The 57,671-nt window shown below is 66.6% G+C and carries 50 protein-coding genes (2 of these 50 cut by a window edge); 35 read left to right on the plus strand and 15 right to left on the minus strand.

Annotated features, from left to right (window positions below):
• Nucleotides 1–256, minus strand: the beginning of a protein-coding gene (locus DFR52_RS21355; RefSeq protein WP_110034044.1) for a LysR family transcriptional regulator. Its footprint begins 677 nt before the window's first position; 256 of the gene's 933 nt are visible here — the first part of the coding sequence; it begins with the start codon at nucleotides 254–256; its stop codon lies beyond the left edge, outside the window.
• A gap of 86 nt (nucleotides 257–342) precedes the next feature.
• Between DFR52_RS21355 and DFR52_RS21360 the strand changes: the two genes are divergently transcribed.
• The 4 genes from DFR52_RS21360 to DFR52_RS21375 all read left to right on the plus strand — a co-directional run bounded on the left by DFR52_RS21360 (nucleotide 343) and on the right by DFR52_RS21375 (nucleotide 6,493).
• Nucleotides 343–1,356: an NADP-dependent oxidoreductase gene (locus tag DFR52_RS21360; protein ID WP_110034045.1), complete on the plus strand. Its 1,014-nt coding sequence runs from the start codon at nucleotides 343–345 to the stop codon at nucleotides 1,354–1,356.
• A gap of 355 nt (nucleotides 1,357–1,711) precedes the next feature.
• Nucleotides 1,712–3,487, plus strand: coding sequence for an N-acetylglutaminylglutamine amidotransferase (locus tag DFR52_RS21365; protein WP_110034135.1), 1,776 nt, complete (start codon nucleotides 1,712–1,714; stop codon nucleotides 3,485–3,487).
• Nucleotides 3,488–3,494: 7 nt separating this feature from the next.
• The gene (gene ngg, locus DFR52_RS21370; RefSeq protein ID WP_245415431.1) at nucleotides 3,495–5,330 is read left to right on the plus strand and encodes an N-acetylglutaminylglutamine synthetase; all 1,836 of its coding nucleotides are present in this window, start codon (nucleotides 3,495–3,497) and stop codon (nucleotides 5,328–5,330) included.
• A complete protein-coding gene (locus DFR52_RS21375; RefSeq protein WP_110034046.1) occupies nucleotides 5,330–6,493 on the plus strand; it encodes an osmoprotectant NAGGN system M42 family peptidase in 1,164 nt (387 codons plus the stop codon). Before ngg ends, DFR52_RS21375 begins: the two co-directional genes overlap by 1 nt.
• A gap of 261 nt (nucleotides 6,494–6,754) precedes the next feature.
• Here the strand turns inward: DFR52_RS21375 and DFR52_RS21380 are convergent, their stop codons facing one another.
• The 7 genes from DFR52_RS21380 to DFR52_RS21410 all read right to left on the minus strand — a co-directional run bounded on the left by DFR52_RS21380 (nucleotide 6,755) and on the right by DFR52_RS21410 (nucleotide 13,256).
• The gene (locus tag DFR52_RS21380; RefSeq protein WP_110034047.1) at nucleotides 6,755–7,534 is read right to left on the minus strand and encodes a 2-keto-4-pentenoate hydratase; all 780 of its coding nucleotides are present in this window, start codon (nucleotides 7,532–7,534) and stop codon (nucleotides 6,755–6,757) included.
• A gap of 75 nt (nucleotides 7,535–7,609) precedes the next feature.
• Nucleotides 7,610–8,713, minus strand: coding sequence for a mandelate racemase/muconate lactonizing enzyme family protein (locus DFR52_RS21385; protein ID WP_110034048.1), 1,104 nt, complete (start codon nucleotides 8,711–8,713; stop codon nucleotides 7,610–7,612).
• A gap of 36 nt (nucleotides 8,714–8,749) precedes the next feature.
• Complete coding sequence (locus DFR52_RS21390; protein WP_110034049.1) at nucleotides 8,750–9,676, minus strand: amidohydrolase family protein; 927 nt, start codon at nucleotides 9,674–9,676, stop codon at nucleotides 8,750–8,752.
• Between the two features lie 15 nt (nucleotides 9,677–9,691).
• A complete protein-coding gene (locus DFR52_RS21395; protein ID WP_110034050.1) occupies nucleotides 9,692–11,212 on the minus strand; it encodes a tripartite tricarboxylate transporter permease in 1,521 nt (506 codons plus the stop codon).
• 9 nt (nucleotides 11,213–11,221) lie between these two features.
• Entirely contained in the window at nucleotides 11,222–11,689 is a 468-nt protein-coding gene (locus DFR52_RS21400; protein WP_158285014.1) for a tripartite tricarboxylate transporter TctB family protein, read from the minus strand.
• A 99-nt stretch (nucleotides 11,690–11,788) separates the two neighbouring features.
• Nucleotides 11,789–12,754: a tripartite tricarboxylate transporter substrate binding protein gene (locus tag DFR52_RS21405; protein ID WP_110034052.1), complete on the minus strand. Its 966-nt coding sequence runs from the start codon at nucleotides 12,752–12,754 to the stop codon at nucleotides 11,789–11,791.
• Between the two features lie 64 nt (nucleotides 12,755–12,818).
• On the minus strand, nucleotides 12,819–13,256 hold the full coding sequence (locus tag DFR52_RS21410) for a PPC domain-containing DNA-binding protein (protein WP_245415432.1): 438 nt from the start codon (nucleotides 13,254–13,256) through the stop codon (nucleotides 12,819–12,821).
• A gap of 439 nt (nucleotides 13,257–13,695) precedes the next feature.
• Between DFR52_RS21410 and DFR52_RS21415 the strand changes: the two genes are divergently transcribed.
• Nucleotides 13,696–14,838: an iron-containing alcohol dehydrogenase gene (locus DFR52_RS21415; protein ID WP_110034053.1), complete on the plus strand. Its 1,143-nt coding sequence runs from the start codon at nucleotides 13,696–13,698 to the stop codon at nucleotides 14,836–14,838.
• A 35-nt stretch (nucleotides 14,839–14,873) separates the two neighbouring features.
• On the opposite strand, the gene DFR52_RS21420 is transcribed toward DFR52_RS21415, so the two are convergent.
• Nucleotides 14,874–15,818 carry a LysR family transcriptional regulator gene (locus tag DFR52_RS21420; RefSeq protein ID WP_110034054.1) on the minus strand — a complete coding sequence of 315 codons (945 nt, stop codon included), beginning with the start codon at nucleotides 15,816–15,818 and terminating at the stop codon, nucleotides 14,874–14,876.
• 86 nt (nucleotides 15,819–15,904) lie between these two features.
• Between DFR52_RS21420 and DFR52_RS21425 the strand changes: the two genes are divergently transcribed.
• Nucleotides 15,905–16,576, plus strand: coding sequence for a cyclase family protein (locus DFR52_RS21425; RefSeq protein WP_110034055.1), 672 nt, complete (start codon nucleotides 15,905–15,907; stop codon nucleotides 16,574–16,576).
• Between the two features lie 29 nt (nucleotides 16,577–16,605).
• Here the strand turns inward: DFR52_RS21425 and DFR52_RS21430 are convergent, their stop codons facing one another.
• Nucleotides 16,606–17,202 (minus strand): helix-turn-helix domain-containing protein, encoded by a 597-nt coding sequence (locus DFR52_RS21430; RefSeq protein WP_110034056.1) that lies wholly within the window; start codon nucleotides 17,200–17,202, stop codon nucleotides 16,606–16,608.
• Nucleotides 17,203–17,381: 179 nt separating this feature from the next.
• Between DFR52_RS21430 and DFR52_RS21435 the strand changes: the two genes are divergently transcribed.
• Genes DFR52_RS21435 through DFR52_RS21465 form a run of 7 tightly spaced genes read left to right on the plus strand, consistent with a single transcriptional unit; the run spans nucleotide 17,382 to nucleotide 25,239 of the window.
• Nucleotides 17,382–18,530, plus strand: a complete 1,149-nt coding sequence (locus DFR52_RS21435) for an NAD(P)/FAD-dependent oxidoreductase (RefSeq protein ID WP_110034057.1) — start codon at nucleotides 17,382–17,384, stop codon at nucleotides 18,528–18,530.
• Entirely contained in the window at nucleotides 18,527–19,810 is a 1,284-nt protein-coding gene (locus DFR52_RS21440; protein WP_110034058.1) for a TRAP transporter large permease, read from the plus strand. Before DFR52_RS21435 ends, DFR52_RS21440 begins: the two co-directional genes overlap by 4 nt.
• A 28-nt stretch (nucleotides 19,811–19,838) precedes the next feature.
• On the plus strand, nucleotides 19,839–20,819 hold the full coding sequence (locus tag DFR52_RS21445) for a TRAP transporter substrate-binding protein (RefSeq protein WP_110034059.1): 981 nt from the start codon (nucleotides 19,839–19,841) through the stop codon (nucleotides 20,817–20,819).
• 4 nt (nucleotides 20,820–20,823) lie between these two features.
• Nucleotides 20,824–21,357 carry a TRAP transporter small permease gene (locus DFR52_RS21450; RefSeq protein WP_110034060.1) on the plus strand — a complete coding sequence of 178 codons (534 nt, stop codon included), beginning with the start codon at nucleotides 20,824–20,826 and terminating at the stop codon, nucleotides 21,355–21,357.
• Nucleotides 21,354–22,820, plus strand: a complete 1,467-nt coding sequence (locus tag DFR52_RS21455) for a M81 family metallopeptidase (protein ID WP_110034061.1) — start codon at nucleotides 21,354–21,356, stop codon at nucleotides 22,818–22,820. The genes DFR52_RS21450 and DFR52_RS21455 overlap by 4 nt, the downstream gene beginning before the upstream one ends.
• Nucleotides 22,817–24,319, plus strand: a complete 1,503-nt coding sequence (locus tag DFR52_RS21460; protein ID WP_110034062.1) for an amidohydrolase family protein — start codon at nucleotides 22,817–22,819, stop codon at nucleotides 24,317–24,319. The genes DFR52_RS21455 and DFR52_RS21460 overlap by 4 nt, the downstream gene beginning before the upstream one ends.
• The gene (locus DFR52_RS21465; RefSeq protein WP_110034063.1) at nucleotides 24,316–25,239 is read left to right on the plus strand and encodes a CobW family GTP-binding protein; all 924 of its coding nucleotides are present in this window, start codon (nucleotides 24,316–24,318) and stop codon (nucleotides 25,237–25,239) included. The genes DFR52_RS21460 and DFR52_RS21465 overlap by 4 nt, the downstream gene beginning before the upstream one ends.
• 35 nt (nucleotides 25,240–25,274) lie before the next feature.
• On the opposite strand, the gene DFR52_RS21470 is transcribed toward DFR52_RS21465, so the two are convergent.
• Entirely contained in the window at nucleotides 25,275–26,069 is a 795-nt protein-coding gene (locus DFR52_RS21470) for a GntR family transcriptional regulator (RefSeq protein ID WP_146215651.1), read from the minus strand.
• Nucleotides 26,070–26,280: 211 nt separating this feature from the next.
• Here DFR52_RS21470 and DFR52_RS21475 point away from each other — a divergent pair, with 211 nt between their 5' ends.
• The 6 genes from DFR52_RS21475 (at nucleotide 26,281) to DFR52_RS21500 (ending at nucleotide 33,967) form a co-directional block, all read left to right on the plus strand.
• Entirely contained in the window at nucleotides 26,281–27,807 is a 1,527-nt protein-coding gene (locus DFR52_RS21475) for an ABC transporter substrate-binding protein (RefSeq protein ID WP_110034065.1), read from the plus strand.
• A gap of 12 nt (nucleotides 27,808–27,819) precedes the next feature.
• Nucleotides 27,820–28,764 (plus strand): ABC transporter permease, encoded by a 945-nt coding sequence (locus DFR52_RS21480; protein ID WP_110034066.1) that lies wholly within the window; start codon nucleotides 27,820–27,822, stop codon nucleotides 28,762–28,764.
• Complete coding sequence (locus DFR52_RS21485; RefSeq protein WP_110034067.1) at nucleotides 28,761–30,686, plus strand: dipeptide/oligopeptide/nickel ABC transporter permease/ATP-binding protein; 1,926 nt, start codon at nucleotides 28,761–28,763, stop codon at nucleotides 30,684–30,686. The genes DFR52_RS21480 and DFR52_RS21485 overlap by 4 nt, the downstream gene beginning before the upstream one ends.
• Nucleotides 30,683–31,696: an oligopeptide/dipeptide ABC transporter ATP-binding protein gene (locus DFR52_RS21490; protein WP_210205886.1), complete on the plus strand. Its 1,014-nt coding sequence runs from the start codon at nucleotides 30,683–30,685 to the stop codon at nucleotides 31,694–31,696. Before DFR52_RS21485 ends, DFR52_RS21490 begins: the two co-directional genes overlap by 4 nt.
• Nucleotides 31,696–32,655 carry an alpha/beta hydrolase family protein gene (locus DFR52_RS21495; protein WP_110034069.1) on the plus strand — a complete coding sequence of 320 codons (960 nt, stop codon included), beginning with the start codon at nucleotides 31,696–31,698 and terminating at the stop codon, nucleotides 32,653–32,655. Before DFR52_RS21490 ends, DFR52_RS21495 begins: the two co-directional genes overlap by 1 nt.
• A 109-nt stretch (nucleotides 32,656–32,764) precedes the next feature.
• Nucleotides 32,765–33,967 carry a CaiB/BaiF CoA transferase family protein gene (locus DFR52_RS21500; protein WP_110034070.1) on the plus strand — a complete coding sequence of 401 codons (1,203 nt, stop codon included), beginning with the start codon at nucleotides 32,765–32,767 and terminating at the stop codon, nucleotides 33,965–33,967.
• Nucleotides 33,968–33,995: 28 nt separating this feature from the next.
• On the opposite strand, the gene DFR52_RS21505 is transcribed toward DFR52_RS21500, so the two are convergent.
• Complete coding sequence (locus DFR52_RS21505; protein WP_110034071.1) at nucleotides 33,996–35,951, minus strand: helix-turn-helix domain-containing protein; 1,956 nt, start codon at nucleotides 35,949–35,951, stop codon at nucleotides 33,996–33,998.
• A 288-nt stretch (nucleotides 35,952–36,239) separates the two neighbouring features.
• Here DFR52_RS21505 and DFR52_RS21510 point away from each other — a divergent pair, with 288 nt between their 5' ends.
• From DFR52_RS21510 to DFR52_RS21580, 15 genes are all read left to right on the plus strand, one after another.
• Nucleotides 36,240–37,232, plus strand: a complete 993-nt coding sequence (locus tag DFR52_RS21510) for a beta-keto acid cleavage family enzyme (protein WP_245415433.1) — start codon at nucleotides 36,240–36,242, stop codon at nucleotides 37,230–37,232.
• Nucleotides 37,225–38,232 (plus strand): ABC transporter permease, encoded by a 1,008-nt coding sequence (locus tag DFR52_RS21515; protein ID WP_110034073.1) that lies wholly within the window; start codon nucleotides 37,225–37,227, stop codon nucleotides 38,230–38,232. The genes DFR52_RS21510 and DFR52_RS21515 overlap by 8 nt, the downstream gene beginning before the upstream one ends.
• A gap of 20 nt (nucleotides 38,233–38,252) precedes the next feature.
• Nucleotides 38,253–39,239: a sugar ABC transporter substrate-binding protein gene (locus tag DFR52_RS21520; protein WP_158285015.1), complete on the plus strand. Its 987-nt coding sequence runs from the start codon at nucleotides 38,253–38,255 to the stop codon at nucleotides 39,237–39,239.
• A 66-nt stretch (nucleotides 39,240–39,305) separates the two neighbouring features.
• On the plus strand, nucleotides 39,306–41,435 hold the full coding sequence (locus DFR52_RS21525; RefSeq protein ID WP_110034075.1) for an ABC transporter permease: 2,130 nt from the start codon (nucleotides 39,306–39,308) through the stop codon (nucleotides 41,433–41,435).
• Between the two features lie 2 nt (nucleotides 41,436–41,437).
• Entirely contained in the window at nucleotides 41,438–42,472 is a 1,035-nt protein-coding gene (locus DFR52_RS21530) for an SMP-30/gluconolactonase/LRE family protein (RefSeq protein WP_110034076.1), read from the plus strand.
• Nucleotides 42,469–43,965, plus strand: coding sequence for a sugar ABC transporter ATP-binding protein (locus DFR52_RS21535; protein WP_110034077.1), 1,497 nt, complete (start codon nucleotides 42,469–42,471; stop codon nucleotides 43,963–43,965). The genes DFR52_RS21530 and DFR52_RS21535 overlap by 4 nt, the downstream gene beginning before the upstream one ends.
• A 102-nt stretch (nucleotides 43,966–44,067) precedes the next feature.
• Complete coding sequence (locus DFR52_RS21540; protein WP_110034078.1) at nucleotides 44,068–45,255, plus strand: acetyl-CoA C-acyltransferase; 1,188 nt, start codon at nucleotides 44,068–44,070, stop codon at nucleotides 45,253–45,255.
• A 333-nt stretch (nucleotides 45,256–45,588) separates the two neighbouring features.
• The gene (locus tag DFR52_RS21545) at nucleotides 45,589–47,259 is read left to right on the plus strand and encodes an AMP-binding protein (protein ID WP_210205887.1); all 1,671 of its coding nucleotides are present in this window, start codon (nucleotides 45,589–45,591) and stop codon (nucleotides 47,257–47,259) included.
• A gap of 52 nt (nucleotides 47,260–47,311) precedes the next feature.
• Entirely contained in the window at nucleotides 47,312–48,058 is a 747-nt protein-coding gene (locus DFR52_RS21550) for a TetR/AcrR family transcriptional regulator (protein ID WP_245415434.1), read from the plus strand.
• A 108-nt stretch (nucleotides 48,059–48,166) separates the two neighbouring features.
• Nucleotides 48,167–49,060: an SDR family NAD(P)-dependent oxidoreductase gene (locus DFR52_RS21555; RefSeq protein WP_110034143.1), complete on the plus strand. Its 894-nt coding sequence runs from the start codon at nucleotides 48,167–48,169 to the stop codon at nucleotides 49,058–49,060.
• A gap of 109 nt (nucleotides 49,061–49,169) precedes the next feature.
• Nucleotides 49,170–50,414, plus strand: coding sequence for a branched-chain amino acid ABC transporter substrate-binding protein (locus DFR52_RS21560; protein WP_110034079.1), 1,245 nt, complete (start codon nucleotides 49,170–49,172; stop codon nucleotides 50,412–50,414).
• 93 nt (nucleotides 50,415–50,507) lie between these two features.
• On the plus strand, nucleotides 50,508–51,458 hold the full coding sequence (locus DFR52_RS21565; RefSeq protein ID WP_110034080.1) for a branched-chain amino acid ABC transporter permease: 951 nt from the start codon (nucleotides 50,508–50,510) through the stop codon (nucleotides 51,456–51,458).
• A complete protein-coding gene (locus DFR52_RS21570; RefSeq protein ID WP_110034081.1) occupies nucleotides 51,455–52,756 on the plus strand; it encodes a branched-chain amino acid ABC transporter permease in 1,302 nt (433 codons plus the stop codon). Before DFR52_RS21565 ends, DFR52_RS21570 begins: the two co-directional genes overlap by 4 nt.
• Nucleotides 52,753–53,523, plus strand: coding sequence for an ABC transporter ATP-binding protein (locus DFR52_RS21575; protein ID WP_110034082.1), 771 nt, complete (start codon nucleotides 52,753–52,755; stop codon nucleotides 53,521–53,523). Before DFR52_RS21570 ends, DFR52_RS21575 begins: the two co-directional genes overlap by 4 nt.
• Complete coding sequence (locus DFR52_RS21580) at nucleotides 53,523–54,218, plus strand: ABC transporter ATP-binding protein (protein WP_110034083.1); 696 nt, start codon at nucleotides 53,523–53,525, stop codon at nucleotides 54,216–54,218. The genes DFR52_RS21575 and DFR52_RS21580 overlap by 1 nt, the downstream gene beginning before the upstream one ends.
• 61 nt (nucleotides 54,219–54,279) lie before the next feature.
• On the opposite strand, the gene DFR52_RS21585 is transcribed toward DFR52_RS21580, so the two are convergent.
• From DFR52_RS21585 to DFR52_RS21595, 3 genes are all read right to left on the minus strand, one after another.
• Nucleotides 54,280–55,704, minus strand: a complete 1,425-nt coding sequence (locus DFR52_RS21585) for an NAD(P)/FAD-dependent oxidoreductase (protein ID WP_110034084.1) — start codon at nucleotides 55,702–55,704, stop codon at nucleotides 54,280–54,282.
• Between the two features lie 45 nt (nucleotides 55,705–55,749).
• On the minus strand, nucleotides 55,750–56,094 hold the full coding sequence (locus tag DFR52_RS21590) for a RidA family protein (RefSeq protein WP_110034085.1): 345 nt from the start codon (nucleotides 56,092–56,094) through the stop codon (nucleotides 55,750–55,752).
• 61 nt (nucleotides 56,095–56,155) lie between these two features.
• Complete coding sequence (locus tag DFR52_RS21595; protein WP_110034086.1) at nucleotides 56,156–56,764, minus strand: helix-turn-helix domain-containing protein; 609 nt, start codon at nucleotides 56,762–56,764, stop codon at nucleotides 56,156–56,158.
• Nucleotides 56,765–57,170: 406 nt separating this feature from the next.
• Here DFR52_RS21595 and DFR52_RS21600 point away from each other — a divergent pair, with 406 nt between their 5' ends.
• Nucleotides 57,171–57,671 carry the 5' portion of a peptide ABC transporter substrate-binding protein gene (locus tag DFR52_RS21600; RefSeq protein ID WP_245415435.1) on the plus strand. The gene runs 1,206 nt beyond the window's last position, so the window shows 501 of its 1,707 coding nt (coding positions 1–501); it begins with the start codon at nucleotides 57,171–57,173; its stop codon lies off the right edge, out of view.

Here is a 57,671-nt window from a genome sequence, read left to right on the forward strand (position 1 = left end):
CGATCTCCTCGGCGGCGCGCAGCAGGCCGAGCGCGCGCTCGTGCAGCTCGCGGCCCTCCGGGGTGAGCACCAGCGACCGTGTCGTGCGGGTGAACAGCGACACGCCCAGCTGCCGTTCGAGCCGCTGCACGCTCTTGCTGACGGCGGAGGGTGAAATCGACAGCGACTTTGCCGCCGCTGTGTAGCTGCCAAGCGATCCCGCGCGCGCAAACGCGATCAGTCCCGTCAATCGTTCCAGTCCGATCTGTTCCGCCATGGCATGATTAAAGCGCCTTGCGACATGATTATCAATCCCGCGGCGGAGATATACATGCGGGATCCCGAGACACGATGGAGACAGAGATGCCCGAGATGATGAAGGCGATCCGCCAGCACGGATTCGGCGGCCCCGAGCTGCTCATGTATGAAGATGCGCCGATGCCTGAGCCGGCGGCCGGGGAGGTGCGCATCCGCGTCCATGCCATCGGCCTCAATCCGCCGGACTGGTATCTGCGCGAGGGCTACGGCATGCTCCCACCGGAATGGCGGCCGCAGGTCACGTTCCCGCTCATCCTCGGAACCGACATCTCGGGCACGGTCGAGAAGGTCGCGGCCGGCGTCGAGGGCTTTTCCGCGGGCGACGAGGTGTTTGCCATGGTCCGCTTTCCGCAGGGCCTGGCGGGCGGCAGCAGGGCCTACGCCGAATACGTCACCGCGCCGGCGTCAGGCGTGGCGCTGAAGCCCGCCGGCATCGATCACATCCACGCCGCCGCGGCGCCGATGTCGCTGCTGACCGCCTGGCAGTTCCTGATCGCGCTCGGGCATGACGAACCCAATCCGCTGCAGGCCGCCCGGCATCAGCCGGTGCCGCTCGGGGGGAGGACCGTGCTTGTCAACGGCGCGGCGGGCGGCGTCGGCCACCTTGCCCTCCAGATCGCCCGGTGGAGGGGCGCGCGCGTCATCGGCGTGGCCTCCGGCAGGCATGAGGCGCTGATGCGGCAGCTCGGCGCCGACGACTTCATCGACTACACCGCCGCCACGCCCGAGGATCTGGTGCGCGACGCCGACCTCGTCGTCGACGCCGTCGGCGGACCCGGCAGCCGGCGGTTCCTGAAAACGCTCCGGCGCGGCGGGGCGCTGTTTCCGATCTTTCCGCTCGGCTTTTCGGACGACGGGGAGGCGGCAAGGCTCGGCGTGACGGTATCGGCCACCCAGGTGCGGTCGAACGGCGCCCAGTTGCGGGAGGCAGGACAACTGCTCGACGACGGCACGCTCGGCACCGTCATCGACAGCACCTTCCCGCTCGCAGAGGCACGCCGGGCCCACGAACGCGCCACCCGCGGCCATATCCAGGGCAAGATCGTGCTGACCGTCTGATGCGGCCATCTCCTCCCGCCCCCTGAGGGGTCCTTGGCGGCAGCGGGCGGGGGGAGGAGGTGCGAGCCCATTCCGCTGCCACGGCCCCTTCAGCCCCGCCCCCGAGTCAAGGCTACAGGAACGGAGAGAGCATCGCGACTGCCTCAATGTCGATCGCCGGACAGTGGCAGCAGGCCCGCGCCAAGCGGCAGTTCGGACGGTGCCGCGGCGCGTAATTCCGCTCGCGGGTTTGATTTCCAGTTGCTGCAATACTAGGTAGTCACCATCAGCCAGCGCGGCGCATGTCGCGGACAACTGTGCAGATCGGGAAATCTATCTTCGGTCGCACCAACAATCACCGAGGATGCAAGCGAACATGTGTGGAATTGCCGGGGAAATCCGTCTCGATGGCGCCTTTGCCGATACCCAAGCCGTCGCGCGGATGACCGACGCCATGGCGCCGCGCGGGCCCGACGGAAGCGGTATCGTCGCCCAGGGTCGCGTGGCGCTGGGGCACCGGCGGCTCAAGATAATCGACCTGTCGGACAAGGCCGCCCAGCCGATGGCGGATCCGGCGCTGGGCCTGACGGTCGTCTTCAACGGCTGCATCTACAATTATCCCGAGCTGCGCGCGGAACTGGTCGCCGAGGGCTACAGCTTCTTCTCCCACGGCGACACCGAGGTGGTGCTCAAGGCCTATCACAAGTGGGGAGAGGCCTGTGTCGAGCGCTTCAACGGCATGTTCGCCTTTGCGATCCATGACCGCGACAGCGGCGACGTGGTGCTGGCGCGCGACCGCTTCGGCATCAAGCCGCTGTACTATGCCCAGGATGCGGCCTGCATCCGCTTCGCCTCCTTTCTGCCGGCGCTGCTCAGGGCCGGCGGCATCGACACCGGCATCGACCGCGAGGCGCTGCACCACTACATGAGCTTCCACGCCGTGGTGCCGCCGCCGCGCACCATCCTAAAGGGTGTGCGGAAGCTCAAGCCGGCCACGACCCGGCGGATCGCCGCCGACGGCACGACCACCGACCGGCTCTACTGGTCGCCGCCCTACCGGCGGCTGAGCCGGGACGCCGGTCTCACGCGCGAGGACTGGCGTGACCGCGTCCACGACGCGCTCAGGCTTGCGGTGCGGCGGCGCATGGTCGCCGATGTGCCGGTCGGCGTGCTGCTGTCGGGCGGCGTCGATTCGAGCCTCATCGTCGGCCTGCTGGCGGAAGAGGGACAGAAGGATCTGATGACCTTCTCCATCGGCTTTGAGGAGGCCCACGGCGAGAAGGGCGACGAGTTCACCTATTCCGACCTGATCGCCAAGACCTTCGACACCGACCATCACAAGATCTTCGTGCCGTCGGCCGATCTCATCAGCCATCTTCCCGACACCATCGCCGCCATGTCGGAGCCGATGGTCTCCTACGACAACATCGGCTTCTTCCTTCTGAGCCGCGAAGTCTCCAAGCACATCAAGGTGGTGCAGTCCGGGCAGGGCGCAGACGAGGTCTTCGGCGGCTATCACTGGTATCCGCCGCTGGCCGGGTCCGACGATGTGGTCGGCGACTACGCCCGGGTGTTCTTCGACCGCACCCACGAAACGCTTTCAGGCCAACTCGGCGCGCAGTGGATCGCCGGCAGCGATGTCAGCCGGTCGCTCGTCAGCGACCACCTTCTCGCGGACGGCGCCGACACGCCGGTCGACCGCGCCTTGCGGCTTGATTCCCATGTCATGCTGGTGGACGATCCGGTCAAGCGCGTCGACACCATGACCATGGCCTGGGGGCTGGAGGCGCGCGTGCCCTTCCTCGATCACGAACTTGTCGAGCTCGCGGCAACGATCCCGCCGGAGTTCAAGCTCGCCGACCACGGCAAGGGCGTGCTCAAGGATGCGGCCAGGCTGGTGGTGCCGCACGAGGTGATCGACCGCAAGAAGGGCTACTTCCCGGTGCCGCAGCTCAAATACATCCAGGGCGAATATCTTGACATGGTCAGGGACGCGCTCGGCTCGCAGGCCGCCCGCGACCGCGGCCTGTTCCGGCAGGACTATCTCGACACGCTGTTTGCCGATCCGGCGGGCCACATCACGCCGCTTCGCGGTTCGGAACTTTGGCAGGTGGCGCTTCTCGAAATGTGGCTGCAGACCCACGGAGTGTAAGAGCCTCATGACCGACAATCGCAAGGCCGGCGGCAGGAACGGAAGCGGTGCCCGCGAGCGGCAGGGGCGCGAAGCCTATGCGCACCGGCTCAAGCGCATGCGCGAACAGGGCCTCAAGCCGCCGGTTCCGCCCCATGGCGGCGACGCCGGGCGAATGACGCCGGAATTCGCGCTCGACTGCGGCTGGGGACGCCTGGTCTTCGCCCAGACCTTCGACAATCCCGCCTCGATGATCGCGGCGCTCAGCGGTGAGCAGCCCGACAGGCGCGACATCGCCGTCTATGTGCGCGACCCGCATGTGCTGCTCGCCAATGCGCCGCAGGAGCTGTTCCTCGATCCTTCCCACACCTATCGGCTCGACCTGTCGCGCTACCGCCCCTCGCGCAGTTCGCCCAAGGGCTTCTTCATCCGCCGTCTGACGTCGCAGTCGGACGCCGACGCCATCAACCGCATCTATGCCGCCCGCGCGATGGTTCCGGTGCCGCCGGAGTTCTTCTGGGCCAAGCGGGACGCGCGCTCGATCATCTATTTCGTCGCCGAGGACGAAGAGACCGGCGAAATCCTCGGGACCGTGACCGGCGTCGACCACATGCGCGCCTTCAATGACCCGGAACAGGGCTCCTCGCTGTGGTGCCTGGCCGTCGATCCGACGGCGCGGCACCCCGGCATCGGCGAGGCGCTGGTGCGGCGGCTGGCCGAGTATTTCACGCCGCGCCGCGCCGCCTTTCTCGACCTGTCGGTGCTGCATCACAACGAGCAGGCGATCGCGCTCTACGAGAAGCTCGGCTTCCAGCGGGTCTCGTTCTTCTCGGTCAAGCGCAAGAACCCGATCAACGAGGTGCTGTTCACCGGGCCCGAGACCGACGCGGCGCTCAATCCCTATGCGGGCATCATCGTCCGGGAAGCGCGGCGGCGGGGCATCCGCGTCGAGATCGTCGATGCGGAGGCCGGCTATTTCCGGCTCATGCATGGCGGGCGGACGGTGCTGTGCCGCGAGAGCCTGTCGGACCTGACCTCGGCGGTGGCGATGTCGATCTGCGACGACAAGTCGATCACCCGGCGCGTCGTGCAGTCGGCCGGCGTGCGCGTCCCGGCGCAGCTCGACGGCGCCTCCAGCCCCGGCGAGATCGCCGAATTCGTCCGGCGCTGCGGCAGGATCGTCGTCAAGCCGGCCCGCGGCGAGCAGGGCCGGGGCATTTCCGTCGGCCTGAGCGATCGGGCGGAGGTGGAAGCGGCGATCGCTCAGGCGGCGGCGGTGTCTAAGACCGTGCTGCTGGAGGAATATGTCGAGGGCGAGGACCTGCGGCTCGTCGTCATCAATTACCGCGTCGTCGCCGCGGCGATCCGGCGTCCGCCCTCGATCGTCGGCGACGGCCGGCGCACCGTGCGGCAGCTGATCGAGGCCCAGAGCCGCCGGCGGGCGGCGGCGACGGGCGGCGAGTCCCGCATCCCGCTGGACGCGGAGACGGAACGCAGCCTGAGGGAAGCGGGCTGCGGCCTCGACGACGTGCTGTCGGCCGATACAAGGGTGGCGGTGCGCAAGACGGCCAACCTGCACACCGGCGGCACCATCCATGACGTCACCGATGTCGTCGATCCGACGCTGGTGGAGGCGGCGGTGGCGGCCGCTCGCGCCATCGAGATTCCGGTGACCGGCATCGACCTGATGGTCAAGTCGCCGAGCGGTCCGGAGTATGCCTTCATCGAGGCCAACGAGCGGCCGGGTCTCGCCAACCACGAGCCGCAGCCGACGGCCGAACGCTTCATCGACCTGCTGTTTCCGCTGTCGATGCCGGCGGGTGCGCGCCAGACCCTGCAGAAGGACCGGGAGGCGGGCAGCTGATGCCGAGGTTGGCGATCGATCACCGGTACATGCTCTCCAGTCTCGGCAGGCTGCTCGCGATTCCGAGCCCGACCGGCTACACCGACACCGTCGTCCGCTTCCTCACCGGCGAACTCGAGGCGCTCGGTCTCGCCGTGGAGCTGACCCGGCGAGGCGCCATCCGCGCCATCCGCCCGGGCCGCCGCGAGGAGGGCGCGCGCGCCATCGTATCCCATCTCGACACGCTCGGCGCCCAGGTCAAGCTGCCCAAGGACAACGGCCGGCTCGAACTGGTGCCGATCGGCCACTGGTCGGCCCGGTTCGCCGAAGGCGCCCGCGCCACGGTGTTCACCGAGCGCGGCAGCTACAGCGGCACCATCCTGCCGCTCAAGGCTTCGGGCCACACCTTCAACGACGAGGTCGATGCGGCCCCGGTCGGCTGGCAGCATGTGGAGCTGCGCATCGACGCGCTGTCGCGCAACCGCGACGATATCAGGCGGCTCGGCATCGAGACCGGCGACATCGTCGCCATCGACCCGCAGCCGGAGTTCCTCGACAACGGCTTGATCGTCTCCCGCCACCTCGACGACAAGGCCGGCGTGGCCGTCATGCTGGCGGCGCTGAAGGCGCTGCAGGACGCCGAGGCGGAGACGCCAGTCGACATCCATTTCCTGTTCACGATCGCCGAGGAGGTGGGCGTCGGCGCCTCCTCGGTGCTCAGCCACGCCGTCGCCTCCATGATCGCGGTCGACAACGGCACGACGGCGCCGGGACAGAATTCCGACGAGTTCGGCGTCACCATCGCCATGGCCGACCAGACCGGCCCGTTCGACTACCATCTGACGCGGAAGCTGGTGGCGCTGTGCCGGGACAACGAGATCCGCTTCCAGAAGGATGTGTTCCGCTACTACCGCTCGGATTCGGCCAGCGCCATCGAGGCCGGTGCCGACGTGCGCACGGCGCTCATCACCTTCGGGGTCGATGCCTCGCACGGCTACGAGCGCGTCCACACCCATGCGCTGCGCTCGCTGGCCGAGCTGATCACCGCCTATGCGGTCAGTCCGGTGGAGATCAAGCGCGACTTCAAGGAAACCTCCGGCGTCCGCGGCTTCACCCGCCAGCCGAGCGGCGAGGCCGAACAGGAGCTCTCGCCGGCCATCGAGGACGAGGACCTCAAGCGGTGAGGCGGGGCGAGTCTGCGGCTGGCAATGTTGTACAACGGCAAGAGCAAACTGTTCCCCCATCCGTCACCGTCCCCACCTCCGCCCAGGACGCACGCGGCTTGCCGTCGCTCGCCCGCCGGTGCCGGCTTGGAGGCCGGCAAAGCCGCGCCGCGAATGCCTAAAGCACATCGCGTGAATTCGCATTCCCGCGATTTGCTTAAGCTCTTTGTAATTCTGCATGTCGTGATCCCGAAACCGCCGCACACTTTCGGGCGACATGCATTAAGCTGCCGCGATGAACTCCGCCTCGACCACAGCGCCGGAGCCGAAGCGGCCCCGTGCCGCCAGAGCCGGCCGAAGCGGCGTCACGCCCGTGCAGGTGCCGGTCAGGATGAAGTCGCCCTTTGCGAGCGAGCGCGGCGGCAGGCGGGGATGGTTGGCGAGCCAGGCGACCGCGTCGAAGATGTGGGGCCAGAGCAGTCCGGCGGCGGTGCCGCGGGCAGTCTCGACGCCCGCAAGCTCCAGTGTGACGTCAATCCGATCGAAGGATAGGGGATCGCCGCAAGGGATCTCCGGCCCGATCACCACGGCCTGGTTGACCCCTCCATCGGCGATGGCAAGCAGTCCCGACTGGGCCACGCCGCCCTCGAACCGGGTGGCCACGACCTCGAAGGCCGCGTGCACCGATGCCGTCGCCAGGGCGATGTCGTCCCGGCCGTAGGGCGTGCCGCGGGCCGGCAGGTCGCGGCCCATGCAGACGGCGAACTCGGTTTCGAGGAGCGGCGCATGGGCCGCGCGCACCGCCATCACCGCCGCACCGAGATGCATGTTCGGCCGCTTCACCGGCGCGAAGAACGGCTCGTCGAGCCCGATCGCCGCCAGCGCAGCCGGGCTGGTGGCGCCGATCTTCCACGCCGCGACCGGTCCGGGATCCATGGCCGCCAACTGCTGCTGGATCAGGTAGGCCTCGTCGAGACCCGCGATGCCGGCGAGAGCCGAACGGGGGAGAAGCGGGCCCGACCCGCGGGCGGTCCACAGGGTGTCGGCCAGGAAGTGCGTCATGTCGGTCGCTCCGGGCGGGGGCAGGGATTGGCGCCGCCGGATAAGCGGCGGCGGCGTGGCGGCGGCGCGGCTTGATCAGTCCGCGATCAGCGTCTGCTCGGCGAGCTCAGCGTCGAGAGCCAGCCCGAGCCCGGGGCCCTCGGGCGCCGTCAGGAACATGCCCTCCGGGGTGACCTGCTCGCGGATGGTGGGCCCGGAGAACAGCCGGGTCTGGATTCCCAGGAGCGCGTTGTCGGGCATGAAATACTCGACCCATTTGACGTTGGGCAGTCCGGCCGCCACGTGCAGATGGATCATCTGCAGGTTCCAGGGCGAGACCGGCACGCCGCGCGCGGTGGCATAGGCGTGGATCCTGAGCCAGTCGGTGATGCCGCCGGTCAGCGCCGCGTTGGGCTGGATCATGTCGATGTTGGCGTGATCGATGAGCGCGCGGAACTCGGCCAGGCCGGCATTCTGCTCGCCGCCCACGATATAGGTGCGGCCGGCATTCGCCTTGACCCGCTGGTAGCCCTGGAAGTCCTCCGGGGCGACCGGCTCCTCGAGCCAGTAGACATCGTGGGGCTCCCATGCCTTGAGCTGCTGGATGGCCGTGTCGACATCCCAGGTACCGTTGACGTCGACCATCAGCTTGACGTCGGGACCGATGGCCTCGCGCACCGCGCAGACCCGCGCGGTCGCTTCCGCGATGCTGACATGGGTGAGCGATCCGCGGATCTTGAGCGCCCTGTGTCCGCTGGCGACATACTCGGCGGCACGCCGGGCGAGGGCGTCGGGAGCGAGGTGATGGGCGCAGTTCGCATAGGTGGGGATGAGCGGCCTGTGGCCGCCGAACAGCGTCGACACCGGTGCGTCGATGAGCTTGCCCTTGATGTCCCAGAGGGCGAAGTCGATGGCCGACATGCACAGGCGGACGAAGCCCTCGCCGCCGCGGCGCGGAATGACCCGGAACATCTTCTCCCAAAGGTCGGCATGCAGCCGCGGATCTTCGCCGATCACGGCTTCGGCGAGAATGGTGCGGATGACATCGACGAACATGCGTCCCATGCCCTTGGGCGCGCTGCTGAAGCCGATGCCGGTGATCTCCCGGTCTGTGTGGACGTGAACGATGAGAATTTCGCCGATGTAGGTTCCCTCGACGTCGCCGCCGTAGCGGGTGACGCGGATGTCAGTGATGCGCATGGATGATATTCCCGGTTCTGGATGTTGATGTGGACTTCACTCGGCCGCTTTCGACGCGGGCTGCTCCAGCGGCACGCGGTAGACTTCCGCTGCCGTGCGCCAGAACAGGTCTTCGCGTTCCGATGCGGTCAGCGACCCGGTGATGCGGTCGAAACCCGAATAGATCTCGCGGTAGGTGGCAACCAGCGAATCGACCGGGAAGTTGGAGGCGAACATCGCCCGGCCGGTGCCGAACAGCTCGATGGCGTCGAGCACCACCGGGCGATTGGCCTCGACCGGCCAGGCCGAGCCGGGCACGCCGATGCCGGAGATCTTGATGAGCGTGTTCGGCGCGCCGGCAAACAGGGCCAGGGCCTCCCGCCAGCCCTTCAGGCCCTCGGGCGAGCGGTCGGAAGGAAGCCCGGTGTGGTTGAGGATGATCACCGTGTCGCCGTGATCGTCGGCGAGCTGCCGGGCTTCGGCCAGATGCCACCAGGGCGTCTGCAGGTCGAAGGAGAGGCCGTTCGGCGCCAGATGCCGGAAGCCGCGCCGCCAGGCCGGATCGCCCATGCTGCCCGGCGCGCCGGGCTCGACCGCTTCCGGGCGACCGACGGCGCGCGGCTTGTGGCGGATGCCGCGCAGGAAGCCGTCGGCGCCATAGGCTGCAAGAAGCTCCGGCGCGTCGCCTCGGTCGAGCCAGGCCTGGCCGACGGCGACCGACGGCAGCGCTTCCCGCGCGGCGAGGTTCTTGACCCAGGCGATTTCGCCGAGCGGGTCGCCGGGGTCCCACTCGGTCTCGACGAAGACACCGCCGATGACCTCGAAACCCTCCGAGTCGCGACGGTAATCGGCAGGCATGTAATTGCGCCGCAATGCCGAATAGTCACCATAGCGGAAGTTGGGCAGCGGCTCTGCGTCGCATAGCCAAGGCAGGTAGTTGCTGGTGATGTCCCAGAAATGCTGATGCGCATCGATGATTTTCATTGTTCCCGTCCCTGCTCAGTGATCGCCCGTGGTGGTTGCCGCAAGCGCCTTGCCCTGCAGCCGGCTCCTGACCATCATAACCAGCGGAATGCACCAAATGAGAATCGTCACGATCCCGAGTCCGAGGGATATGGGCCGCTGGAGGAACGCCAGCAGTTCGCCATCGGATTTCAGCATCGAGGTGATGAAATTGCTTTCGACCAGTTCGCCTAGCACGAGACCCAGAATGCACGGGGCAATCGGGATGCCGTTTTCCTCCATCAGGTAGCCGAGGATCCCGAAGGCCAGCATCACGCCGACGTCGAACATGCCGTTGTTGCTGGCGTAGGCGCCGGTGATGCAGAAGACCAGGATGATCGGCATCAGCACGTTGCGCGGCACGGTCAGGATCCGCTTGGCGATCGAGATTGCCGTCCAGCCGAAGCCGATCATCAGGACGTTGGCGGCGATGAAGATCAGGAACACCGCGTAGATGTTCTCGGGATTCTGCAGGAACAGCGTCGGGCCGGGATTCATGCCCTTCATGTAGAGGACGCCGATGACGATGGCGGTGATGGAATCGCCGGGCACGCCGAAGACCAGCGCCGGAACCCAGGCGCCGCCGAGCGCGGCGTTGTTGGCGGATGTGCTTTCGACGATCCCCTCGAGGTGGCCCGTCCCGAATTTCTTCGGGTCCCTGGAGAAGCGGCGGCTGACCGCATAGGCCATCCAGGAGGCGATGTCGGCCCCGGCCCCCGGCAAGGCGCCGATGACGACTCCAAGGGAACTTCCGCGGAGCTGCTGGCGCCAGTAGCGGCGGATGAGCTGTCCCCATTCACGCACCGGGTTGCCGATCCGGATCTGGTCGAGCTTGGGCGCGACCAGCCCGCCATTGATGACATTGCGCAGCACTTCGGAAACCGCGAACAGGCCGATGAGAGCGGCGATGAAGTTGACGCCGGCCAGAAGTTCGATGCTGCCGAAATTGAACCGGGGCTGGCCCGAGGGGTTCTCCAGCCCGATCGTTGCGACGCCGAGACCGATCATCAGGCTGATGAGCGCCTTGGGCGCGTCCTTGGAGGCGATGAAGACCGCGCTGGTGAGGCCCAGAAGGGCAAGCCAGAAATACTCGTAGGACGAAAATTCCAGCGCCACCTCCGCCAGCATGGGCGCGGCGATCATCAGCACCACGGTCCCGAACAGGCCGCCGATGGCGGAAAACAGCAGGCCGGCGCCGAGCGCCCGCTCGGCTTCGCCGCGAAGCGTCATCCGGTAGCCTTCATCGGCATAGGCGGCCGAAGCGGGCGTGCCGGGCATGCGCAGCAGCATCGCCGGGATGTCGCCGGCGAAGATCGCCATCGCCGAGCAGCTGACCATGGCTCCGACGGCCGGTATCGGATCGAGATAGAAGGTGATCGGGACCAGAACGGCCATGGCCATGGTGGCGGTGAGCCCCGGTATGGCGCCCACGAAGAGCCCGAATATGGCGGCCAGACCGACGCTGATCACCACATCCCATTGAGCTACCAAATTGAAGGCCAGTTCAAGAGAGGACATTCGAATCTCCTAGAAGTTCATCCAGCGCAGGAAGGAAGGGCCATTCGGCAGTGGCACGAGAAGATAGGTTCCGAAAATCAGCTGGATTGCGAATGTCGCCAGGATCGAAATCAGCACCGCAACCCGGATCCGGACGCCCAGCATGCAAAAAATCAGAAACAGGATCGGGCATATCGTCAGCGCGAAGCCGAGGATGGGCATGACGAACACGACGGCCAGGATCGCCGCGCAGATGGCCGCGCCCTGGAGCCAGTTCCGCGGCTCGCGCACGGCGGGCATGCTGGCGGCGCGACGGGCCCGAAGACCGCGAAAGACGAGCGACAGGCTGGCGGCCGCCGTCAGGGTGGAGATCAGCAGCGGGAAGACTTCCGGGCCGTAGTCGCCCGGCGCGCCTCCCGGCAGCGCCAGCGCCATGGCGGCGTAGCCGCCCGCAACAACAAGCAGAAGCATTCCGAGAACGTCATCGGGCAGGCGCAAGGCACTCTCCTTCGCACGGCAATTGGCCATCAGTCTTCGATGCGCGGGCAGGTGCATCGTCTTGCGACATGCTGCACCTGCCCGCGCGAAGCGAAGGCTCTACTTGGCCAGTCCGATTGCCTTGAGAACCGCGCCGAGCTCCTTGTCGCTCTCGGCAAGGTAGGTCGCGAAGCCGGGACCGTCCATCCAGCGAAGCCCGAAGCCGCGGCTGTTCATGAACTCGACATATTCCGGATCGTTGTAGACCTTCTCGAGCGCCGCCATCAGCGTCTGGCGGATCTCGGCGTCGACGCCTGCCGGCGTCACCATTCCGCGCCAGACACCCTGGTTCCAGGAGACCCCGATGGCTTCCTCGACGGTGGGCACGTCCGGGAAGTTCTTGGCGCGTTCGCCCGCCATGATGGCGAGTGTCTTGAGCTTTCCTGCCTCGACCAGCGAGGTGGCTTCGGGCAGGGACACGGGGGCGACATCGGCCCCGCCCGCGACAACGTCGAGGAGCCCGGTCGCCGCGCCCTTGCTCGGAATCCAGGGCATGGCGTCGGCCGAGATGTCGAGCTTGTTGAGAAGGCCTGCAAGCGCAAGATGCCAGCTGCCGCCGAGGCCTGTGCCCGTTCCCTTGAACTTGCCCGGATTGGCCCGAATGTCCTCGATCATGGACTTGAGATCGTTCCACTCGGAATCGGCCTTGACATGGACGCCCGCAGGATCCTCGTTCATCATCGCCAGCGGCTCATAGGCCTCGTAGGTCAGGTCGGTGAGGCCCATCCAGTGCATCATGTTGATTTCGCTGGTGATGAGACCGAGCGTGTAGCCATCGGGGGCCGCGTTGGCGATCGCCGAATGTCCGACGACGCCGGAACCGCCGGTGCGGTTGATCACCTTCACCGGCTGGCCCAGATCGCGTTCGAGCAGGCTGCCGATCATGCGGGCGGCTGCGTCGGTTCCGCCGCCGGCGCTCCAGGGCACGATGATGGTCAGCGGCTGTTCAGGATATTGCGCCCAGGCTGCCGGCGTCATTGCGGCGACGGCCACGACCGCCGCGCTCATCAGTTTTGCAATTCTCATGTCTTCCTCCCGTACGGTTTGAATGAATGACGTCCGCCCCCTCCGGCGGACGTCGGCACACGTGTCAGCGAACCTGCAGGATGTTCGCCTGGATGACCGGATCGATCTCCCTCTCGAGCCGCTTGTCATGTCGCAGAATGGTGATCTCCATGGACCCTGTGCCCACTTCGAGATCAAGGATGTGCCCGCCGGTGGCCAGGTAATCGGCGCCGGTGGTGGTGCCGTGGGCGTGGATCGACGGCTTGCCCTTCTGCCAGGCGATGCTGCCGGTCAGGTTGGCCAACTCCATGTTGTGGTAGGTCTTGGGGACAAAGACCTTGTCGTCGAAATCATAGAAGCCGAAGGTGGCGACACCGGCAAAGCCCAGACCGAAGAATGTCGCCGAGGGGATCTCCTCCCGTTCGGCCAAAGCGGAGAGCGCTTCGATCACATTGTCCTTGTGGATAAGCACCATCAGGTAGCCGGTCGGCGTCTTGACGTACTTGTTCTCGATATTCTTCACAGAAAATGCTCCATTCTTTCAGTTCGGCACGACGGGGCATCCGGGCTGTCCGGCTGCCTTCCGATCCTGCATGGTTCCCCGGCCCGCAACCGCCACCCGATCCTGATCGGCTGTTCGGGGCGCTGTCGGCACGGTGGACTGCGGAAAACCTACGACAACGGGGGGCCGGCGGTTTGCGAAGATTTGGAAAAACGGTTTTGCCGTTATTTCGATCCAGGGCGCGGCGGGCTTCGATGCATACTCGGCCGTGCCGGACTGGACGGATGGCAAAGGTCCGGTCTCGGCAAGTCTCGGGCCGGCTGCGGGCCGGGCGGGACGGGCAGACCGGACACCATGAATGCGGCCATCGCGCGCGCGGTGAGGCAAGGCGCCCCACGGGCATGGCGGCGGGACAAATCAGGCGGCCAGCAGGGCCGCCCTAGCAAGGGAGCGAGACGTGATGTCCGACATCATCAATTATCTGACGACGATCCGGTTCGGATACGGTGCGATCGACGAACTGGCCGAGGGCCTGGCGGGGCTGGGGGCCAGGCGTCCGCTCTTCGTCACCGATGCCGGGATTGTCTCGGCCGGCCTGCTGGAGCAGGCCCTGGGGGCGGCCGGAATGCAGGGCGCGCCCGTCTACGACCGGACGCCGCCCAATCCCACCGCGGACGCGGTCTATGCCGCTCTGGACGTCTACCGGAGCGAGGGGTGCGACAGCGTGGTCGCGGTCGGCGGCGGTTCGCCCATCGACCTGGGCAAGGCCGTGGCGCTGCTCGTCAATCACACCGAGCCGCTGCACCGCTACGCAGTGATCGAGGGCGGCCTCGGCAGGATCACCAATGCGGTGCCGCCGCTGGTCGCGATTCCGACCACCTCCGGCACCGGCAGCGAAGTCGGGCGCGGCGCCATCATCTCCTTTGCCGACGGCCGCAAGCTGGGGCTGATATCGCCCAAGCTGATTCCGGCGCTGGCGATCTGCGATCCGGGACTGACGCTCGGCCTGCCGCCCGTGCAGACGGCCGCCACCGGCATGGATGCGCTCACCCATTGCATCGAGACCTATCTCAGTCCGAAGTTCAATCCGCCCGCCGACGCGATCGCACTCGACGGCCTCGGGCGGGCGGCCCGCCACATCCGCCGCGCGTATCGGGACGGATCGGACCGGGAGGCGCGGCAGGAGATGATGATTGCCGCGCTCGAGGGCGGCATGACCTTCCAGAAGGGACTCGGCGCGGTCCATGCGCTGTCGCATCCGCTGGGCGGGCTGCGCAATGTCAGCCTGCACCACGGCACGCTCAACGCGGCGATCCTGCCCATCGTGCTGCGCTATTGCAAGGATGCGGCGCCGGCGAAATTCGCGGTGCTGCGACAGACGATCGGGCTCGAGGCCGACGCAGATCTCGCCGCCTGGGTCACCGGCCTCAACACCGACCTCGGACTGCCGCACAGCATCGGAGAGATGGGCGTGGGGCTGGATGTCGTTGCCGACATCGCGCAGGCGGCGATGCGGGATCATTCCCATGCCAGCAATGTGCGTCCGATGACGCTCGAGGAGTATGAGAGCATCCTCGCAGAGGTGATCTCCGGCCGGGCGTGATGCGGCCCGGCGCGCCGCCGCAGGGCGGCGCGGTTTCAGGCTGGCGCGCCCGAAAGGGCCTGGCGCTGGTACTTCGCGCCGAGAAATGGACGTTCGTCGCCCAGGTTCTCGATCAGGAAATCCACGTAGGACCTCACCCGGGAGGAGACGAAGCGATGGCTGAAGAAGATCGCGTAGATTCCCTGGATGTCATTGGGATGGAACTCCTCGAGAAGGGCCACGAGCCGGCCCTCGACGATGTCGTTTCCAACCTGGAACCAGGCGAGGCGGGCGATGCCCACTGCCGACAGCGCCAGATGCCGGATGGTCTCGCCGTTGTTGGCGGAGTATTTGCCGCCCGAGGCGATCGATTGCACGGCGCCGTTGATCAGGAAGGGCCACTCGTTGAGGGCGCCGTTCATGTTGAACTGCAGGCAGTCGTGGCTGACGAGATCGTGCGGTGTCCGGGGCATGCCCTTGCGGGCGATGTAGTCGGGACTGGCGACCAGGACACGTCGGCTGTTGCACAGCTTGCGCGCAATCAGCGAGGAATCCTGCAGCTTTCCGACTCGGATGGCGATGTCGATGCGCTGGTCGACCATGTCGACGACATCGTCGGCGAGGCTGAGATCGATGTCGACGTCCGGAAAGCAGCTGTTGAACTTCGGGACCAGCGGCTGGATGTGGCGGACGCCGATGGGAACCGAGCTGGTGATCCTCAACCGCCCGCTCGGAACCGACTTCAGGTCCTTGATCTGTCGTTCGGTCTCCTCCAGGTCAGACAGGATCCGCACGCAGCAGTCGAGATAGGTCTCGCCTTCAAAGGTCAGCGTCAGCGTCTTGGTGGAGCGGTCGAACAGGGCAATGCCGAGAGTCTCCTCCAGGCGGTTGATCATCTTGCTGACCGCCGAGGGCGTCAGGTTGATCTGCCTGGCGGCGGCCGAAAACGAGCGCGTGCGCGCGACGATGACGAAAACTTCCAGTTTGTCGGTCTTGTCCATTCAGGCTCCGGCCTCCGTCCTTCCCGGAACACTAGGCCCGGCAATATTCCGATGCAACTCAAGAAACCCAAGGATAATCAAGCGCCATGACCCAGTACATCGATCTCTCCGTGGCCATCCGCCCGCATTTCCGCTGGGGCATGGAACGCGGCCTGGCCAAGGACTACGAAAAGGGCGACGCCTTCCAGACGACCTGGATCAAGCTCATCGTCCATGGCTACACCCATATCGATTCCCCGCGCCACATGGTCCGCGACGGCCTGACGTCGAGCGACGTGCCGCTTTCGACAACCATCGGCGAGGCGTCGGTGATCGACCTGTCCGACATCGCGCCGAACGAGGAAATCACCGCCGCGCGGCTGGCCGCGCGCGGCGGCCATGTGCGCCCCGGCGACATCGTGCTGATCAAGACCTGCTGGGACCTCAAGCGCGATCTCGACACCGCCGAATTCTGGACCGACGCGCCCTATCTGTCGCGGGACGCCTGCGAATGGCTGCTGTCGACCGGACTGAAGGCGCTGGCGCCGGATTTTCCGCAGGACTACCCCATCCGGCAGCTGCTGACCGGCGAGGTGGCGCCCATGGAGGAGTTTGTCTCCCATGACGTGCTGCTCCGCAACGGCGTGATCCTGATCGAATATGTCGGGAATTTCGCAGCCCTGAAAAATCCCAGGACCTTCATCTACGCGCTGCCGCTCAGGCTGCCCGACTCCGACGGATCCCCGGCGCGCGTCATCGCCGTGGAAGAGGACGGCTGACGCGCGGCCGCACCGACGCGCTCCGCCGCTCAGCGGCCTTGCGGCAGTTCGGCCTCCGTGCAGATGCACAGGATCTCCGCGTCGGTGTCACTGGTGCTGAGATAGGCATGGCCCATGGTGCTGTCGAGATAGACGCCTTCGCCGCGGGCAAGCGCGATGGGAGCGTAGAACTCGCTGTGCACCTCCACCGCGCCCTCGAGCACATAGAGGAACTCCTCGCCGCCGTGGCGGAAGAGCGGGCCGAACTGCTGCATCGAGCGGGCCTTCAGCCGCGCCCGGATCGGCACCATTCGCTTGTTCTTGAGCTCCGAGCACAGATACAGATAGTCGTAGTTCGCGGTGTCGATGAGCACGCCTTCATCGCGGCGTGCCGGGGAGAAGCGGCCGTTGGGCGCGGTCGAGCCGCCCGCCGTCTCGTCGCTCTCGGACACGAGCTGGCTGATGGAGACATTGAGCCCCTCGCAGAGCTTGAGAATCAGGTCCAGCGTCGGCGACAGGGCCCCGTTCTCGATCTTGGATATGGTCGAGGCGGACACGTGCGACAGCGCGGCAAGTTCCATCAGCGTGAGCGTGCGCGCCTTCCTGAGGGTCTTCAGCCGTATTCCGAGTTGGCTCTTGATCGACATGGTTGCGGCGCTCCGGACATGATCTGCACAGGATGAATTACACGATAAAGCTCCCCCAGATACAGATGAAAAGAAAAATTTTCCGATAGGAAAATTATATGTTGATATTGGAAATATTTTCCCTACGATCTGGAGGCGCTGAAGTCAAAGGCCGGCGCGAAATCGGAGAGGAACCCTGCATGCCCAATCCCGCTCACGGCCAGAGCTTCGACATCGTCGTCATCGGCGCAGGCATCGCCGGCGCCTCGGCGGCGGCCGAACTGGCCTCGGGCGCCCGGGTGGCGCTGATCGAGATGGAACAGCAGCCGGGCTACCACACCACCGGCCGGTCCGCCGCCGTCTTCGCCCCCAGCTACGGCCCGCCGGCGATCCGCGCGCTCACCCGCGCCTCGCGCGCCTTCTTCGAGAATCCGCCAGCCGGCTTTGCCGGCGCGCCGCTGTTCTCGCCGCGCGGCATCCTGATGATCGCGCGCCGCGACCAGCTTGGCGCGCTGGACGCGCTGATCGAGGCCGTCTCCGCCGATTCCGGCACCCGGCGCGTCGAGGGCGATGTGCTCGACAGCATCCAGCCGCTGCTGCGCCCGGGCTACGCCGCCGCCGGAATGCACGATGCCGGCGGCCAGGACATCGACGTCAACGCCCTGCACCAGGGCTATCTCCGCAGCTTCCGGGCGGCCGGCGGCACGGTCATCACCAGCGCCGCGGTCACGGGCCTCGGCCGCACCGGCGAGGGCTGGGAGATCGAGACCAGGCAGGGAGCGCTGAACGCGGCCGTGATCATCAATGCCGCCGGGGCCTGGGCGGACGAAATCGGCACTCTTGCCGGCGCCGGACGGATCGGACTGACGCCAAAGCGGCGCACCGCCATGGTGGTGGCCGAACCCGCCGGCACCGACTGCGCGCATCTGCCGATCACCATCGACGTCGAGGAGGAATTCTACCTCAAGCCGGACGCCGGGCGGCTCCTGATTTCGCCGGCCGACGAGACGCCCTCCGAGCCCTGCGACGCCCAGCCGGAGGAGCTCGATGTCGCCATCGGCGTTGACCGGATCATCACTGCCTTCGCGCTCGACATCCGCCGCATCGACAACAAATGGGCGGGACTGCGCAGCTTCGTGGCCGACGGCTCGCCGGTGATCGGCTATTCCGGCTTGGTGCCGGGCTTCTACTGGCTGGCGGGGCAGGGCGGCTACGGCATCCAGAGCGCGCCGGCCATTTCGCAGTTCGTCGCCGCCCAGGTGCTCGGCCGCGCCCTGCCGGATTTCCTCCACGACCATGGATTCGATCCGGCCAGCACCGCGCCGGTCCGGCCGGGAGTGGCTGCATGATCTGGCTCGTCCCCCTTGCTGCCGCCGCCTTCCTCGGCTCCGGCCTGGCGCTCGCCTATGTCATCGGCGGCGCGGCGGTGCTGACGTTCGTGGCCAGCGACAACACCCGCTACCTTGCCGTGCTGCCGCAGAAGGTGTTCTCGCAGATCAGCGTCTTTTCGCTGCTGGCCATGCCGCTGTTCATCCTGGCGGGAGAGCTGATGAACCGCGGCGGCGTGACCAAATCGCTCATCGACCTGTCGATGTCGCTCGTCGGCCGGCTGCGCGGCGGCCTGGGCCACGTCAACATCATGACCAGCGTCTTCTTCGCCGGCATCTCCGGCTCGGCCATCGCCGATGCGGCCGCCCTCTCCAACACGCTGGTGCCGGCGATGAAGGAACGCGGCTACACCGACGCCTATGCCGGGGCCATTACCGCCGCCTCGTCGATCATCGGACCGATCGTGCCGCCGTCCATCATCCTCATCTTCTACGGTTCGCTGATGCAGACCTCGGTGGCGGCGCTGTTCGTGGCCGGCATCCTGCCCGGTCTGCTGCTGGCCCTCGCGCTGTTCGGCATGAATGCGTGGTATGCCTGGAAGGAAGACCATCCGCGGGTCGAGAAGGCTGACGCGCCCCGGATCCTGCCGTCCATCGGCGCGGCACTGCCGGCGCTGTCGCTGCCGCTGATCATCGTCGGCGGAATCATCTTCGGCTGGATGACGCCCACCGAGGCCGCCGCCGTCGCCGTCTTCGCCGCCTGCCTCGCCGCCTTCTTCTACACCGGGCTCAGCTGGTCGGACATCTCCGAGAGCCTGAGCCGGACCGCGGTGCTGACCGGTTCGATCTTCATGATCCTGTGCGCGGTCGCGGCCTTCGGCCATCTTGCAGCGCTGGAGCGGATCCCGCAGGCGGTGGCCGCCATCGTCGAGCGCATGGGGCTTGGTCCGATCGGCTTCATGGTGGCCATGAACGTGATCTTCATCCTGGCCGGCATGGTGCTCGACATCACCGTCGCGCTGGCGCTGCTGGTGCCGCTGCTGGCGCCGGTGGCGCTCGCCAACGGCGCCGACCCCGTGCATCTCGGCATCGTCATCTGTTTCAACCTGTCCATCGGGCTGGTCTCGCCGCCGCTCGGGGGCTGCCTGCTGATCGTCTCGTCGGTCACCGGCGTGCGCTACTGGGATCTGGCGCGGAAGGTCATTCCCTTCGTCATCGCCGAGATCGCGGTGCTGGCCGTTCTCGTGGCATTCCCCGAGATCAGCATCTGGTTACCCCGTGCCATGGGTCTATGGCACTAGACGTCACAACAAGAGAAGAGGGAAGAACATGAAGTTTTCAAAATGCCTCGCGGCGCCGCTGACGGCGATCGCCCTCGTGCTGGCCGCCCCGGCCCTGGCCGCGCCCATCAAGATCGCGCTGGACACACCGGCCGACCTGCAGCAGTCGGGCACCTATGTCTGGGCCCACACCTTCGCCGAGTATCTCAAGCAGCACGGAATGGAAGCGGAGGAGTACGAACGCAACGCGCTGGGAGAGGAAGCCGAGCGGCTCGACCAGGTCAGCCAGGGCCTGCTCGAGGTCTCGATGTCGGACGCCAAGTCGGCCGGCACGCTCGACGGCACCATCATGGGCACGATGATGCCCTATTTCTTCGCCGACATTCCCGAACTCGACAAGGCGCTGGGCGAGGGCGGCATGCTCGCCCGCATCAACGAGGGCACGATCCCCAAGGGCGTCCGGGTGATGGACGCGGTCTATCTCGGCCTGCCCTCCGGCATCCACACCACCAGCAAGCCGGTCGCGACGCTCGCCGACATGGCCGACCTGCGCATGCGCGCGCTCGACGAGGTGCAGATCCAGACCTTCGAGGCCTGGGGGTCCAAGGGCACGATCGTCTCCTGGTCGGAAGTGCCCAACGCGCTGCAGACCGGTGTGGCCGACGGCTACATCAATCCGCCCTCCATCCCGCTGGTCTTCGGCCACACCGGCTTCATCCGCCATTTCACCGATGCCAAGATGAGCGCCTCGGTGCGCGTCGCGCTGGTGTCCGAGGACTGGTACCAGGGTCTTTCCGACGAGGAGCGCAAGACCGTCGACGAGGCCGCCGCGGAAGCCCACAAGGCCAACCGGGCCTGGCTCAATTCCCAGACCACGATTCTCGATGACCTCAAGGCCGCCGGCATCGAGGTGATCGAGCTCAGCGAGGAGGAGCGCGCCAAGTTCCGCGAAGCCTCGCAGCCGCTCTACAAGCAGGTCGTCATGCCCGAGGGCGCGCTCGAGGCATGGTCCAAGGCAATCGGGAAATAACGTCATGCGGGCGATCGCCAATCTCATGGACGCGCTGTCGGCGCTGCTCAACCGGGTGGCCCTCGCGGTGGCAGTCGCCGCGGTGGCGGTGATGCTCGGCGCGGCCGGCTGGCAGGTGATCGCCCGCTATCTCCTCTCCCAGCCTCCGGCCTGGACGGAGGAGCTGGCGCGCTTCTCCATGGTCTGGGGCGGACTGATGGGCGCCTCCTGCGCCTTCCGCACCAAGGTGGACCCGACGCTGTTTCCGGAGGCGCTGGTCATGACCGGCAACCGCGGCCGTCTGCTGCTGGTGGTCCGCAGCCTGGGCGTGCTCGCCTTCGTGCTGCCCACGCTCTGGTTCTGCGTCTTCGGCCCGGGCGCCAATCCAGCCCGGGGCTACATCGCCCGGCTGGCGGGCAGGCAGGCCGAGACGATGGATCTGCCGATGATGGTCTTCGGCATCGCGATCCCGATCGCCTTCGCGGTCATCCTCGTCCATGTGCTGGCCGAACTGGCGCGCGGTTTCGCGCCGGCGGCAGGCGGGGAGAGCCGGCGATGAAGATGTTCATGGCCGCGATGGCCACGGAAACCAACTCGTTTGCGCCCATTCCCACCGGCTGGAGCTCTTTCCGGGAAGGGCTCTACACCAAGGAGGCTTCGCGCCATCCGCCCAGTTCCTTCGCCATTCCGCTGGTGGTCTGGCGCGAGCGCGCCGAGGCGGAGGGCTGGGAGGTGGTCGAGGGTCTCGCCACCTACGCGCAGCCGGCGGGACCGACGATCCGGCAGGTCTACGAGAGCATGCGCGACGACATCCTTGCCGATCTCGAATCCGCGATGCCGGTGGATGTGGTGCTGCTGTCGATGCACGGCGCGATGATCGCCGAGGGCTACGACGACTGCGAAGGCGACCTGATGCAGAGGGCGCGGGGGATCGTCGGCGCCGATGCGGTGATCGGCCTCGAGATCGATCCGCACTGCCACCTGACCGAAGCAATGCTGGAGGCGGCCGACATCATCGTCTGCTTCAAGGAATATCCGCATGTGGACATCGGCGAGCGCGCCGAGGAGGTGTTCTCGCTCTGCGCGGCGACCGTGGCCGGGTCGATCAGGCCGGTGATGCGCGACCACGATTGCCGCATGATGGCCATGTACCACACGCCGTTCGAGCCGATGCGAACCTATGTCGACGCCATGACGGCGATGGAGGGGCAGGGCGGAATCCTGTCGGTGTCGCTGGCACACGGCTTTCCGTGGGGCGACAGTCCGCGCTGCGGCACCCGCACACTGGTGATTGCCGATGGCGATGCCGACGTGGCTGCCGCTGCTGCCCGCGAACTCGGCGACAGGCTCTGGGGCCTGCGCGAGCGCCTGCGCATCCGCTATCCCGACATCGAAACCGGCCTCGACCGGGCCATGGCTGCCGACGCCGGGCCGGTGGTGCTGGCCGATTTTGCCGACAATGCCGGCGGCGGCGCGCCGTCGGATTCGACCTTCGTGCTCCGCGCGGTGCTCGACCGCGGGCTCAAGGACGTGGCGATGAGCCTGTTCTGGGATCCGGTGCTCACCCGCATGTGCATCGATGCCGGCGTCGGCGCGGTGATGCGGATCCGCCTCGGCGGCAAGATCGGACCGATGTCCGGCGATCCGGTCGATCTCGATGTGACGGTCCGCGGCATCCGGCTCGACGCCACCCAGCTCTTCGGCAAGGGACTTCAGCGCCTTGGCGACAGCGTGTGGCTGGAGGCCGACGGCGTGCATCTGGTCATCAACTCGGTGCGCAGCCAGACGTTTCATCCGCAGGTCTTCACCGATCTCGGCATCGATCTCGCCGCCATGAAGGTGATCGTGGTCAAGTCGTCGCAGCATTTCCATGCAGCCTTCGCGCCGATCGCCTCGGAGGTGATTCATCTCGCCACCCCCGGCGCCATAACCCCGGATTTCACCATCATCCCCTTCACGCGGCGCGATGATGATTACTGGCCCAAGACCGAAAATCCGACGTCCGAAAAGGTACGACCATGACCCAGTCCTTCGACATTCTCATTCGCAACGGCCGGGTGATCGATCCGGAAACCGGTTTTGACGAAGTCTGCGACGTCGGCATTTCCGGCCACACCATCGTGGCGATCGGCACCGATATCGGCGGCGGCATCCGGGAAATCGACGCCACCGGGTTGATCGTCTCGCCCGGCTTCATCGACCTGCACGGGCACGGCCAGTCGGTGGCGGCGGACCGGATGCAGGCCTTCGACGGCGTGACGACGTCGCTGGAACTGGAGGTGGGGGCGCTGCCGGTGGCCGGCTGGTACGAGGAACAGGCAAAGACGCCGCGCGTGCTCAACTACGGCACGTCTGCTGCATGGATCTTCGCCCGCAAGGCGACGCTCGGCGTCATCGAGCTCGACGCCTCGGTGCATCCGATCGACCAGATGGGCAAGGGCTCGCAGGACATGCGCTGGTCGACGGAAGCCACAGACGCCGGCCAGACCGCGGAGATCGTCGGGCATCTGCGCCGCGGCCTCGACGAGGGCGCCATCGGCATCGGCATTCCCAACGGCTACGCGCCCGGCGCGGGCGTCAAGGAACTGAGCTGCGTCTGCGACCTCGCCTTCGAATACGGCACGCCGACCTTCACCCACATCGCCTATATGAGCAACATCGATCCTCAGAGCTCGGTCGACAGCTATGTGCAACTGATCGGGCTGGCCGGAGCGACCGGCGCGCACATGCACATCTGCCACCTCAACTCCACCAGCCTGATGGACATCGAGCGCGTGGTCGAGCTGGTCGCCAGGGCGCAGGCGCAAGGCCTGCCGGTGACCACCGAAGCCTATCCCTACGGCACCGGCGCCACCGTGGTCAGCGCCGGCTTCTTTACCGACCCCGACTTCAGCAAGCGGACAGGCAGCCCGTATGATGCCATCGAGCTGATCCGCAACCATCATCGGTTCACCGATGTCGAGGACATCAAGCGGGCGCGCGACGAGGCGCCAGCCGACCTGGTGATGTGGCATTTCCTAGATGTCGACGTGAACGCCGAGCACCGCCGGCTTCTCGACCTGTCGGTGACCTATCCGGGCGGCTCCATCGCCTCCGACGCCATGCCCTGGATCGAGCCCGACGGCCGCATCTACACGGGAACCGAATGGCCGCTGCCCGAGAACCTCTCGGCGCATCCGCGCTCGTCGGGCACGTTCACCCGCTTCCTGCGCGACCATGTGCGCGAGCGGCGGACGCTGCCGCTGGTCGAGGCGCTGGCCAAGTGCACCATCCATCCCGCCCGGGTGATCGAGGGCTGCGCGCCGCAGATCCGCCGGAAGGCCCGCCTGCAGGTGGGATGCGACGCCGACGTGGTGGTCTTCGACCTCGAGAGGATCACCGACCGCGCCACCTTCACCGACATGAACCGGACGTCGGAAGGGGTCGTGCATCTTCTGGTCAACGGCGCGCCCGCCATCAGCGACGGCGAACTCGACATCGCCGCCCGCGGCGGCCGCCCGCTGCGCAGCGCGGCGGGATGAGCGTCCCCATCCTGCTCGTCACCGGCTTTCTCGGCGCCGGCAAGACCAGCTTCGTCAATCGGCTGCTGCAGGCCGAGCACGGCCGGCGCATCGCCACCATCGTCAACGACTTCGGCGCCATCAACATTGATGCGATGCTGATCGGCGAGGCGGACGACACGGTGATCGGGCTCAAGAACGGCTGCATCTGCTGTTCGCTGCAGGGCGACCTGCTGCGGACGCTGCGCCAGATCCTTGGCCGGCCCGAGAGCTTCGACCTGATCGTGGTCGAGGCCAGCGGCGTTGCCGACCCGGCGGGCATCGTCCAGGCGCTGATGGATCCGGTGATCTGGCAGAGTGCGGCGCTCGACACCATCGTCTGCGTCGTCGATGCCGAGGATGCCGGGTCGCGGCGGGGCGACCCGTTATGGCAGGCGCAGCTGCGGCAGGCCGATCTCGTCTGCCTGTCGAAGACCGAGGCATTGGATGCCGAGGCTGCCGCTGCAGTCCGGCAGCTGCTTGCCGCTGCGGGCAAGACCAGGGTCTTCGACGCCGGTGATCCGCTGCTGCCGCTGACCGCGATTCTGGGGCAGGCGAGATCCAGCCGCATCAGTTGCAGCGAGCCGGGCAGCATTTCCGACGACCGCTTCGCCTCGCTGGAGTGGGATCATCCCGGTTCCCTGCCGCTGGCGGGGTTCCAGGCCGTCATCGGCCGGCTGTCGCCGTCCCTGCTCAGGGTGAAGGGCTTCCTGCGGCTTGACGAGCATGGTGACCGGACGCTGGTCTTCCAGATGGCCGGGCAGCGGGCGACGCTGGCACCGGCGGGGACCGTGCAGGCCGCGGGATGCCGGCTGGTGCTGATCGGCGAGCGCGACAGCTTCGACCCGGCCGCCGCCCGCGACATGCTCGATGCCGCGGCGCGCGGGAGCCTTGCACCGTAAGCCAGCCATCTGCCATGCAGCATCATTCGTGACGTTCAGGATTCGGGAAAGCCGCCCAGTTCGTACAGGCGCTCGCGGTCGTCGACCTCGATGTTGATGTCGAAGACGACGCCGTCCGTCCGGTAGACCAGCTGTGCGAGGCAGATCACCTGTCCGCGCGGGTTCTGGAAGATGCGGCGCACGCGGACGACGGGCTCGTGCATCTGGATGTCGAGCTCTGCGGCCTCGTGCGGCATCGAGGAGACCACCCGAAAGGTCTGGCGCACCCTGCTCAGTCCGATCTCCTTGGTGTCGTAGAGCAGCGTGCTGACCAGCTCGGTTGCCCAGAGGCGCTCCGGCACGGCCGCGTAGGCGTGCGTGGCGATGAGGTATTCCCCGACGATGAAGGGACGATCGTTCCGCGAAAAGCTGCGCTTCATGTAGTGGTAGGACCCGAACGCCTCACCCTCGTCCTCGGAGATGCGCAGTTCCTGGTTGGCGGGCCGCGAGGCCAGGACCCGGAAGTTGAGGCCGTCGCCCCGCCTGGCCGGCGAGCGGGTCAGCAGGTAGGGAACCGCGCCGGGCATCTCCGGCTTCGCGGTGACAAAGGTTCCGCGCCCACGCTCGGCGCGGATCAGCCCTTCCTTCTCGAGACCGTTGATGGCGTGCCGCACGGTCATGGCCGAAACGCCGAACGTCGCCACCAACTGCTTGAGCGTCGGCAGCCTGTCGCCGATGGTCAGCGCCTCGTCAGCGATCTGCCGCCGGATGATGGCGGCCAGCTGCACGTAATAGGGCGTGCCGTCCTCCCGGAGCAACTGCTTCTGTTCGGGCGCACTGTGCAAGATCACGCTTCCTTCCGATGATGGGCCGCCGGTTATGACATCCCGGTGCGGGACAGACAACGGCTGCGATTTCGGTTCCGGCCGCGAGAAACCGTTTGAGCTGCCGCCATGATAGTGATAAAGTGCTATATGTAAATCACAATGCGAGGAGGTGGAGCTCTCCGCGTGTGACGGGCGCTTTCTGTCTGCGCCGCCAACTCAGGCTGGGAGGGCCGAGATGCGAAACTGGATCACCACACCCGTAATGTCGCTTGCCTTTGCGACGGTTCTGTCGGTCGGAGCCGCGATGGCGGCTGCCGACGGTCCGGCAGGCACCTTCAAATATGCCGAGCAGGTCAAGCTCATCACCATGGACCCGCAGCAGCAGAGCGGCAGCGGCGTGCCGTATCTGCGGCCGGTCTATGAATCACTGTTTGAAATGTCGCCCGACGGCAAGCCCGTGCCGCTCTTGGCCACCGGCTACAAGATCGACGGCCTCACAGTGCTGATCACGCTGCGCGAAGGCGTCAGCTTTAGCAACGGCGAGGCTTTCAATGCCGAGGTCGCTGCGGCCAACATCAATCGCGGCGTCAAGCTCGGCATCATCGAAGGCCTCAAGACCGTCGAGAGCGCCGATGCCGCCGACCCGTACACGCTGCGGATCAAGCTCAGCGAAGCGGATCCGGCCATTATCGACAGCCTCTGCTTCACGGGCGGCATGATGCTGGCGCCCGCGGCGATGGCCGACCCGGCGATCGACCGCAACCCGGTCGGCACCGGTCCCTATGTCCACAGCAAGGACCAGTCGCGCGAGGGCGAGGTCCAGGTCTACACGCCGAACCCGACCTACTGGGACAAGGACCAGATCGGACTTGCCCGCTACGAGGTCTGGGAGATTCCGGACGACACGGCGCGCCTCAACGCGCTCAAGACCGGCCAGATCGACGCCGGCAACTGGCTCGCCAACCCGCAATCGGCCATCATCGAGCGCACCGCGGGGCTCAAACTCATCCGCAACACCGGCGGCCTCAACTACCACGTCATCATTTCCGACCGCGAGGGAACCGTCGTGCCCGCCTTCGCCGACCGGAATGTCCGCCTGGCCATGGCCCACTCGATCGACCGCGCGGCATTCGGCAAGGCCGTGCTGTTCGGCCTGGCCGACGATTCCTACCAGCCCTACGCCAAGGGCAACTGGGCCTACGACCCCGCGCTCGAGGGGGTTTATGCCTTCGATCTCGCCAAGGCCCGCGAACTGATGGCCCAGTCGAAATTTCCAGACGGCTTCGCGTTCGACATGCCCTCGATCCCGATCTACCAGTCACGGCTCGAGGCGCTGGCCGGGTTCTTCAAGGAAATCAACATTACCATGAACATCGTGCCGCTGGAGCCGGGAACCCTTGCCCGCCGCAGCCGGACGACGGATTTCCCTGCGACCAACCTGGTCTGGAACACCAACACCGATCCGAAGTTCCTCGCGCTCCGCTACATCTACGAGGACGGCGCCTACAATCCATTCAAGGCCAAGCCGAGCGACGAACTGCTGTCGCTGGCAAAGGCCGGTCTGGAGTCGGTGGAGACCGACCAGCGCGGGCCGATCTACCGGAAGATGGCGGCGAGGCTGGCGGAGGAGGCATTCCTGATCTTCGTCGCCAATTCTCCGATCCTCATCGGCACAAGCGAGAAGACGGCCGCCAACCCGACGGTGGTCTACCGCTACGGCGAGGATTCGATCAATCTTCGCGGCCTCAAGTCCAACGACTGAATCGCGGTCCCCATGCTGAAGCTCATCGTCCAGCGGCTTCTCGCGCTGGTGCCCCTGCTGTTCATCGTCTCGGTGCTGACGTTCTCGTTCACGTCGCTGCTTCCGAGCGATCCGGTCGACCTGATCATCGGCGACGCCGGCACCCAGGAGCAGTACGAAATGGTCCGCCACCGGCTCGGCCTCGATGAACCCGTCCACCTGCGCTACCTTCAGTGGCTCGGGCGGGCGGTGCAGGGGGACCTCGGGACCTCCTTCTTCAACAGCGTCAGCGTGACGGGGGCCGTCATGCAGCGGCTCCCCGTCACGCTGTCGCTGACGGTCATGTCGGCGATCATCGCCATCGTCATCGGTGTCGCCGCCGGCGTGGCGGCGGCGCTGCGCCCGCGGTCCTGGATCGACCGCTTCGCCACCCTCGGCGCCACCTTCGGCCAGGCGGTCCCGAATTTCTGGTTCGGGCTGATCCTGGTCGCCATCTTCGCGGTCAATCTGCGCTGGTTTCCCGCCACCGGTTTCACGCCCCTGACCCAGTCCCCCTGGGAGTGGCTGCGCAGCGTCATCCTGCCGTCGATCGCGCTCGGAACCTCATCGAGCGCGGCGATCGCCCGCCAGGTCCGCTCAGCCATGGTCGGAGTTCTGCAGCAGGACTACATCCGCGCCGCCCGAGCCCAGGGGCTGCCGTTCCGGCGCGTCATCTTCCGCCACGCATTGACCAACGCCATGGTGCCGGTGGTCGCGGTCCTGTCGTTCCAGATCACCGTGCTCCTCGGCGGCGCGCTGATCGTCGAGCAGGTCTTCGCCATCAACGGTCTCGGCACGCTCGCCATCGGCGCGGTGCGCCAGCAGGACATTCCCATGCTGCAGGGCCTGGTGCTGGTGATGGTCGCGCTGGTGGTCGCCGTCCAGCTCGCCACGGACGTCATCTATGGCCTCATCAACCCCAAAGCGAGGCCTTCGTGAGCATCGACACCAAGACCATGCCTCAAGCCCTGCCCAGCGGCCGCCGGCGGCCGGGCGGAGCACCCGTCCTCATCGGCATCGCCGTGGCCGTGCTCCTGCTGCTCGCCTTGCTCGCCGTTTTTGCCGAGTGGGTCGCGCCCTACGATCCGCTCAGGCAGAGCCTGATGGAGGCCCTGCAGGGACCGTCGACCGCTCACTGGCTGGGGACCGACGATCTCGGACGCGATGTCCTCAGCCGGCTGATCTACGGCTGCCGCATCGCGGTCATCGCCGCGGCCGAGGCCACGACGATCGCGGTCCTGCTCGGCGTGCCCATCGGCCTCTTCATCGGCTACCGCGGCGGACTGTGGGACTGGATCGTGATGCGCATCGTCGAGGCGGTGGTCTCGATTCCGGGTATCATGGTGGCGATCGTCATCATCGCCATTCTCGGCGCCGGACTGCACCGGGCGATGATCGCGCTCGGCATCCTGTTTTCCACCTCGTTCCTGCGGCTCGCCCGCGGCGTCGTGCTGGCCGAGCGCGAGGAGGTCTATGTCCGCTCGGCCCGCGTGGTCGGCGCCTCCGACAGCCGCATCCTGATGCGCCACATCTTCCCCAACATCGCCCCGCCGCTGATCGTGCAGGTGACCCTGACCGTCGGCGCGGTGCTTTTGGCCGAGGCCGGGCTCAGCTTCATCGGCCTGGGCGTCCAACCGCCGCAGGCCAGCTGGGGAACTATGCTCAACACCGCGGCGGCCTTCATGGACTTCAACTGGTTCCTGTCGGTGCCGCCGGGCATCGCCATCATCCTCACCGTGCTGTCGGTCAACCTGCTGGGCGACGTGCTGCGCGATTCGATCGGGCGCGGCATCGCCGTCGATGCGGATCCGCGGGCGCCGGCCGCCCGCTATGCGGCGGAACTTCCGGCCACCGCCGCATCGGCGCCGGTTCCCCGTCGCGACGACGAGATCCTCAGGGTGGAACACCTCCAGGTGATGGTGCCCGGCCGCGCCGGCGGCGAGGTGCCGGTTATCACCGACCTGTCGCTGAGCATCGGCCGCGGCGAGACGCTCGGGCTGGTGGGTGAATCGGGTTCCGGCAAGACGCTGACCGGACTCGCCATCCTCGGCCTGCTCGGCGCCGGGGTCCGCGCCACCCACGGCTCCATCGAACTCAACGGCCGCGACCTGCGCACGCTTCCGCGCAGCGGGCTCGAAGAGGTGCGCGGCAACGAGGTGGCCATGGTGTTCCAGGACCCGACCACCAGCCTCAACCCCGCCTTCACGGTCGGCAGCCAGATCGCCGAGGTGCTGCGCGTCAAGCAGGGCCTCGGCCGCCGCCAGGCTTGGGCGCGCTCGGTCGAGCTCATCGACCGGGTCGGCATTCCCCGGCCGGCCGAGCGCGCCGGCGCCTACCCTCACGAGCTCTCCGGCGGCATGGCGCAGCGCGTCGCCATCGCCCGGGCGCTGAGCTGCAATCCGTCGCTGCTGATCGCCGACGAGCCGACCACCGCCCTCGACGTCACCGTGCAGCAGGAGATCCTCGATCTCTTCCGCGACCTGCAGGACGAGTTCGGCATGGCGATCCTGTTCGTCACCCACGACCTGGCGGTAGCCGCCGACATCTGCGACCGCGTCGGCGTCATGTATGCCGGCGAGATGGTGGAGATGGCCGGCGTCGACGCGCTGTTCGCCGATCCGCGCCACCCCTACACAAGCGGCCTGCTCAGTGCCATGCCGCACGCCTCCGACCGCAATCCGCCGCTGCCGACCATTCGCGGCAACGTCCCGCGGCCGGGAACGTGGCCTTTGGGCTGCCGCTTCGCCGACCGCTGCGATTTCCGGATCGCGGCATGCGACCGGCGCATCCCGCTCACCGGCAGCCGGCGGCAGGTGCGCTGCGTGCGGGCAGGCGAACCGGAGTTGGAGGCCGCGTCGTGACCGACAAGCCGCTTCTCGAGATCACCGACCTGGATGTCACCTATCGGGACCGCTCGCTCCTGGGCTTCGGCGGCCGGACCTTTCATGCGGTCAAGGGGGCCAACCTCGTCATCCGCGCAGGCGAGACGCTCGGCCTTGTGGGCGAGTCGGGCTCCGGCAAATCCTCCATCGCCAACACCGTGCTCGGCCTGGTCCCCGCGTCGGGCGGCTCGATCCGCTTCGGCGACGTCGATCTGGCGGCGATGAAGACGCGCTACCCGCCGGCGGTGCGCAGCCGGATCCAGGCAGTGTTCCAGGACCCCTATTCCTCGCTCAACGCGTCGATGACGGTGGAGGCCATCGTCACCGAACCTTTGCGTGTCCACACCGCCATGAACCGGGCCGAGCGCCGGGACCGGGCAGTCGAGCTGCTGAAGCTGGTCTCGCTCTCCGAGGAGCATCTCACCCGGCATCCGCACCAGTTCTCGGGCGGCCAGCGGCAGCGAATCGCCATCGCCTCGGCGCTGGCGCTTCAGCCGAAGCTCATCGTGCTCGACGAGCCGGTGAGCGCGCTCGACGTCTCGACCCAGAACCAGATCATCAACCTGCTCTACGAGCGGCGCGAGGAACTTGGCATCGCCTATCTGCTGATCGCCCACGACCTGGCGCTGGTGCACCACATCTCGGACCGGATCGCGGTGATGTATCTGGGCCATATCGTCGAGGAGGGGCCGTCCGACCGGGTCTACCGCGCGCCGGCCCATCCCTACACGAAGGCGCTGCTGGATGCAGTGCCGCTGCTGGACCCGGCGGCCCAGCGCCGGCGACGCGCGGCGCGGAAGATCGCGCCGGCCCAGGACGCGACCCGCGTGGCGGAGACGGGCTGTCCCTACAGGAACCGGTGCCCGAGCGCCATGGCGCGCTGCGCGCAGCACATGCCTCCGGCCTATCCGGTGGAGGGTGGCGGAACCGCCAGCTGCTTCCTGCTTGCACCCGATACCGGCGGCGAAACACCCGGGGAGGCGGCCTGATGAGCACCGTGCCCTACCGGTCCGCCGCCGCCGAAAACGGGATCCTGGAAGCCCACGATATCCTGGCCGGTGGTCCGGACCTCGAGCGGCCGCTCACCTGCCGGTGGCCGGCGGAACGGCCGCCGCTCGGTGTTGTCGTCTTCTGCCACGGGCTCGGCTCGGGTCCGCGGCATTACGGGGCGCTGTCACGCCACTGGGCCTCGAACGGCTACCTGGTGGTGCATCCCGGCTTCGACGATGCCATCGAGGTGGTGGCCCGCGCCGAGCCCGAACTCGGACTTGATCCGCAAGCCGACCTTTCGAACTGGTCGACAGTCGAACCGGTGCGCGCCCGCATGCACGAGATCCTGCACGCGCCCGACCGCTGGATGGGGCGGCTGGCGGTCGTCCGCGCCACAGCCCGCGCGCTGCCGGAGATCCTCGAGGCCACGGCAGGGGCGTTGCGCCAGCCGGTCCCGCGCGCGATTGCGGGTCATTCGTTCGGCGCCTACACCGCGCAGCTGCTGGCGGGCGCCGAAATCGACCTACCCGGCCTGTCCGCGCAGCGTTTCAGCGAGCCGGGATTTGCCGCCGCCATCCTTCTGAGCGCCCAGGGCCGCGCGCAGCAGGGACTGCGCGACGGATCCTGGGCGCACATCGACGGTCCGCTGCTCAACGTCACCGGCACCCTCGACCGCGGCGCCAATGGCGGCGACTGGCGCTGGAAATGCGAGCCCTACGATCTTGCGCCCGATGGCGGCAAGTATCTCGCGGTCCTCGAGGGCGCCGATCACTTTCTCGGCGGCTTCACCGAGACCGCGGCGCGAGGCGCCGGCAGTCCCGCCCAGAGCGACGCCGTCCGGCAGCTGACACTGGCCTTTCTCGACGCCCATCTGCCTGGTCGCCCGGCCGCGCGCGACTGGCTCGCCTCCGTCACCGATCGCATCGGCGACTGCCCCGTTCTCTACAAGAGGAAATAGCCGTGGAATCCCCGAATCAAGTTCTCATCGCAGGGCATCGGAATGCCGGCCGGCCGCGGCGGGCCATGAAGACGGCGGCAGGATCTGCTGTCGTGCGGGGAGACATCTGATGTTCCAGCCACTCTCCGGTCTTCGTGTCATCGATCTCACGCAGGTGCTCGCCGGGCCCTATGCGGCCTATCAGCTCGGTCTGATGGGGGCGGAGGTGCTGAAGGTCGAGGCGCCCGGGATCGGTGACTGGTCGCGTGACAAGGGGCTTATTGCCGACCTCAACGCCGAAGGCATGGGCCTGACCTATCTCACCCAGAACGCCAACAAGAAATCGGTCACGCTCAACCTCAAGAGCGCCGAGGGTGTCGACATCTTCAAGCAGCTGCTGGGCGACGCCGACGTCTTCATCGAGAACTTCCGGCCGGGCACCGTCGCCGGCCTCGGCCTGTCCTTCGATGCGGTGCGCGCGATCAATCCGAAGATCGTCTACTGTTCGATTTCCGCCTTCGGGCAGGACGGCGCTATGAGCCATCGTCCTGCCTATGACCACGTCATCCAGGGCATGTGCGGCATCATGAAGACCACGGGCACGGTCGAGACCGGCCCGCAGAAGGTGGGCGCGCCCTACATCGATTACGCCACGGGGCTCAATGCGGCCTTCGCGATCGTCTCCGCCCTGCACGAGACGAAGCGCACCGGCGCCGCGCTGCATCTCGACGTCGCCATGCTCGACACGTCGATGCTGCTGATGGCGTCGCTGCTCACCAGTCACCTGACGGCCGGCTGGATGCCGAAACCGTCCGGCAACGAGGCCTGGAGCCAGAGCCCGTCGTCCGGCGCCTTCGAAACCTCCGACGGGCTGCTGATGGTCGCCGCCAACAACGACAAGCAGTTCCGGGCGCTGTGCCGTGGTCTTGGACGATCCGACATCCTCGCCGACGTGCGTTGGGGCGATCCCGAGGCGCGCGGGCGAAATGCCGCCGGCCTGAGGGCCGAACTCGTCGCCATCTTTCTGGAGCGGCCGGCGATCGAATGGGAAGGGCTGCTCGATGTCGCGGGAGTCCCGGCGGCCAAGGTGCGGTCGCTCGACGAGGTGCTGGCCGAGGACCATGCCGCGAGCCGGGCCTTCACCCGCCCGATGGCCTGGCCGGCCGCGCCGCACGCGGTCCATCTTCCGACGCTCGGCTTCAAGGTCAACTGCGAGGTCATCGCGGCGACGGCGCCGCCGCCCGAGCTCGGTGGCAGCACCCGCGAGGTGCTCGCGGGTCTGGGCTACAGCGAGGCCGACCTGGTCCGGCTGGCCGAAGAGGGAACCATCTGATCCGGCGGAGGACCAAATGCTGCAGCCATCATCCGGTCCCGCCCGGTTCGCCGCCACCTTCCAGCAGCACGCCGAGCCTGAGCGCGATGTGCAGTTCGAGCGCGCGAGTCGGATCGTCCCAGCCGCCGGTGATGTGGCGCAGGCTTTCGAGCCGTTGCCGGACCGTGTTGACATGCAGGCCGAGCGTGTCGGCGGTGCGCTTGATGTTGTGCTGGCCGTCGAGATAGCACAGCAAAGTCCGCTTCAGCTCTTCAGCCTGGCGCGGCGGCCGCTCATCGATCGGCCGCAGGACGCGCTGCATGTAGGCGGCAAGGGCCGCCGCGTCCCCGGTCTCGAACATCCTGGCGAAGAAATCCATCTGCGATTGCGCCACGAAATGCTCGAGCGGCCGCATTTTCGTCATCACCTGCAGACCCTTGTTGAGCTGCTGGTAGCGGGTCGACGCGGTCGTCAGGTCGCCGAAGGGCTCGGACAGGATGCCGCCGGCCGTCCAGTCCTGGGCGGCCTTCTTGAGCAGCTGCAGGAAGTCGCGCAGCGAGCCTTCCGGGCCAAGGCCGACATAGGCATCGTCAAGCAGGTCGATGAGAATGTTGGTCTTCGCCGCGCAGTCGCGGATGGTGGCGGTCTGCGCCACGCGGTCATGCCGCGAGACGACGATGAGCGCCAGCATCACCGTTTCGTCATTGTGGAGCCCCAGCCGGTCCCGTATCGCCGAGACGGTCGCCGGATCGGGCAGGGTGACGAGCACCAGGTGCCGCACCAGCGTCGAGGAGGCGGTCAGCTTCTCCGTTTCCCGTTTCTCGTTCCACAGCTTGGCGATCGAGAGGGCAACGGCGCTGCGCTCCAGATTGCGGATCTCGATGGCGTCGAGCTCGCCCTGGTGGCAGATCAGCAGGCACTCGCCGCTGCCGATCCAGCCGTGCAGGGCGATCACCCGGCACTGTTCGTCGCCATTGTGGGCCATCACCACCGACCGGCCGGTCTGGCGGGACTGCGAGGTGGCGTTGATCAGCGGCGCGATGTCGAAGCGGCCGGACGAGAACAGCGCGGCACTGCTGCCGCGATAGCCGGAGGAGATGAATTCGTTGCGCACACCGTGCTCGTCATCGAAGAGGAAGATCGCCGCCCCGATCTGGTTGGCCATCGCCTGGAGGAACTTCTGCAATTCACCTCCCGATGCCAGCAGCGAGGTCATGTCGTCGTGCGCGGCGGCCGATGCCTCGACCCGCTGGATGTAGTCGATGAGGGCGTTCCGGTTGCGCTGCGCCTCGTCGAGGGCCTCGGAGAGCAGCCGGAATGCGCGGGCGTTGCGCATGGCCACGCCCGCATGCAGCGCGAAGGACCCGAGCACCGAGAGATTGCGGCCGCTGAGCTTGCGCGCATAGCGGTCGGCGACGAAGAGAAAGCCGTGAACCTCGCCGTCGGCCAGGATCGGGAATCCCGCAAGCGAGACGATGTTCTCGATCCGGAAGGCCTTGTCCAGCTCCGGCAGATGCCTGAAGCGGGTGTCGTTGAGATAGTCCTGGGTGTCGAAAAAGCTCTTCGACTGCATGATCAGGCTGACGGCGCCGTATTCGAAGGAGCTGGTCATGACGGCGGTGGAGGGGGAGACATAGCCTTCCGAAGCGACCGACCGGAACAGCCCGCTGTCCTCGTCCAGGATCGTCACCCAGGCCAGGTTGGCGCCGACGAGGCTTCGCGCCCGCGACACGATGGTGCGGAACAGGCTCTGAAGCTCCAGGGTCTTGGACAGGTCGTGGGTCGTCTCGATGAGCAGGTTCAGGCTTCGCTCGGCCAGCGCGCTGTCGCGCAGCGACTGGCTGATCTGCTTGACGCTTGCCTGCAACTCCCGGAAGCGGTCGGTCTTCCCCTCCGCCAGGGCGGCACCCGCCATCTCCGCAAGAACTGCCTCGATCTCTGCTTCGCTCGCATCCCGGCGGATGCGGTCGAGAATGCCGACGGTGAGGGCTTCGAGAGTGTCCACCAGATCGCCTCCTTGCGGACAGATCTCCGCGGTCTGCCGGCTTTCGGGGCCGCATCGGCAATCGGGTTATATGAAAACCACATCCAAGTCGAGAAAACTAGGATCGAGCATACATATACTCGCCGCGCGCCCGGCACTAGCCTGCGCTCATCCACATGGGAGGATCGTGTGGCCGGAGGGGATCATGAGCAATGCTGGACACTGCGGCCTGTTGGCGGCCGCCGAAGGTCTGTCGCCGGCCCGGACGCCCGCCCGGGCGTTCGCACTGCGCGGCCGCGGCGTCGGCGCATGGTCCGTCGGATCCAGGCCATGAAGGCCGGCAAGCGCAAGGTCATCATCTCCTGTGCCGTGACCGGATTCGCGCACACGCCGTCGATGTCCGAGTTCCTGCCCGTCACGCCCGAGCAGATCACCGGCCAGGCGGTAGAGGCGGCGCGCGCCGGCGCATCGATCCTGCACCTGCACGCGCGCAATCCTGTTGACGGCAGGCCGACCTTCGATGCCGCCGTCTACGACCTCTTCGTGCCCGCGATATCGGCGCAGACCGACGCCGTCATCAACATCCCGCTGGGCGGTGGCGCGCGGGCCACCCTGGACGAGCGGCTTGCCTACCCGCTCCGCCGCAAGCCCGAGCTCTGCACGATCGACATCGGCTCGACCAATTATGCGTTCCAGAAATCCGGACGCGGCATCACCGAGTGGAAGTTCTCCTGGGAGCGGCCCTACATCGAGCAGTCGGAGGATTTCGTCCTCGGCAACACCAGCCGCGAGACCAGGGCCCTGCTCGCCGCGCTCGGCGGCGGCTACGGCACGCGGCTGGAATTCGTCTGCCACGAACCGGGCCACCTGCATCATCTCGCGCAGTTTCTCGACGAGGGCCTGATCCGCGGGCCGCTGTTCATCCAGTGCGCCCTGGCCGGACCGGACGGCCTGAACGCCGATCCGGAAGCACTCTTCGTCATGCGCGCCGCCGCCGACCGGCTCTTCGGGCGCGGAGGCTACGAATTCTCCGTCCTGGCCAGCGGACGGCACCAGATCGCCCACGCGACCATGGGCGCCATCATGGGCGGGCATGTCCGCGTCGGGCTGGGCGACAGCCTGTACCTCGGCAAGGGACTGCTGGCGGCAAGCTGCGCGGCGCAGGTGCTGAAAATGCGCCGGATCCTCGAGGAGCTGTCATTCGAAGTGGCGAGCCCCGACGAGGCGCGCGAAATCCTTCACATCGGCGCGGCAACCAGGGCCTTCGAAGGCCAGACCAGGGAGGCCGGAGCGAATGGCTGATTGGAAGACGATGATCAATCGGGGCGGTCCGAACACCAAGCTGCTGGAATATGTGGTCATGGCGGTGACCGTGGCGCTCGTCGTGGTGTTCTCGCTGACCGTCGACGGCTTTGCGACGCTCGGAAACGCCGGCGTCATCCTGTCGAACTCGGCCTCGCTGGTGATCCTGAGCTGCGGCATGGCGGTCGTCATCATCTCGCGCGGCCTCGACCTGTCGCTGATCGCGGTGATGGTGGCGGGAGCGACGACCTTCAGCGTCTTCATCAACGCCGATTATCCGGCGTCCATGGCCTTCCTGGTCACCCTGGCCGCCATGGCACTGGTCGGCCTCGCCAATGCCTGGCTGATCGCCTATGTCGAGATACCGGCGATGCTGGCGACGCTGGCCTCGGCGATGCTGGTGACGGGACTGTTCCGCTTCACCATCCTGCGCGGCGAATTCATGCTGCTGCTGTCCAAGTCCAGCCCGGCGGTGGTCTTCCTCTCGGGCAACATCATGCCGGGGCTGTCCACGCCGGTGGCGCTGATGCTCGTCACCCTGGCCGCCACCATGCTGCTGCTTCGCGCCATGTCGGCCGGCCGGACGATTTATGCCATGGGCGACAATTTCCAGGCCGCGCGGCTCTCCGGGCTGCCGGTGCGCACGACGACGATCGTCGTCTATGTGTTTGCCGCCTTCACCGCACTCTGCGCCGGCCTCGTCAGCTCGGCCGCCAGCGGCGCCGTCGATTTCCGCACCGTCACCAACGGGACCCTGCTGTTCGAGGTCATCCTGGTCGTCGTGCTGGGCGGCATACCGCTGCGCGGCGGGCGCGGCAGCGTCCGCAACATCATCGTCGGCGTCGCGCTGATCGCCGTGCTCAGGAACGGCATGACGCTGATGAATTTCACATCACAGATGCAGGACCTGCTCAAGGGGCTCGTGCTGATCATCGCCATCGTCGCCGACAACTATCTCAATCCAAGAGACACCGAAACCGACACGGTCGGCGATCTATGACATCAACGGAGGAGGAAAGCATGCTGCACACACTCAATAGCAAGATGAAGACCGCCATCGGCGGGGCGCTGGTCGGCGCCTTCGCGCTGCTGGCGCCGGCAACCCAGGCGTCCGCCGACGCCGACCTGACCGGCAAGAAGGTGATCTTCGTGCCGATCACGATGGGGATTTCGCTGACGGAAGGCTGGGCGCGCCGCATGCGCGAGCACGCGGAGACCAGCGGCTACACCGTCGACATCCGCGATGCCGCCTTCAACACCGGCGCCATGGCGGAACTGCTGGCCAAGGCCATCAGCGACAAGCCGGACGTGATCGTCGTCCACAATCCCACCGTCCAGCTGCTCGCCCGCCAGATCAAGCAGGCCGAGGCCGAAGGCATCAAGGTTCTGCAGCTCAACCTGCAGTCCAACCAGCCGTCCTCGGCCTTTGTCGGCGCCAACTGGGACCGCATCGGCCGGGAAATCGCCGAGGACATCGTCAAGGAATGCGGCGAGGGAAGCGGCAAGTCAGGCAAGGTGGCCATCATTCCCGGCCAGCTGACCGCGGCCGACAGCGTGATGATGAACGCCGCGGCGATGAAGGTGTTCGAGGGCCACAAGATCGAGGTGGTTTCCAACCAGGCCTCGGACTGGGAGCCTGAGAAGGCCCGCCAGATCACCGCCACGGTGCTGCAGCAGCATCCCGATCTCTGCGCCATCTTCGGGCACTGGGACGTCCACACCATGGGTGCGGGCAATGCGGTCAAGGACGCCGGGCTGGCCGACAATGTCATGGTCTACGCCACCGGCGGCGGCGACGACGTGGCCTGCAAGGCGGTCGAGGACAAGGTGCTCGACCGGGTCTGGAGCTACGACGCCGATGGCCAGGGCCGCGACGCCGGCACGATGATCGATCTGCTGCTGCAGGGCGCGGTGACGGCGGACGGCTCGATGCTGTCGGTCGAATCGCCGATGAAGATCATCAAGGCGGGCGACTCCTACGACGCCAGCCTCTGCTGGAAGATGTAACCGCACTCCCGAGGCACCTCTGCCCGCGGGGTTTCGCCCCGCGGGCCTTCACACTGGAGTTCCGCCATGTCCGCCGACATCGAATTCGCCGCCCGGCCGAAACAGCGGGTTCCGCTCTTCGTTCTTTCGCCCCGCCGCATCCTGGCGGACATGCTGTCGAGCGGCTGGGTGGAAAGCGCGATCCCGTTTCTGGCCTTCGTCTGCGTCGTCATCGGCGTGGTGGCGACCACGCAGGACTATTTCGGCGCTGCCAATGTGCGCAATCTCGCGCAATACGCCGCCGACGGCGGGCTGATCGTGCTGGCGGTGCTGATCGTCGTGGCGGTGGGCGGCATCGACCTGTCGGTGGGATCGAACTTCGCCATGTCGGCCTTCGTGTCGCTCTACTGCTTTCACATTCTCGGGCTGCCGGTGCCGGCGGTGCTGGTGGCCAGCCTCGCCTGCGGCGCGCTGGTCGGCGCCGTCAATGGTATTCTCGCCGGGCTGATCGGATGTGGCGCGCTGCTCACCACGCTCGGCACCATGATCACCATCCGCGGCATCTTCACGCTCGCCTCCCAGGCCAGCATCGTCGACATCTCGACCAGCGCCCGCATTGACGATCTGTGGGACTGGGTCGGATTCGAGAAATTCCTCACCATGCCAATCGGCTTCTGGGTGCTGCTGGCCGTGGCGGCGCTGGTGTTCGTCATGTTCCGTCAGTCGCGCTACGGCTGGCACGTGCTGGCCGTCGGCGGCAACCGAAAGGCGGCAAGGCACGGCGGCATCCGCGTCAAGCTGACGATCTTCCTCGCCTACCTGCTGGCCGGGCTGATTGTCGGGCTTGCCGGATTCCTGTTCGCGGCGCGCCAGAACAGCATCAGCGCCGACACCGGCATCGGCATGGAGTTCTTCGCGCTGACCGCCCTCGTGGTCGGCCTGGGCGGCTTCGTGCCCGGTCGCGGCGCCGTGGTTCCGGTGCTCGTCGGCTTCGCCACGATCTACATTCTCAACAATGCGATGATCAATTCCGGCTTTCGCGGCGACTTCGTCCAGTTCACCATGGGAGGGATCATCATCCTCATCCTGGCGATCGACGTGAAGTTCCGCAAGAACCGGCACCGGCTGCTGGCGTCGACCTATCTGGATCCGGTTTCGGTGGATCTCGGCGCGGTGAAGGGAATGACCGGGCTGATGCCCGGCGAACTCCCGCCCCGGCTGGCGCAGGCAGAGATCCTGGCGGCCGGACGGCTCGACGGTCCCGAGGACGTGATCCTGGACGACGAGGGCAATCTCTACTGCGGCAACCGCGACGGCCGCCTGCTGAGGCTCTCGGCACCCGACTACACCGAGATCACCGTGGTGGCCAAGATCGGCGGCCGGCCGCTGGGCCTGGCCTTCGATGCCGAGGGCCGCATCGTCACTTGCGTGGCCGGCATGGGTCTGCTCAGGGTCGGGATGGACGGCGGCGTCGAGCTCCTCACCGACCAGACCGAGCGCAGCCTGCTCAGCGTCCAGGACGACACCACCATCCGGATGGCCGACGACCTCGACATCGCCCCCGACGGGGTGATCTATTTCACCGACGCCACCAAGCGCTACGACATCGACAACTGGGGCCTCGACCTGCTCGAGGGCCGGCCCAACGGCCGCCTGCTGAGCTACGATCCAAGAACGCGCAGGACCCGGACGGTGTGCGACCACCTGGTCTTCCCCAACGGCGTGTGCGTGACCCATGACGGCGGGTACCTGCTCGTTGCCAGCACCTGGGGCTGCTCGATCCTGATCTTCGATCTGGCCGATCTCGCCGCCGGGCCGCGTATCTTCGCCGACGGACTGCCAGGCTATCCCGACAACATCAACCGGGCTTCGGACGGCGGCTACTGGGTCGCGCTGGCCGGCATGCGCAACCCGATCATGGACCAGGCCATGCGCTATCCCAAGCTCCGGCAGCGGATGACGCGGCGCGTGCCGCCGAACAACTGGCTGTTCGGAAATCTCAACATCGGCGGCGTGCTCAAGCTCGATGCGGCCGGCGTCGTCACCGACGCGCTGTGGGATGCTCCGGACGGTCCGCTCTACATGATCACCTCGATGCGCGAGCATGAGGGGTCGCTGTTCCTGGGCGGCGTGACCAATGACAAGATCGGGCGGATCACCGTTGCCGGCGCCGACACGGACTGGACCGGGCCGAAGAGCTACCAGGGAAGAGGCTAGTCATGTTTTTCAGATCCAGACGCCAGGAACTGCCCGGCATGACGCTGGAAGGCGTGCTAGGCCCCAACACGCGGCTCGATGACGCCGCGGGCAGGGCGGTGCCGCTGCCGCGCGCGCTGGTGGTGCTCGAGGACGGACGCCTGCTGTTCAGTTCCGGCAACGATGTCCTGGCGCTCGCCGCGTGGGACGGGGAGCCGGAAGCCTGGGCCCGGTTCGATGTCCCGGTCACCGCGCTCGGCGCGCGCGGCGATCTTGTCGCCGTGGGCCTTGCCGACGGCGGGCTTGCGGCCTGCGACCGCACCGGCCGGCGCCTGGTGGGCTGGGCCACGCCCACGGGGCTCGGCTCGATCTCCGACTGCATGGTTCTCTCCGACGACGAGGTCGCCCTCGTCGACAGCGGCTACCGCGCCGACGAGACCCTGCTTTCCCTGGCCGCCTGGGCGGATGCGGGTCGGGGCATGGTCGTGGCCGTCGGCCGAAGCGGCTCTCGCCGGGAACTGGCGAGCGGCCTGAACTGCCCGATGGGGATCGCTCCGGACGGAAAGGGGTCGGTGATCGTGTCGCTGCTGGAGCACGCCTCGGTGGTCGAGCTCTCCGGCACGGTCAGGCAATCGGGCTTCCCCGGCTATCTCGGGCGGATCCGCGCCACCGGATCTGGCTATCTGATATGCTGCCTGTCGCGGCGGGATCCGCTCATCGAGTTCCTCAAGACCGAAAAGGCCTTCGTGGCCGAAATGAAGGCGCGGATCAGCCCCGATCACTGGCTGTCGCCGCGCGCGCGGCCGGAATTCAGCCATGACTTTCCCATCGAACTCGGAGCCACGCGATTGTTCGGAGAGGTCAAGCCCTGGGCGCCCTCCTTCTCCTATGGCCTGGTCATCGAGACCGACCACCAACTCGTGCCGACCGGCTCGGCCCATTCGCGCGCCAACGGCACGCGCCATGCGATCGCCGATGCGGTGTCGTGGAACGGCGCCACGGTCGCCGTCAGCATGGCCAGCGGCGAACTGCTGCGTTTTCCGGGGAGTGAGGCATGAGCCGTCAACCGATCGTCAGCCTGGAGACCGTCACCAAGAGCTATGGCGGCATTAACGCGCTCGAGAGCGTCTCATTCGAACTCTATCCGGGGGAAATTCACGCGCTGGTCGGCGAGAACGGCGCCGGGAAGTCCACCCTGTGCAAGCTGATCGCCGGCGTGGTGGCGCCGAGCGACGGCGTGCTCCGGATCAACGGTGAGGTGGTGAAATTCCAGGCGCCCAAGGATGCGAGCCGGCACGGCATCTCCATGGTCTACCAGGAGACCAGCCTGGTGCCGCAACTGAGCGTGGCGCAGAACATGATGCTCGGCCAGGAGCGCACATTCAATTCTGTCCGGAAGGTCCGCAACGCCGCGCGCCAGGTGCTGCAGCGGCTCAACTTCAAGGTCGACCCGTCGCAGCTCGCCGGCTCGCTGTCGACGGCCAAGCGGCAGATGGTGGAGATCGCCCGCGCCGTGCTCAACCAGGCGAGGGTGATCATCCTCGACGAGCCGACGGCAGCGCTCACGCCAGAGGAGACCGAGCATCTCTTCGACCTGATGAAGTCGCTGCAGGCCAAGGGCGTCGCGATGATCTTCATCTCCCATGCACTGGAGGAGGCACTCAATCACTCCGACCGGATCACCGTGCTGCGCAACGGTCGTCTGATGGCCACGGGTCCCGCGACCGACTTCGACCGCGGCGGCCTGATCCGGCACATGATCGGCGAGGAGCTCAACGAGCAGTCGATGGTGCCGGCAACGGGACGCGCCGCCCTGTCGGCGCTGCCGGTGCTCAGGGTTGAGAGCATCCGCATGGGCAGCATGGTCAACAACATGTCGTTCTCGATCTTTCCCGGCCAGATCACCGGCATCGCCGGACTGATCGGCTCGGGTCGCAGCGAGGTCGCCAAGGTGATCATGGGCCATACCAAGCGCAATTTCGGCGGTGGGCGGATCTGGCTCGAAGGGCGCGAGGTGCGCTACAGCCTGCCGGCGCAGGCCGTGGCCGACGGCATCGCCTATGTCAGCGAGGACCGCAAGCTCGACGGCTTCTTCGAATCGCTGAGCGTGTCGGACAATATCGGGCTGGGATGGCTGGCGAAGTTCGGCCGGCGGAGATGGTTTGCGCCGCTGCGCAAGATGCGGCAACTCTCGCGGGAATGGGAGCAACGCCTGTCGATTCGCAGCATCGGCGCGGACCAGTCGGTGCTGTATCTGTCGGGGGGCAACCAGCAGAAGGTGGTCATCGCCAAGTCGCTGGTGCAGGAGCCGAAACTGGTGATATTCGATGAGCCGACGCGCGGCGTCGATGTCGGGGCGATCGCGGAAATCCGGCAGATCGTGCGCAAATTCGCCGAAAGCGGCGCCGGGGTGATCCTGATTTCCTCCTATCTGCCGGAAATCCTCGATCTCTCGGACCGCATCCTCGTCGCCAAGAGCGGCACGATCGTCGCCGAATTCGCTCGCGGCGACGCGACGGCGGAAAAAATTCTGCATGCGGCCATCCACTGAGGCACTCTGGGGACAGACGGGCCGCGCTGAGAGGACTACACATGCACCGACCCGGCCTCCCGGGTCCGGCATCGATACAGCAGTGAAAGATGGAGAAAGACATTGAGAGAAGCAGTCATCGTCAGCACGGCGCGCACCGCAATCGGCAAGGCCTATCGCGGCAGCCTGAACGCCACCAAGTCGCCGACGCTCGCCGGCCACGCGCTCCGGCACGCCATTGAGCGCGCCGGCATTGACGCCGGCGAGATCGAGGATTTCGTTCTCGGCACGGTGCTCGGCGCCGGCACGGCCGGAATGAACCTCGCCCGCAACGCGGTTTTCGCCGCTGGCGTGCCGACGACCGTTTCCGGACAGACGATGGACCGCCAGTGCGCCAGCGGGTTGATGGCGATCGCCACCGCGGCCAAGCAGATCATGGTCGACGGCATGGATGTCGTGGCCGCCGGCGGCCAGGACAACATTTCCGCCGTGCAGGACCGCTATTTCCAGTGGGTACAGGAAGAGACGGATCCGGCGGTCGTGGCCCGGGTCGAGCACGCCTACATGCCGATGCTGAAAACCGCGGAGTTCGTCGCGAAAAAATACGGTGTCGGCCGCGATGCGCAGGATGCCTATGCGCTCCTGTCCCAGCAGCGCACAGCCCGGGCGCAGGCCGCCGGCCTGCTCGACGATGAGATCGTCGCCTTTTCCACCACCATGAAGGTTGCCGACAAGGCCACGGGCGAGATTTCGGAGCGCGAGGTGGTTCTGGACCGAGACGAGGGCAATCGTCCGCAGACGACGCTCAAGATGCTCGCCGGCCTCAAGCCGGTGCTGGACGGCGGCGTGATCACCGCGGGGAACGCCAGCCAGCTCTCCGACGGCGCCTCGGCCTGCGTGCTGATGGATGCGAAACTTGCCGAGACGCGCGGGCTGAGGCCGCTCGGCATCTATCGCGGCATGGCGGTGGCCGGCTGTCCGCCCGAGGAGATGGGCATCGGTCCAATCCATGCTGTTCCCAGGCTGCTCAGGCAGCACGGGCTGAAGGTCGAGGACATCGGCCTGTGGGAGCTCAACGAAGCCTTTGCGGTCCAGGCGCTCTATTGCCGCGACCATCTCGGCATCGACCCCGAGATTTACAATGTCAACGGCGGCGCGATCTCCATCGGTCATCCCTACGGCATGACCGGCGCCCGACTCGTCGGCCATGCGCTGATCGAGGGTCGCCGTCGCGGCGTGCGCTATGTCGTGGTCACGATGTGCGTGGGCGGCGGCATGGGTGCCGCCGGCCTGTTCGAGGTCAACGCCTGATCGGAGCGGGACCGGTCCTGCAGGGCCGGTTCCCCGGGAGCCGGGGCCGGCGCGCCGGTTCCTGCGGGAGAACGGGAGTTCTGACCGCGGCGGGGGGCGCCGGGATCGGATAAATGCGTCGGGCCGGCCAGCGGAGGTGTGGCATGCCTCCCGCTGCCGGTTGGCAGCGCTTCATCGACTGCGAACACCATCGATCCCTGCAGGCGGGCTTGACGAAACAGGCCATTCGTTGTTTCTGCCAATATTCATTCACCAGCGAGTGAATGAATATTGGCATGTGAGGATGGACCGGGCGGCTGGCTGGCCGCCGGTCCGGAGGAGAGGCGGGACGACGTGACAATTCAACAGAGCGGCGAGAAGGCGACGGAGACCGGATCTCCGGCCGTGTGGGACGAGGTGATTCGGGACGAGGTGATGGCAGACGGGGCGATGCAGCATTTCGGCCTCACCCTGGACAAGTTCCTCGATCATGCCGCGCACTGGCATCCCGATGCCGAGGTGGTCTCGGCCAATCTCGATGGCACCATCAGCCGCGCCGGCTACGGCGCGATCAGGGCGCGCGCGCTCGAAGTGTCCGGGCTGCTCGCCGGTCTGGGCGTTACCGTCGGCTCCCGCGTTGCCACGCTGGCCTGGAACGGCCAGGCCCATTTCGAGGCCTGGTACGGCATCATGGGGCTCGGCGCCACGTGCCACACCCTCAATCCGCGGCTGACCGCCGAGCAGAGCGGCGCCATGCTGCGCCAGTCCGGCGCCGCGATCCTCATCGTCAGCGCCGACCTGCTGCCGCTCGCCGGCAAGATCGCCGACCATGCGCCGGCGCTCAGTCGCGTCTATGTCATCGACCGGGGGGCCGGCGGCTCGACGGCGATGCGCCCGGGTGTGACCGTGGAGCGCCTCGCCCCGGGCGGCGGTGATCCGGCCAACCCGGTCGTCTGGGGCGAGTTCGACGAGACCACCGCCTCCGGCCTCTGCTTCACTTCGGGCACCACCGGCGCGCCCAAGGGAGTCACCTACACCCACCGCTCCAGCTACCTGCACACGCTGCGACTGCTGCAGGCCGATGTGCTGGGCATCACCGCGGCGGATTCGATCCTTGCCGTGGTGCCGATGTTTCACGCCAGTGCCTGGGGACTGCCATTTGCCGCGCCCGCCGTCGGTGCCAGGCTGGTGCTGCCCGGACGCCAGGCCGATGGCGCCAGCCTGGCGCGTCTGATCGCCTCCGAGGGGGTGACGCTCGGTGTCGGGGTCCCGACCGTCTGGCTCGGACTGGTCGAACATCTCGAGCAGAACGGCGGCGAACTGCCGTCGCTCAAGCGCATCCTTGTCGGTGGCGCGCCGTTGCCGCCGGCGCTGATGCAGCGGATCGAGCAGCGGCTGGGCGTCACCGTGCAGACCAGCTGGGGCATGACCGAACTGTCGCCTTCGGGAACCATGGCCGTTCCGGGCGACCCCGCGCGCCGCGCCTCGGTCTCGGGCCGCCCGGCGGTGGGGGTGGATCTGCAGCTTTGTGATCCCGGCGGCAACCCGCTGCCCGGGCAGCGCGGCGTCGAGGGACACCTGCATGTGCGGGGCGCGGCCGTGATCGAGCGCTATCTCGGCGACGCCGGCCCGGCGGTCAATGCCGCGGGATGGTTCGACACCGGCGACCTGGCGCGGATCGATGAAGCGGGAAACCTGATCATCACCGGACGGGCCAAGGACCTCATCAAGTCGGGCGGCGAGTGGATCAATCCGGCCGAGATCGAAGCCGTCATCGGCGCCCTGCCGGAGGTTTCGCTGGCCGCCGTCATCGCCCGGCCGGACGCAAAGTGGGGCGAACAGCCCGTGCTGCTGGTCGAGGTGAGGGCGGGCCAGGAGATCAGCGACGAGGAACTGCTGGCGTCACTGCAGGGGCGGGTGGCCAGCTGGTGGATCCCGCGCACCGTCATCCGGACCAAGATGCCGATGGCTTCGACAGGCAAGATCGATAAGATGCGCTTGAAAGCGGACTACGGTCATGCATAACCGGGGAGATGCGGTCGCCCGGCCGCAAGAGACGGAACCGAAAGACCGAATTTTGACAGCTGAGACGAAGCCCGTTACTCCCCGGCCCGCGGCCAAGCGGGCCGCCCGCGGCAGGGCCACCAAGGCCGAACAGCGCGCCGACATGATCGAGCAGATTCTCGATGTCGCCGAATTGCTGTTTTCCAAGCACGGCCTGCATGGCGTCACGCTCAAGGACGTGGCCAAGAGCGTCGGGGTCCACCACACGCTGATCAACTACTATTTCGACGACAAGAAGAAGCTGTTCGACGCGGTCTTCGGCCGTCGCGCCATGGTCAGCATCGAACGCCGGATGCGGGTCCTGGACGAATATGAGCTGGCCTGTGCAGGAAAGCCCACGGTCAAGGGCGCGTTGCACGTGTTTCTCGACACCGATCTCGATCTCTACAGCATGCACGGCGAGGGCTGGAAGAACTATGCCGCGCTCGCCTCCCAGGTGGCCAACACGCCGGAATGGGGGGCAGATCTGATGGATACGCATTTTGACCCCGTGGTCCTGCGTCTGATCGGCCTGCTGAAGAAGGCCATGCCGGACACGCCCGAGGAGGATCTATTCTGGGGCTACCATTTCGTCACCGGCGCCCTGATGCTGACGCTCGCCCGCACGGGGCGCATCGACAAGCTGTCTGGCGGGCTGTGCAAGTCGGATGATTTCGCGGCCATCAAGCAGCGCATGGCGGATTTTATGGCGGCCGGCTTCCTGTCCTTCTGCGACGGCAGGGCGGATGCCGATCGCGAACGGGATGCCTCGAGGCCGTAAGCACGATCCACGCGGGAAACAGCAGATGTCCGGAGAAGAATCTGTTGCGTCCATCACATTAATTCTCTAGTGAGTGAATGAGTTGAGACGATGATCAAGGAATATGGAATGACGCTGAACGGCCGCATTGCAATCGTTACCGGAGCCGGTGGAGGCCTCGGCCGCTGCCATGCGCTGATGCTTGCCCGCCTAGGCGCCCGCGTCGCCGTCAACGACATGAACGGCGAGAGCGCCGAGCGCGTGGCCGAAGAGATCCGCGGGCAGGGCGGCGAGGCGATCGGCATCGCCGCCTCGGTGACCGATGAAGGCCAGGTGGCGGCGATGGTCGAGCAGGTGATGACTGCCTGGGGCCGGGTCGACATCCTTATCAACAATGCCGGGTTCCTGCGCGACAAGAGCTTCGCCAAGATGGACCTCGCCGATTTCCGGTCCATCATCGATGTCCACCTGATGGGCGCGGCAATCTGCACCAAGGCGGTCTGGGAGATCATGCGGCAGCAGAATCATGGCCGCATCGTCATGACCACCTCGTCCTCGGGGCTCTACGGCAATTTCGGCCAGTCGAACTACGGCGCTGCCAAGATGGCGCTGGTCGGACTGATGCAGACCCTGTCGATCGAGGGCGCAAAGCAGAACATCAAGGTCAACTGCCTGGCGCCCACGGCCGCCACGCAGATGACCGACGGCGTCCTTGCTCCGGACGTGCTGGCAAGGCTCGCACCGGAGCTGGTCAGCAACGGGCTGCTGGCGCTGGTGGGCGACGACGCGCCGACGCGCGCGATTCTCTGCGCTGGCGCGGGGCATTTTGCCCGCGCCCACGTGACGCTGACGGAAGGCATTCAAATCGGCGGCGGCGAGGATGCCCCGGGCCGCGTGATCGCCGCCTGGGAGCAGATCGGCGATCGCTCGGGCGAGATCGTGCCGAACTACGGATTCACCCAGTTCGAGCGCGAGCTGGCCAGCGTCGAACAGGACAGCGCGGCGATGGCCGCGGCGAAATAGGCGTCTGCCCGGTCTGGCTTCGGGAGGAAGCGGGGCGCGGCGCCAATCACACAGCAGCACGCTGTAAGGGAGAGGTCGGGAATTCCGATCCGCATTGAGGAGGACTATCATGAGGAAGCTATTTGCAACGACAGCCGTCGCGCTGACCGTCTTTGGCGCGGCCGCCGTGCCGGCCAGTGCCGATACCGTCAAGATCGCCTTTGTCGATCCGCTGTCGGGCGGTGCCGCCAGCGTCGGCCAGATGGGACTGAACCACCTGAAATTCATTGCCGACACGGTCAATGCGGCCGGCGGCGTCAACGGCGACATGCTCGAGGTCACGGGCTATGACAACCAGGTCAATGCCCAGACCAGCCTGGTGCAGGTCCAGAAGGCCATCGACGAGGGTGCCAAGATCATCTTCCAGGGCAACGGCTCTTCGGTCGGCATCGCCATCGAGGAGTTCGTCACCAAGTACAACAGCCGCAATCCCGGCGCGCATATTCTCTACATGAACTATGCGGCCGTCGACCCGGCGATGACCAACGAGAAGTGCAGCTACTGGCACTTTGCCTTCGATGCCAACGTCACCATCAAGATGGAGGCGATGACCAACTTCATCAAGGACCAGCCCGAGGTGAAGAAGGTCTACCTGATCGACCAGGATTATTCCTTCGGACATGCCGTCGCCGACACGGCCGTCAGCATGCTCAAGGAAAAGCGTCCCGACATCGAGATCGTCGGCAACGAGTTTCACCCGCTGGTCAAGATCACCGATTTCGCGCCCTATGTCGCCAAGATCAAGGCGTCGGGTGCCGACACGGTCATCACCGGCAACTGGGGCCAGGACTTCGCCCTGCTGATCAAGGCTGCCGGCCAGGCCGGCCTCGACGTCAAGTGGTTCACCTACTATGCCGGCGCCGCCGGCGGTCCGACCGCCATCAAGCAGGCGGGCCTGGACGGCAAGGTCTTCCAGGTCAACGAGGGCATCGCCAATCTGAACTATGGTCCCGCCATGGAAACGACCAAGGCCTACACCGAACGCTACAAGGATGCTCCGACCATGTTCCCGCGCGTGTTCAACGCGATGGACATGATGGTCAAGGCAATGGAAGAGGCCAAGTCTTCGGACCCGGCGGATTTCGCCCCCAAGCTTGAGGGCATGACTTTCCAGTCCTTCTCCAACGGCGGCGAGATGTTCATGCGCGCCGACGACCACCAGCTCTTCCAGCCGATCATCATCTCTGCCATCGGACCGGTCGAATCCGGCCAGGTGGACGAGGAGAACACCGGCTGGGGCTGGAAGAGCGTCGGCGAGATCGCGGCCAAGGACACCATTGTTCCCACCACCTGCGACATGAAGCGCCCCGGCTGACGATCCGGACTGCGGCGCCGGGGCGATGTCCCGGCGCCGCTTTCGCCGGGCTGTGCCCATTCCTTCCGATGCCAGCAGTGGGGTGACCTGATTGTGGCCGAGATCCTGTTCTTTTCAGCCGTCAACGGCATAACCTACGGCATGCTCCTGTTCCTGATGGCCAGCGGCCTGACGGTCATCTTCTCGATGATGGGTGTGCTCAATCTCGCCCATGCGAGCTTCTACATGCTGGGTGCCTTCTTCGGCTTCGAGATCAGCCGGCATCTGGGCTTCTGGCCCGGGCTGGTGCTGGCGCCACTCATCGTCGCGGTCATCGGCATGGGCGTCGAACGCTACGGCCTGCGCACCGTGCACAAGCACGGCCATGTCGCCGAACTGCTGTTCACCTTCGGCCTCACTTTCGTCATCCAGAAGCTGGTGGAGATGGTGTGGGGCAAGCTGCCGGTAGACTATCTGGTGCCGCCGTCGCTGGACTTTCCCGCCTTCACCATCTTCGCCACCGAATATCCGGCTTTCAAGCTGTTCGGGCTGCTGGCCTCCATCGCCATCTTCCTGGCGCTGATGCTGGTCATCAAGCGCACCCGCATCGGCCTCATCGTCCAGGCGGCGCTGACCCATCCTGAAATGGTCGGCATGCTCGGGCACAATGTCGACCGCATCTTCATGCTGGTCTTCGGCGTCGGCGTGGGCCTGGCGGCCGTTGCCGGCGTCATCGCCGGACCGGCGCTCGTCACCCAGTCGAACATGGCCGGACTGCTCGGCCCGATCCTGTTCGTGGTGGTCGTCGTCGGCGGGCTGGGCTCGCTCGGCGGCGCCTTCGTCGCCTCCCTGCTCATCGGCCTGGTGCAGACCTTCGCCGTCGCCTTCAACATCTCGCTGGCGGATGTCTTCGGTCCCGTCGCCGCCGACAGCGGCCTCGCCCTTTATCTCGACGACATCTGGTCGGTGACGGTGGCGCAGGTGGCGCCGGTGCTGCCTTACCTGCTGCTGGTGCTGATCCTGATCTTCCGGCCGCGCGGACTTATGGGGAACCGTGAATCATGAGCGACACATCCGACACCGTCGTCCGGCCGGCCGGCTTCCCGTCCGGCGCAGCACCCGGCCCGCTCAGGCGCTACGGCCCCTGGATCGTGCTCGCCCTGCTGCTTCTCGTGCTGCCCAGGGTGTTCAGCTCGGGGCTGTCGATCTCGACCATGTGCGTCATGGGCACGATGATCATCTTTGCGCTGTCCTACAACATGCTGCTCGGACAGTCCGGCCTGCTGTCCTTCGGTCACGCCGTGTTCTTCGGCCTTGGCGGGTTCCTCACGGCCCAGATGATGAACATGATGGCCGGCGGCGAGGGGCCGCTGCCGCTGATGGTCTATCCGCTCGTGGGTGGCCTCGCCGGCCTGGTCTTCGGCGTCATCTTCGGCGCAGTGGCGACCCGCCGCGCCGGCACCGCCTTTGCCATGATCACGCTCGGTATCGGCGAACTGGTCACCTCCAGCGCGCTGATCCTGCGCGGCTTCTTCGGCGGGGAGACGGGCATCACCGTTGACCGGACCGAGATCCACCAGGTGTTCGGACTGTCCTTCGGTCCCCAGGTCCAGGTCTATTACCTGATCGCCGGCTGGTGCCTGGTCTCGGTGATTGCCATGTACGCGATCACCCGCACGCCGTTCGGCCGCATCTGCAACGCGGTGCGCGACAACCCGCAGCGGGTGAACTTCGTCGGCTACAACACCACCGTGGTGCGCTTTATCGCCTTCAGCCTGGCGGGTCTGTTCGCGGGCATCGCCGGCGGGCTGGCGTCAATCAATTTCGAGATCATGAATTCGGCCCAGATGGGGGCGGCGGAATCGGGCTCGGTGATCCTGATGGCCTATATCGGCGGGGTCGGGAACTTCGCCGGACCGATCATCGGCGCCATCGTCGTCACCTATCTGCATCTGATGCTCAGCGACCTCTCCGATGTCTGGGAGCTCTATTTCGGGCTGCTGTTCATCTCCATGGTGATGTATGCGCCCAACGGCATCGCCGGCGTCATCATGATGCAGAGGCCGCTGATCCGGCGAGGGCAGTTGCTCCGGGTCGCGCCCTATTACGTGCTGGCGCTCATCCCCGGGCTGGTCGCCCTGGCGGGACTGAGCATGATCATCGAGATGACGCATCAGCTCTCCATCTCGGCCTCCGAAGGTCTCGGGATGACGATGATGGGGATTGCATTCAATGCCGATGCGCTGCTGCCCTGGCTGACGGCTGTCGTGCTTCTGGGCGGCGGAGGCTGGCTCGGCGTGCGCGCGGCGCGGCTGGCGCGCGAGGCGTATGGGGCCGCCATGGTCCGGGGGAGGGTGCAATGAGCAACGCAGACCAAGGCGGTACCGCCGCGCTGGAACTGGAAGGGCTCGAGAAGAGCTTCGGTCCGACCCGGATCATCCGCGGCGTCGACCTGACGATCGTCAGGGGCGAGCGCCACGCTGTCATCGGCCCCAACGGCGCCGGCAAGTCGACGCTGTTCCACCTGATCAGCGGACACTACCGGCCGACGTCCGGCCGCATCCGGCTCGATGGTCGGGACATCACCGGGCTGTCGCCCGAACAGATCAACCGCAGGGGCCTGGCGCGCAGCTTCCAGATCACCAACATCTTCCCGCAGCTCAGCGTCTGGGAGAATGTTCGCTGCGCCACGCTGTGGGCGATGGGATACCGCTACAACTTCTGGCGCGACATCGACGGGCTCGATGACGTCCGGCTCCGGACCGAGGAGATCCTCGGCCAGATCAACCTGATCGAGCGGTGGGATATGCCGGCGGGGATGCTCGCCTATGCGGAGCAGCGGGCGCTCGAGATCGGGCTGGCGCTGGCCAGCGATGCCGACATCCTGCTGCTCGACGAGCCGATGGCGGGCATGAGCCATGCCGAAAGCCAGCACATGGTGGAACTGATCCGAAAGGTCAGCGAGAACAGGACGCTTCTGATGATCGAACACGACATGGGGGTGGTGTTCAACCTCGCCGACCGCATCTCGGTGTTGGTCTACGGCGAGATCATCGCGTCGGACACGCCCGAGCGCATCAAGGCCAATGCCGACGTGCAGCGGGCCTATCTCGGCACGGAGGTGGCGTGATGCTCGAAGTTCGTGACCTTCATGCCTATTACGGCAAGAGCCATATCCTGCAGGGCGTCGATCTGAGCGTCGGCGCCAGGGAGATCGTGTCCATCCTGGGCCGCAACGGCGTCGGCCGCTCGACCACGCTCAAGACCATCATGGGAAACCCCGCGCCGCACGGCTCGGTCGTTTTCAAGGGCAGCGAGATCGCCGGCAAGGCGCCGCACCAGATCGCGCGCCTCGGCATCGGCTACGTTCCCGAGGAGCGCGCCATCTTTCCGGGCCTGACGGTGGAGCAGAACCTGGTGCTCGGCCTCAAGCCGGGACAGCCGGAGGGCGTCTGGAGCGTCGAGGACACCTTCCGGCTGTTCCCGCAGTTGCGGGAACGGGCCCATGCGCCCGGCGGGGCGCTGTCGGGCGGCGAGCAGCAGATGCTGACCATCTGCCGCACGCTGATGGGCAATCCGGACCTGATCATGATCGACGAGCCGACCGAAGGGCTCTCGCCGCAGATGGTGGAGCGCATCGGGGAGCTGCTGCAGGAGGTGGCGAGCCGCGGCATCTCGATCCTGCTGGTCGAGCAGAAGCTGGCGGTGGCCATGCGCATCTCGCACCGGGTCTATGTGATGGGGCACGGCCGCATGGTCTTCTCCGGCACGCCAGCCGAACTCACCGCCAACAGGGCCGTGCGCGAAGAGTGGCTCGAGGTCTGAGCCATGCGCCGCGCCGGGACGCGCGGCAGCAGGGGATCGCGACCGCCGTCGGCGGCCGGTCTCAGCGGGTGCCGATCCGCAGGCCGAAGACCTTCGGAATTGCGGCGGCTGCGCGCATGGGCCAGGGCGCGATGCTCTCACGCTCTTCAGCCTCCTCGCAGGCCATGATTCCCCTGCGGACCAGGCGGCCTCCGATGGTGCGGAAGGGTTCGGGCGGAAATCTGGGAAGCTCGCGGGTGCACAGCGGCAGCGAGGTCCATTCGTCTTTGTGCCCGAGCGCCAGCGACGCCAGGCACTGGCCGCCGATATAGGTCGGGTTGACGCCATGGCCCGAATAGCCGCTGGCATAGTGGACCCGCGTTCCCGGGCGGGTCCGGAAGAAGGGCAGCCGGTCGGATGAAACGTCGATTCCGCCGCCCCACACCTTGGCGACGCCGGTCGAAGCCAGGCCGGGAAGCAGGCGGCGAAGCGCTCTGACAGCCCGCTGGCCGGAGGCGAGGTCCCCGGTCAGGCTGGGCGCGGTGGCGTCGCCGTTGAAGCTGATCGGCCCCGAGCCGGATCCCATCAGCACGCGGCCGTCGACGGTCTTGCGGAAGTAGTGCACGAACATGCGCAGGTCGGCCATGCCGACATTGCCGCGCCAGCCCATTTCCTCAAGCGCCTCCGGCGCTGGCTCTGTCATCAGCGCGTAGCTGGAAAACACAGTCACGAACGGCTTGATGTCGCTGTCAGCGGCCAGGGCCGTGTTCGTCGCCAGGATCACCTCCCGTGCGATGATCTCGCCGGCCGGGGTTCGAACCCGGTTGGGTGTTCCAGTCTCCAGGGCGGTCATCGGGGTGTTTTCGTGGATGGTCACGCCCAGGTCGAGGGCGGCGCGGCGCAGGGCCCGCGCCAGCCGCGCCGGCTGAACATTGGCGCCCTCGGGCAGATACAGACCTGAACGGAACGCCGGAGACCGGCAATAGCTTGCCACCTCCGCGGCCGACAGCGGCTGGGCCGTGTCGGGCACCCCGAGCGCCTGCGCCGTCTCGACGTAACGGGCGATCTTCTTGTCCTGGGCAGGGGCGGCGGAAACCCGGACATTCCCGTCTTCCCGCCACCAGATGTCACGCCCGGGGGCGGTTGCGAATTCCCGGATCCCGTCCTGCGCCCTGGTCCCGGCTCGGGCCACCGCCAGCGCCGAATCCGGCCCGATGCTGTCGGCCATGCCTGGAAGGCTTGCCCAGTAGCCATGCACCTTGCCGCCGTTCTTGCCGCTGGCGCCGGCGCCGCAGATCGCGGCCTCTATCAGCACGATGCGGGTGTCGGGGGCCCGCTGCTTGATGGCCAGCGCTGTCCAGAGACCCGTGAACCCGCCGCCGACAATTGCCACGTCCGTGGTCACCGACCCCGAAAGCGCGCTGGCGGGAAGCGGATTGCCCTCTGCCTGCAGGGCCTCGGTCAGCCACCAGGAAGGGTCTCCGGGAGTCTCGGATTTGTCGGTCATGCTTGCTGGCTTTCTAAGGTTGTGGGCGGGTTCGGACGGTCGGGCCTACACCAGGGCCTGCACCTGGATTTCCACCAGGATGTCGTCATGGGCCAGGCGGGCCTCGACCGTGGCGCGGGCGGGGGCGGCGTCGGGGTCGACCCAAGCTTCCCAGGCAGAGTTCATCTCGCTGAAGGTGCCGACGTCCTTGAGCCAGACATTGCCAGTCACGATCCGGCTCTTGTTCGTGCCCGCCATGGCGAGATACCCGTCGATCTGGGCAAGGATGTCGGTCGTCTGCTCGGCCACGGTGCCGTTGCGGTCCTTGGCCGTCAGGCCGGAAAGAAAGGCAAAGCCGTTGGCGACAAGAACCTTGCTCAGGCGGCCGGTGGATTCATAACGCGTAATCATGGGTAGTCCTCTGGGTGGGGATGGAAGGCCTGATCGGAAGATCTGCGCCGGACATCACGGATTAAAGATGCGCCTCGCGGATGCTGATGATCCACAGGATGCGGGCTGTCTCGGCTGAGGTGTTTTCGAGATGGTGCGGGATGGAACTGCTGAACTGAAAGCTGTCGCCGGGATCGAGCCTGGCGACTTCGTCGCCCACGGTCAGGTCGACGCGGCCTTCCAGCACATATCCGCCCTTGTCCCCGGGCCCGTTCAGCGTCTCGTTGCTGCGTGCTCCCGCAGGCAGTGTCAGGATCATGAAGCGGAGTTCGTTGTTGTTGCGGGGGGAGAGCAGTTCCTTGCTGAAGCCGTAGGTGCCGACGACGATCTTCGGCCGGTTTGTCGCGCGGCGGACAAAGGCGGGCTCGGTCGACGGCTTCGGCGCCTCCCGGAACTCCCAGACATTGGCGCCAAGGGCGTGCCGCAGCTTTTCGAGCGTGCCGATCGACGGGTTGGAATTGCCGCGTTCGATCTGGCTGATCAATCCCGACGAAATTCCGGCCGCCGCGGCCAGCCCGGAAATCGTCATGCCGCGTTCCGTGCGCAGGGCCTTCAGGCGCTGTCCGATCCGCCGGCTTTGGCTGCTCTCGCCGTTGTCCGGCATGGAGGCACTGTTCGGCGTGTCGGTCACTTGTGCTTATCCATTGCGCTTCTGTTTATTCAAAATAATGAAGATATGCATATTGGATTGCGGTTTGGCGTTCAAGCAGAAATCGTCGCCTCGTGCTGAATTCTTGCATGAGGGTCGTCGCTTCGCAACTGAGGGAGGCGGCGATACGCACCGATTTCGGGTGTCTTTGCCTGGTATTTGGCGCCGTTGAAGGTGTCCGGTCGCATTCGGTATGGTTTTGGCGACGGGTTCCGGACGCGTGGGTACGGCCGTGGTCCCGTCACTGAAATGAATTCACTTGACACAATCTTCACTATACTAAATGTTTCGACCAGTGGCGCAGGCTGTGCTCGCGGCGGGCACGCGACAAAGCGCCAGGGAACTTCACAAGAGGGCATGGTGCCCTGAGCAAACGCGGGAGCAAATGATGTCACACGATAAGACCATGCAGCCGAAGTCCGGCAAGTTCGATCTGGGTGCCATTGGCCGCCGCGACATGCTGGGCCTTGGGCTCGGTTTCGGCCTGACCACCATGGCGGCGTCGACATTCGGCTTTCCCGCCTGGGCGCAGACGGATGCGGCTGCCACGCCGCCCTCCAAGCCTACGGGCGTGGTCGTGGTAGGCCTGTCGCAGGAGCCGGTCTCGTTTCATCCGCTGATGCCGGGCGTCGAAGTTGATGAAATCATCTGGACGAACATCTTCAGCTCGCTCTGGGTCGCGCAGCCCGACGGCAGCTTGAAGCCGGACCTGGCGATCGAGGTCCCCAGCGTCGAGAACGGCGGAATTGCCGAGGGTGGACTGCTCTGGACCGTCCGTCTTCGCGATGACGTGACCTGGCATGACGGCAAGCCGTTCACGGCCGAGGACGTGAAGTATTCGCTGGAGCTGATCAATCAAGAGGGCTTCCGTTCGCGCACCCGCGTCGGC

It is taken from the genome of Hoeflea marina (genome assembly GCF_003182275.1).
Lineage (GTDB): Bacteria > Pseudomonadota > Alphaproteobacteria > Rhizobiales > Rhizobiaceae > Hoeflea > Hoeflea marina.

Coding starts and splice junctions, on each gene's coding strand:
- DFR52_RS21525 (WP_110034075.1), top strand. CDS start 39,306: ATGTCCGCCGACATCGAATTCGCCGCCCGGCCGAAACAGCGGGTTCCG.
- DFR52_RS21445 (WP_110034059.1), top strand. CDS start 19,839: ATGAAGTTTTCAAAATGCCTCGCGGCGCCGCTGACGGCGATCGCCCTC.
- ngg (WP_245415431.1), top strand. CDS start 3,495: ATGACCGACAATCGCAAGGCCGGCGGCAGGAACGGAAGCGGTGCCCGC.
- DFR52_RS21420 (WP_110034054.1), bottom strand. CDS start 15,818: ATGGACAAGACCGACAAACTGGAAGTTTTCGTCATCGTCGCGCGCACG.
- DFR52_RS21435 (WP_110034057.1), top strand. CDS start 17,382: ATGCCCAATCCCGCTCACGGCCAGAGCTTCGACATCGTCGTCATCGGC.
- DFR52_RS21385 (WP_110034048.1), bottom strand. CDS start 8,713: ATGCGCATCACTGACATCCGCGTCACCCGCTACGGCGGCGACGTCGAG.
- DFR52_RS21530 (WP_110034076.1), top strand. CDS start 41,438: ATGTTTTTCAGATCCAGACGCCAGGAACTGCCCGGCATGACGCTGGAA.
- DFR52_RS21495 (WP_110034069.1), top strand. CDS start 31,696: ATGAGCACCGTGCCCTACCGGTCCGCCGCCGCCGAAAACGGGATCCTG.
- DFR52_RS21500 (WP_110034070.1), top strand. CDS start 32,765: ATGTTCCAGCCACTCTCCGGTCTTCGTGTCATCGATCTCACGCAGGTG.
- DFR52_RS21510 (WP_245415433.1), top strand. CDS start 36,240: ATGGTCCGTCGGATCCAGGCCATGAAGGCCGGCAAGCGCAAGGTCATC.
- DFR52_RS21560 (WP_110034079.1), top strand. CDS start 49,170: ATGAGGAAGCTATTTGCAACGACAGCCGTCGCGCTGACCGTCTTTGGC.
- DFR52_RS21375 (WP_110034046.1), top strand. CDS start 5,330: ATGCCGAGGTTGGCGATCGATCACCGGTACATGCTCTCCAGTCTCGGC.
- DFR52_RS21465 (WP_110034063.1), top strand. CDS start 24,316: ATGAGCGTCCCCATCCTGCTCGTCACCGGCTTTCTCGGCGCCGGCAAG.
- DFR52_RS21460 (WP_110034062.1), top strand. CDS start 22,817: ATGACCCAGTCCTTCGACATTCTCATTCGCAACGGCCGGGTGATCGAT.
- DFR52_RS21425 (WP_110034055.1), top strand. CDS start 15,905: ATGACCCAGTACATCGATCTCTCCGTGGCCATCCGCCCGCATTTCCGC.
- DFR52_RS21555 (WP_110034143.1), top strand. CDS start 48,167: ATGACGCTGAACGGCCGCATTGCAATCGTTACCGGAGCCGGTGGAGGC.
- DFR52_RS21380 (WP_110034047.1), bottom strand. CDS start 7,534: ATGACGCACTTCCTGGCCGACACCCTGTGGACCGCCCGCGGGTCGGGC.
- DFR52_RS21390 (WP_110034049.1), bottom strand. CDS start 9,676: ATGAAAATCATCGATGCGCATCAGCATTTCTGGGACATCACCAGCAAC.
- DFR52_RS21575 (WP_110034082.1), top strand. CDS start 52,753: ATGAGCAACGCAGACCAAGGCGGTACCGCCGCGCTGGAACTGGAAGGG.
- DFR52_RS21455 (WP_110034061.1), top strand. CDS start 21,354: ATGAAGATGTTCATGGCCGCGATGGCCACGGAAACCAACTCGTTTGCG.
- DFR52_RS21520 (WP_158285015.1), top strand. CDS start 38,253: ATGCTGCACACACTCAATAGCAAGATGAAGACCGCCATCGGCGGGGCG.
- DFR52_RS21515 (WP_110034073.1), top strand. CDS start 37,225: ATGGCTGATTGGAAGACGATGATCAATCGGGGCGGTCCGAACACCAAG.
- DFR52_RS21570 (WP_110034081.1), top strand. CDS start 51,455: ATGAGCGACACATCCGACACCGTCGTCCGGCCGGCCGGCTTCCCGTCC.
- DFR52_RS21440 (WP_110034058.1), top strand. CDS start 18,527: ATGATCTGGCTCGTCCCCCTTGCTGCCGCCGCCTTCCTCGGCTCCGGC.
- DFR52_RS21590 (WP_110034085.1), bottom strand. CDS start 56,094: ATGATTACGCGTTATGAATCCACCGGCCGCCTGAGCAAGGTTCTTGTC.
- DFR52_RS21450 (WP_110034060.1), top strand. CDS start 20,824: ATGCGGGCGATCGCCAATCTCATGGACGCGCTGTCGGCGCTGCTCAAC.
- DFR52_RS21475 (WP_110034065.1), top strand. CDS start 26,281: ATGCGAAACTGGATCACCACACCCGTAATGTCGCTTGCCTTTGCGACG.
- DFR52_RS21430 (WP_110034056.1), bottom strand. CDS start 17,202: ATGTCGATCAAGAGCCAACTCGGAATACGGCTGAAGACCCTCAGGAAG.
- DFR52_RS21415 (WP_110034053.1), top strand. CDS start 13,696: ATGTCCGACATCATCAATTATCTGACGACGATCCGGTTCGGATACGGT.
- DFR52_RS21585 (WP_110034084.1), bottom strand. CDS start 55,704: ATGACCGACAAATCCGAGACTCCCGGAGACCCTTCCTGGTGGCTGACC.
- DFR52_RS21395 (WP_110034050.1), bottom strand. CDS start 11,212: ATGTCCTCTCTTGAACTGGCCTTCAATTTGGTAGCTCAATGGGATGTG.
- DFR52_RS21480 (WP_110034066.1), top strand. CDS start 27,820: ATGCTGAAGCTCATCGTCCAGCGGCTTCTCGCGCTGGTGCCCCTGCTG.
- DFR52_RS21365 (WP_110034135.1), top strand. CDS start 1,712: ATGTGTGGAATTGCCGGGGAAATCCGTCTCGATGGCGCCTTTGCCGAT.
- DFR52_RS21580 (WP_110034083.1), top strand. CDS start 53,523: ATGCTCGAAGTTCGTGACCTTCATGCCTATTACGGCAAGAGCCATATC.
- DFR52_RS21535 (WP_110034077.1), top strand. CDS start 42,469: ATGAGCCGTCAACCGATCGTCAGCCTGGAGACCGTCACCAAGAGCTAT.
- DFR52_RS21360 (WP_110034045.1), top strand. CDS start 343: ATGCCCGAGATGATGAAGGCGATCCGCCAGCACGGATTCGGCGGCCCC.
- DFR52_RS21405 (WP_110034052.1), bottom strand. CDS start 12,754: ATGAGAATTGCAAAACTGATGAGCGCGGCGGTCGTGGCCGTCGCCGCA.